Source organism: Halogeometricum rufum (assembly GCF_900112175.1).
GTDB lineage: Archaea > Halobacteriota > Halobacteria > Halobacteriales > Haloferacaceae > Halogeometricum > Halogeometricum rufum.
In genome coordinates, this window is record NZ_FOYT01000001.1 from 1,321,717 (window position 1) to 1,376,923 (window position 55,207).

Consider the following 55,207-nt stretch of genomic DNA (forward strand, 5'->3'; position numbering starts at 1 on the left):
AACGACGTGAACCACGTCCTCGTCGGCGCGGACAGCATCGCCGCCGACGGGTCGGTGATAAACAAGATCGGCACCAGCGGACTGGCGGTCAACGCCCGCGACCGGGGGACGCCCATCGTCTGCGCGGCCCAGACCATCAAGCTCCACCCCGACACGCTCACGGGCCACACGGTGGACATCGAGATGCGCGACGAGAGCGAGGTGATAGACGACGAGACGGCGGCGGACATCGGCGACCCGACGGTGTTGAACCCGGCGTTCGACGTGACGCCGCCGCGGTACGTGGACGCCATCGTCACCGAACGCGGGCAGTACCCGCCCGAGAGCATCGTCACGCTGATGCGCGAACTGTTCGGCGAGGCGACGGTGGAACCGTGGGTCGAGTGACCCTCAGTCGTTCGGCCTGACGAGAATCTTCACGTGGTCGCTCTCGGGGTCGACGAGTCGGTCGAACCCCTCCTCGACGAGCGATTCGAGCCCGATTCGACCGGTGACGAACGGTTCGGGGTCGAGCCGACCGTCCCCGAGCATCTCGATGACCATGCCGTACTCCTCGTCCGACCGGGGGCCGCCGAGGTACGCGAGCGTCCCGGTCAGCGTCCGCTCTCCGAGGACGAGGTTGTTCAGGTGCGTGCTCACCTCCTCCTCCCAGATGCTCACGACCGTCGTCCGGCCGCCCGGTACCGTGCTCTCGACGGCGTCGTTGAACGAGGCTTCGACGCCCGCGACTTCGAAGGCGACGTCGACGCCGCCGTCGGTGTGCGACCGGACGTACTCGACGGCGTCCGTCGCGGACGGGTCTATCAACTCGTCTGCGCCGCAGTCGGCGGCGCGTTCGCGTCTGGCGTCGCGCGGTTCGGAGACGAATATCGTCCCGGCGCCGGCCGCCCTCGCACACTGTATCACCGCCAGTCCGATGGGACCGCTCCCGAAGACGGCCACCGCGTCGCCGGCCTGCAGGCCGGACCGGCGGACCGCGTGGAGGGCGACGCTCAGCGGTTCGACCAGCGCGCCGTACTCGACGGGGACGTCGTCACCGAGGGGAACCGCCTGCTCCGCGTCGACGACGACGCTCTCGGCGAACCCGCCGTTGCCGCCGGAGAGGCCGAGGAACCCGATGGAATCGCAGATGTGGTAGTTCCCGCTCCGGCACTGCCGACACTCCCCGCAGCACAGAATCGGGTTGATTGCGACGGCGTCTCCCTCTCGGAGCGTCGTCACGCCGTCGCCGACTTCGGAGACGAGGCCGCTGAACTCGTGTCCCATGCGAATCGGCGCCGTCTCGCCGGAGACGGGGTGCGGTTCGTCCGCGGGGACGAATATCGGCCCCGCCGTGTACTCGTGCAGGTCGGACCCGCAGATTCCGCAGGCGTCGACGTCGACGCGGACCTCGCCCGCACCGACCGTCCCGCGCTCGACGTCCTCGACGCGGATGTCTCTCCTGTCGTGATAGGTTGCTGCTCGCATCGTGTACATAGTGAACCCATCTCACGATAAATGCGTACTCTCAGTAACTGACACCACTGTCCTCTACTCTCGCCGCCGCCGGTGACGAACACAAGAGATTTAATCGACTGAGAGTTCGTTTCGGTGAGATGTCCTCGCTTCCGCACACCTCCACGCGACTCGTCGTCGGCGTCGGGTCCCTCCTCCTCGCCGTCGTCGCGACGTACGTCGCCGTCTCTGCGCCGGGGTTCCCCGGTCGCGTCAGGTCGTGGCCGCGGACGCTCGTCGGGCGCCTCCGGCGCGACGTACCGCGCGGCGACCGCGCGACGGCGGCGTGGTTCGGCGTCGCACTCTGGTCCGTCCTCGTCACCGGCCTCCACTTCGGCGGCCTCCACTACCGCGTCTACACGACGCTCCCGTGGTGGGACCTCCTGACGCACGCGATGGGCGGCGTCGGCGTCGCCGCCGTCCTCGCGATGACGCACCGTCGGACGCCGGCCGCCGACTCGTCGTGGTGGCTGATACCGGCCGTCCTCGCCATCGGCGCCGGGTTCGAGGTGTACGAGTTCGTTTTCAAGACGTTCTGGTACGACTGGACGCTCCGCTTCTACGTCGTGGACACGGCGATAGACCTCGTCATCAACACCTCCGGCGCCGTCGTCGTCGCCGTCGCCCTCGCGGGCTATCGTCGCCTCGCGGAGTCGACGGACGCGGACCGCGCCGACGAGGCGACGGCGGACGACGCGGCGGCGGGCCTCGACGCGGCGGAGTAGCCTACCGCGGCGTCTCCGTCCCCCACTCCTCGACGGCGGCCGCGAGTTCGGGGCTGTCTTCGGCCGCCGCTTCCAGCGACTTCCCGGCGGCGTAGCCGTCGACGGCCGCGCGGAGGGCCGCCGCGCCCGCCCGCGTGCCGTCCGGGTGGCCGTGGATGCCGCCGCCGGCCTGCACGCAGACGTTCGTCCCCGTCGCGTCCAACAGGTCGGGGACGAGGCCGGGGTGGAGTCCGCCGGAGGCGACGGGGAGCACGTCCGTCGTGCCGTACAGGTCCGAGCGGAGCCAGTCGTTTATGCCGACCGTGTCCTCGTTGGCGAGTTTGCCGAGTCCGGCGGTCCCCGTGTGGAGTTGGTCGACGCCGCAGAGGCGCGCTATCTGCGCGAGGACGCGCATCGAGACGCCGTGGTCGGGGAGGCGGTCGAACGCCGCGTGCATCGCGCGGTGGGCGTGGATGGCGATGCCGTGGTCCTCGCAGCGTTCGCGGACCGTCTGGACCGCGCCCCACCCGGTGGTTATCACGTCCACCATCACGTACTCACAGCCCTCCTCGGCCGCCAGGTCGACGCGTTCGAGCATCGTGTTCGTGTCGGCGGTGACGTTGATCAGGTAGGACTTCGTCTCGCCCGTCTCGTCCTCGGCGTCGTCGCGGAACGACAGGCTCTCGACGAGGCGGTCGTGGTAGGGGTTGAACGATTGGTCGGTGAGGTTCTCGTCGTCCTTCAACAGGTCGACGCCGCCGACCCACGCCTCGTAGCCGACTTCGGCGTGTCGTTCCGTCGAGAGGCCGACCTTCGGCTTGGGGACGGTGGCGAGGATGGGACGGTCGCCCTCGATGCCGAATATCTCCTCGCGGACCGAGGACCCGAACTGCGGCCCGGCGAACGCCTCGACGGTCGCCTCGGGCCACTCGCAGTCGAGGAGACGGATGGTGTCGACCGCTTTCATCCCCATGATGTTGCCCGCGATGCAGGAGAGAATCTGGGGCATGTTGCCGGGTTCGAACAGGCCCGCGGGGTAGGCCACGTCCACCTCGGCGTCGTCGTCGTCGCCGCGGATGGCGAACGCCGTCGCGCCCATGTCGGTGAAGCCCTCGCCCGTCGGGAGGGCGGCCCACGTCCCGTTGGAGGACTCCGAGGCGACCCGCGAGGCGGCCGCTTCGGCGTCCATCCCCTCGGCGGGAGCGATGCGGAACGTACACACGAGGTCCGACTCGTCCGGTTCGTACGACAGGTCGAGAAAGTCCTCGTAGGTGATTCCAGCCATGCCCACGACGTACGTCGCGGGGGGTAATAAAGTCGGGCGGGGAGACGGGTGGCCGTCGCCGCACGGGCGTCCGATTCGCGGTCGGATTCGCGTCCCGGCCGGGGTCGACTCACGGTCGATTCGCGTCCCGGTCGGATTCTGGTCTCGGCCGGGTTCGCGTCCCGGTCAGATTCGGTCGCGCACCTCGCGGAACACCGGCAGGTCCGCGTCCACGACGGCGGCGACGGCGTCCGCCGCGCCGAGCAACCACTCGACGCGTTCGAGGCGGGCCTCCAGGTCCCCCGGCCCGATGCGGTAGCGGTCGACGATGGTCTCGACGGACTCGCCGGCGGTCCAGTCCGCGAAGATGCGCGCGAGTTTGACCGCGCACAGCCACTCCTCGAAGTCGTCGGCGTCGTTCAGACCGGTCGTGAACTCCGCGGCGTGCGTGCTGGCGAAGCGGTACATCGCGGCGCGTTCGCGGTTGCCGAGGTACGTCCCCTGCATGTCCGGCGTGTCGCAGACGACTTCCAGCGCCGTCAGTTCGGTCACGTTCGCGGCGTCCATCGCCGCCGCCGTCTCCACGCCCGCGACCAGTCGCGCCCCCGTCTCGGGCGTGACGTACTGCCGCGAGACGACCCCGCCGAGTTCCGTCGCCGCCAGTCGGTCCGTGCCGTCGGCCCCGTCGCCCGTCCCGCCGCCGGCGTCGAGCATCTCCATCTCGGCGAGTTCCGCGACCACCGAGTCGACGAGACGGGCGCGGTCCACGTCGGGCGACTGGTGGGCGAAGAACGTCGCGTCCAGCAGGTCCACCACGCCCGCGCGGGAGTCGGCGAACCCCGAGGCGACGACGGAGAGCACGTGCGTCCGCAGGGCGTCGCGCGCGGCGAGTTTCGACTGGACGGCCTCCGGCCCGGCGGTGACGTACCGGTCCCACAGTTCGTCGGCGTCCGGGCCGCCGTCGGTTCCGCTCACGAGGACCGCCTCGCCGTACGGGTCGAGGTGGGGTCGGCCCGCCCGCCCGCACATCTGGTGGACTTCGAGGACGGGGAGCCACGCCATGCGCTCGCCGGTGTAGCGCTTCAGGTCGCGGACGACGACGCGACGCGCGGGGACGTTCACGCCGGCGGCCAGCGTCGGCGTCGCGCAGATGACCTTCAGCCGTCGCTCGCGGAACGCCGACTCGACGAGGGCGCGGTGTTCGCTCCGGACGCCCGCGTGGTGGAACGCGACGCCGGACTCGACGGTCCCGGCCAACCGCGAACAGGTCTCCGTCGCGCCGAGTTCGCGCACCTCCTCGGCGAGGGCGTCGCAGTCGGCGGGCGACGCGCCGGTCAGTTCCTCGCGCGCGAGGCGGTCCGCCAGCGACTCGGCCTCCCGACGGGAGCGGACGAACGCGAGACACTGCCCGCCGTTCGCGACGGCGTCGGCGACGAGTGCCGCCGTCGCCTCCGTCTCGTCCTCGCCGTCCGGTCCGGCGGCGTCCGCGTCCACGCCGAGGGTCGAGTCGTCGTCGAACGTCACGTCGCCGTCGGCGTAGACGCCCGTCCGGAGCGAGACGGGACGCCACGTCGTCTCGACCAGTTCGGCGTCCAACCAGTCGGCGATGTCCTCGGGGTTGTCCACCGTCGCAGAGAGGGCGACTATCTGGAGGCCGGGCGCCCGCCGTTGCAACGTCGCCAGCGTGACTTCCAGCGTCGGCCCGCGACCCTCCGACCCGAGGAGGTGGACCTCGTCCACGACGACGCAGGCCAGCGACTCGACCCACGAGGCGCCGTTCCGGATGGCCGAGTCGACCTTCTCGGCGGTGGCGACGACGATGTCCTCCTCGACCAGGTCCTCGTCCGTCGCGTCGAAGTCGCCCGTCGAGATGCCGACGCTCACCCCCGGCAACTCGGCGAACGTCTCGTACTTCTCGCGGGCGAGGGCGCGGAGCGGAACGATGTAGAGGGCGGGTCCGTCGGCCGTGAGCATCGCGAGTTCCGCGATGAACGTCTTGCCGGACGCGGTGGGGATGGCGGCGACGAGGCGTTCGCCCTCCGTGACGCCCGCCTCGACGGCGGCGACCTGCGGCGGGTACAGCGTCTCGATACCGCCGGACTCGTAGTGCTCCAGTATCGGGCCGGGGAGGGGGAGGTCCCGGACGTGCATCGTACGATGCTGGGGCCGTGACGGTATAAAAACCCGCGCCCGTCTGACGGCCGACGTTCCCGTCTCCGAACCTGTTAGTAGTATCCTGACACCGCCTGACGGCGGTGCCATTCGACGGCAGGTTTTTGCTGTCCGCGCGTCAGGTATGAATCAGATTACATGAGACGCGCAGCCGCCCTCGCCCTCCTCGTGGTGTGCTCGACGTTCGCCGGCATCGGACTCGTCGACGCCGCGACGACGGCGTACATCTCGGACGTGACCGTCTCGCCGGAGCAACCCGTCCCCGGCGAACGGTTCGTCGTCCAGACGACCATCCAGAACAGCCAGCAGAGCGACGGCGACTTCCAGATAACGGACGTCTACCTCCGCGGACGGGGGCGACCCCAGGACATCGGCCGCGTCGAGAACCCGGGGAGCATCCCGCCGGGCGCGAGCATCTCCGTCCCCCTGACGGCGCGGTTCGACAGTCCGGGGACGCGCGAACTCCGCGTCCACGTCGTCGGCCGAAAACCCGGCGGCGAACTCGTCCAACTGCAGTACCCCGTCGTCGTCACGGTCCGGCAGGGCGGCCCGCAGATAGGCCTCTCCGCCGGCGACGCCGTCGTCGGAACCCAGGGGCGGGTGCAGGTGACGGCCGTCAACGGCGAGGACAGCCCCGCCCGCAACGTCCGTGTCTCGGTGTCCGGACGCGACGTCAGCGTGAAGAACGACACCCGCGTGGTGGCGACACTGGGTGCCGGCGCCTCGCAGACGTTCAACTTCGCCGTGACGCCCACCTCGCAGGAGGCGGAACTGCAGGCCCGTCTGCAGTACACCTCGGCCGCCGGCAACACCCGCGTCGTCAACGACAACGTCACGCTCGACGCCGAACCCCTCCGCGAGAACGTCCAACTCGCGGTGGACACCGTCGGCACCGGCGCGCAACCCCCCGTCGCCGTGGACGTCTCGAACCTCGGGAACGCACCGCTGGAGAACCCGGTGGTCGAACTCTCGCGGGACGGCACCGTGGTGGTGCGCCGACCGGCGAACGAGATAGCGCCCGACCGGACGCGGACCGTCAGGCTCAACGTCACCGACCTGGAGTCCGGCCCGGTGGACGTCCGCGTCGGCTACCGGACGGGCGACCGGTCCGGCGAGGCGACGACGTCGTTCCGGTACGCCGCCAACCCCGGCCGGGTCGAACTCACCGGCGTCGACTACGAGATGGAGGAGGGGCGACTCCACGTCTCGGGGAGCACGAGCAACGTCGGCCTCGGCGCCGTCGACAGCGTCGTCGTCCGCGTCGTGGAGACGGAGACGGTGACGCCCGCGCGACCCAACCCCGAGTACTTCGTCGGGAGCATCCCGTCCAGCGACTTCGCCTCGTTCGACCTCTACGCCGAGGTGACGCCGGGGACGGAGACGGTCCCAATCGAGGTGACCTACCTGACGAACGGGCGGGAGCGAACGACGCGCACCGAAATCGACGTGAGCGACCTGAACGCCGGGGCGGACGACGAGAACTCCGGCGGGAGCGGACTCCCGTCGCTACCGCTCCTCGTCGGCGGCGTGCTGGCGGTTCTGCTCGTCGTCGGACTCGGCGCGTTCGCCTACACGCGGCGGTGACGACGATGTCCATCATCGAACTCGAACACGTGTGGAAGCGGTACGAGAGCGGGACGGAGACCGTCGAGGCTCTGAAGGACGTGAACTTCGCGGCCGAACCCGGGGAGTTCGTCACCATCATGGGGCCGTCCGGGAGCGGGAAGTCCACCATGCTGAACGTCCTCGGCCTCCTCGACACGCCCTCGGAGGGCGTCGTCCGCATCGACGGCAGCGACGTGACCGACCTCTCCGACGCCGAGATGACGACGCAGCGGAAGCGCTCCATCGGGTTCGTCTTCCAGAGCTACTTCCTCATCCCGACGCTGTCGGCCGTCGAGAACGTCGAGGTGCCGACGCTGTTCGGCACCGACCCCACCGCGCACGAACGCGCGACGGAACTGCTCGAACGGGTCGGTCTCGGCGACAGACTCGACCACCGCCCCGACCAGCTCTCGGGCGGGCAGAAACAGCGCGTCGCCATCGCGCGCGCACTCGTCAACGAACCGCGCATCCTCCTCGCGGACGAACCGACGGGGAACCTCGACCGGAAGACCGGTCGCGACGTTCTCGAACTGTTCTCCGAACTGAAGACCGAGGAGGACGTGGCCATCATCGCCGTGACGCACGACGACCAACTGCGCAGTTACTCCGACCGGGTCGTCAACCTCGTCGACGGGCGGTTGACCGAAGAGGGCGCGACGGCGGAGGGATACGGAAAGTGAGCCTCCTCGAGCGGCTCTACCGCCGGTTTCCCGCCCTCGTCATGGCGCGGCGGAACCTCTCGCGGAACCGTCTCCGCTCCGGGCTGGCCGCCCTCGGAATCATCATCGGCGTCCTCGCCATCGCCTCGCTGGGGATGTTCGGGACGACGCTCCGCGCGGGCGCGACCGAGCAACTCGGCGACATCGGCAACGAAATAAGCGTCTCGCCGAACGCGCAGGAAGGCTACGAACGCCTCAGCGAACGCGACGTGGCGGACATCCGGCGCGTCACCGACGAGGGGACGGTGGTCCCCGTCAGGCAGCGGTCGGCGACGCTGACACGCGGGCAGGACCGGACGATAACGACGGTGTACGGCATCGAGAACCCGGGGGTGCTGTACGAGGCGACGGAGGGCCGGTCGCCGGAACGCCTCCGACAGGGCGCACTCGTCGGGGCGACGCTCGCGGACCGACTGGACGTCGAACCCGGCAACCGCATCACGCTGGACAACCAGTCGTTCCGCGTCGTGGGCGTCCTCGAAGAACAGGGCGGTATCTCGCTTCTCAACCCGAACAACGCCGTCATCGTCCCGATGGAGTCGTTCGACGAGTCTGGCTACTCGCAGGTGGTCGTCAGGTCGCCGACGGGCACCGCGGCGAACCAGACGGCGATAGCCATCCGCGAGGAACTGAACGACCGCGAGGAGAAGGTGACCCTGTTCGAGTTGGGCTCCATCACGCAGGGCATCAACCAGTTCTTCGGTATCCTCAACGCCTTCCTCGTCGGCATCGGCTCCATCTCGCTCGTCGTCGCCGGCGTCAGCATCCTGAACGTGATGCTGATGAGCACCATCGAACGGCGGCAGGAGATAGGCGTCCTCCGCGCCGTCGGCGTGCAGAAACTCGACGTGGTCCGGATGATTCTCGCCGAGGCGGGACTGCTGGGTCTGGTCGGCGGCTTCTTCGGCGCCGTCCTCGCCGTCCTCGCCGGACTCGTCCTGAACCAGGTGGTCATCTCCGACCCCCTGCTGACGTTCGCGCCGACGAACCTGCTCTACATCGGCCTCGCCGTCGTCTTCGGCATCGTCACGAGCGTCCTGAGCGGCCTCTACCCGGCGTGGAAGGCGGCGACCGAACGCCCGGTCGAGGCGTTGCGGAAGTGACATCCCCCCGCACCGTCTCACCCCGGCAATGGTTTCGCCCACGGCGATGGTCTCTCGACGCCGGTTCCTGACCGCGGCCGCGGGAGCCGCGACGCTCTCGCTCGCGGGCTGTCTCGACGGTCCTTCTCCGCCCGTCGCCGACGCGCGCGGTTCGTTCGCCGTCCCCGCCGGCGACGGCCACGTCCACCTACACGCCTCCGCGAACCCCGTCGTCGCCGGGACGACGGCCCTCCGGGCGGCCCGCCGAACGGTCGCCTACCTCGGCGGCACGCCGCGGTGGGTGGCGGGCGTCCCCGACGGAAACGCGTCGCTGTGGGCCGTCGTCCTCGACGACGAGAGCGTCCTCGGATTTCGCGTCACAGACGACGGCGTCGAACGCGTGCCGGCGTCGCCCTCGCGCCTGCAGTACGGGACGCTCCCCGTCGTCTCCGGGGACGCGTCGGGCGTCGAACTCCGCACGGACCCGTGGACGACGGACCACTCGCACCCGGTCCGCGTCGGCGACGCCGTCGCCACCGTCCTCGGGGACGGCCGAGTGAGCGTCCGCCGCGGCGACGACAGGCGACTCGCGGACGTGGACGCCCTCCCCGACGCTCGACCCGTCGCCGCCGACGGGCGCGTCGCGGTTCTCGCCGGACGTACCACCGACTACCCGCACGGCGCACTCGGCGACGACGTCGAGGCGGAGTCGGTCGCACTCGTCTCCGCGGCGGGCGAGGAAGTCGCGCGACTGACGCCGCCCGGTGCGGACGCCGTCCTCGAAGGCACCGGCCCGATAGCCGCGGACGTGGACGGCGACGGCGAGGCGGAGTTCGTGACGACGGCGGCGGACGCCGCGGACGGCGCGCGAATCGTCGCCCTCGACGCCTCGGGCGACCACCGCGTCGGCCCCGCCGTCGGCGACGGCTTCCGCTGGCGGCACCCCCTCGCCGTCGCACCGTTCGGGCCGAACGGCGAACTCGAAATCGCCGCCGTGAAGACGCCGCACGTCGGCGGCGTCGCCGAGTTCTACCGCCCCGACTCCGCGGACGACGGCCTCGAACTGGTCGCCGAGTCGGCCGGCGGGTACGGCACGCACGCCTTCGGCAGTCGGAACCTCGGCGGCGCCGTCGCCGGCCGTCTCGCGGGCGACGACCGGTGGTGTCTGCTCGTCCCGGCGGGGTTCGGCGGCGACCTGACCGTCCTCCGGCGGACCCGCGACGGCGTCGAGTCCGTCGGGGCGGTGTCGCCGCTGGCGGCGCGGACGACGAACCTCGCGGCAGTCGGCGTGAGTGGCGGAGACGACGCTGGCGATGACGACGGAGGAGACGCGGACGGCGCCGGCGGCGACGTCCACCTCGTCGTCGGGACGGACGACGGACTCGCGGTGTGGACGGGGTAGCTCGGCGCGCCCTGTTGCGACGCCGGCGAGAGCGACAGCTAATATCTGAGCGCGCGTCTGAACGGTATGGCATCGAGTATCAGAGCGACGGCGTCGGCGAGCGTCGCGTGCGGCGTCGACGAGGCGTTCGCGTACGTCTCGGACGTCGAAGCGATGGCCGAGTGGGTCGACGGCGTCTCGAACGTGCAGCCGGTGTCCGGTAGCGACGCCAGAGCCGGCACTGACGTCGGCGACGTGTACGAGTACGACTACGCGTACAACGGCCGGACGGCACCGGTCCGGGTGGAGATTACCGCGTGCGAGCGCCCGACGCGCCTCGCGATGCGTTCGCTCTCGGGCCCCTTCCCGTTCGAGAGCGAGATACGACTCGCGGGGGACGGCCGGGAGACGAGACTGACGCACGCCGTCGAGTCCGGCGCGGACGGCCGGTTCACCGCGGCGGCGTTCACGCTCTTCGGTCCGGTACTGCGTCGACTGGCGGCGCGACGGTTGCAGAGAGAACTGGCTGACCTGACGGCGATACTCGAATCGCGGGACGCTGACGGGGAGTCGCCCGCAGACCCAGAATCCGCCGTCTCGGCGTGAGAACCGAGAGATCGGGCCGAAACCCGTCGGTTCGGCGTCAGATGTAGTCGTGTTCGGCGAGTCGCTCGACGGCCTCGCGCAGGCGTTCCTCGCTCGCGGCGTAGGAGATGCGGGCGTAGCCGGGCGACCCGAACGCCGACCCGGGGACGGTGGCGACGTGGGCGTCCTCGATTGCGCCCTCGCACCACGTCGTGTCGTCCTCGTCCACGGGGAGCATCATGTAGAACGCCCCGTCGCCGACGGGGACGTCCACGCCGTGTTCGGCGAACAGGTCGGTCAGCATGTCGCGGCGTTCGCGGAACGCGTCGCGCATCTCGGTGACGGCCTCGTCGGTGTTCGTCATGGCCTCGATACCCGCGCGCTGGACGAAGTTGACCGCGCAGGAGACCGAGTGCGAGTGGAGTTTCGCCGCCTGCGAGACGAGTTCCTCGGGCGCGTGGAAGTAGCCGAGGCGCCAGCCGGTCATCGAGTACGCCTTCGAGAAGCCGTTGACGGTGACCGTCCGGTCGGCCATCCCGTCGAGCGACGCCAGACTCGTCGGCTCGACGCCGTACGTTATCTGCTGGTATATCTCGTCGGAGATGACCGTCACGTCGTGTTCGACGGCGAGGTCACGGACGCCCTCGAGGGCGGCGTCGGAGTAGACGGCGCCCGTCGGGTTCGACGGCGAGTTGACGACCAGCAGTTCGGTGTCGTCGGAGACGGCCTCTGACAGGTCGTCGAGCGCGGGTTCGAGTTGGAAGTCGTACGGCGCGAGGTCCACGCGGTTCAGCGACCCGTCCGAGAGCTTCGTCATCGCTTCGTAGGACACCCACGCGGGGTCGAGGAGGACGACTTCGTCGCCGTCGTCGATGAGCGACTGGAACGTCTCGAACAGCGCCTGCTTGCCGCCCGGCGTGACGATGACCTCGTCGGCTTCGGCGTCGATGCCGTCGCCGCGCAGTTTCTCGGCGATGGCCTCGCGGAGTTCGCGGATGCCGTTCGACGAGGTGTAGCCGGTGTGGCCGGCGTCCATCGCGTCCTTCCCGGCCTCCACGACGTTCTCCGGCGTCGGGAAGTCGGGTTCGCCGACCGAGAGGTCCACCACGTCTACGCCCTGTGCCTCCAGCTCGCTCGCCTTGTTGCTGATGGCGAGTGTCGCGCTGGGTTCGACCCGCTCGACGCGGGCTGCAAAGTCGAAGCTCATGCCAACACCTCTACCATGTCGACCGCCGCGTTTACCGCTTCCGCACCTTTCCCGACGCGCTCTCTCGCCTCGGCACCGCTCTGCCCGGGGCCGGAGACGCCGAACGTGACCGGAACGTCGCGTTCGAGGCTCACGTCGGTGAGCGACTGCGCCGTGGCGTCGCCGATGACCCGGTCGTGCGCGGTGTCGCCGGTGACGATTGCGCCGACGACGGCGACGGCTTCCACGTCCGCGCGGCGAGCGAGCCGGTCCGCGGCCAGCGGCGAGTCGTAGACGCCCGGGACGCGGAGGACCTCCACCACGTCGGCGTCGCGTTCGGCGGCCGCCTCGCGCGCGGCCTCCTCCATCCTGTCGGTGACCGACGAGTTGAACTCGGCGACCACCAGTCCGAGAGTGACCATACCGTCCCGGTGCCTCGCTCCGATAAAAGAACTACCGAAGCGCGCAGGTACGGCCGCGCGGCCGGGCGAACGGGACGCGTCGAGTTGCGAGGACGGAGCGCGTCGGGCCCCGGCGACGGAGCGCGTCGAACCGCAGCGATGGAGCGCGTCCGAGAGGAGGAGAGTGGGACCGGACGAGTAAGTAAAGCGACCGTATGAGAGACCGTAACCGTTCTAACCACGGGGGCGGTTGGGTGTCACATGAGTTCGGACGACGCCGCCTCCGGGCCGTCCTCAGCGTCCGCGGCGACGGACGGGTCAGTCGCGACCCGTTCGGAGACGGACGCGACGACGCCCACCTCCACGCGAACCACCGTCGCCTACCGGCGTGCCCTGCTCGGCGTACTCGCCATCTCCGCCCTCGCCGTCGGGATGCGACTGGTCGCGCTCGGCGGCCGCATCTTCCACTGGGACGAAGGCCGCGTCGGCTACTGGATACTCCGCTACCACGACTCGGGCTACCACGTCTACCGCCCCATCGTCCACGGGCCGTTCCTCCCCGTCGTCAACGACTGGCTGTTCGCGCTCGCGCCGGCGTCGGACTTCCTCGCGCGGTTCCCCGTCGCCCTCGTCGGCGGGCTCCTCCCCCTCGGCGCGTGGCTGTTCCGCGAACGCCTCTCGAACGTCGAAGTCCTCGCGTTCGCCGGCGTCCTCGCCCTGAACCCGCTCCTCGTCTACTACTCGCGGTTCATGCGCAACGACGTGCTCGTGGCGGCGTTCGCGCTGTTCGCGCTCGGCTTCGTCGTCCGCGGGTTCGACACCGGACGCCTCCGCTACGCCTTCCCGGCGGCGTTCTCACTGGGGCTCGCGTTCACGACGAAGGAGAACGCCCTCGTCTACGTCCTCTGCTTCCTCGGCGCGGGCGCGCTCTTGGCCGACCACCGCCTCCTGAAGGCGACGGCCCGCGGCACGCCCGCCCGCGACGTGGTGTTCGGTCGCTGGCCCGCCGCCGTCCGCCGGCGCGTGCGGAACCACGACACCGCCGACCGGTCGGGGTGGCTGCGCGTCGGCGGCACTCTCGTCGGCGCGTTCGTCCTGTTCTGGGCCGTCTTCGTCTTCTTCTACGCGCCGCGGCCGGACCTCTGGCAGGCGCTCGGCGACCCGAGTCGCCTCCCGGGCGTCGTCGAAGCCGGGTCCGTCGGCTCGGTGGAGAAGTTCCTCGACACGTGGGCCGGCGGCGGCCACCAGGACCACGCCTACCTCCCGTACCTCCACGACCTGCTGGAGACGCTGGTGTACGGCGCGCCCGCCGTCCTCGGCTTCACGCTCGTCGGCGTCGTCGTGGACCGCTACGGGTTCTCCACGGGCGGGACGTACCGCGAACTCGTCGCGTTCGCCACCTACTGGGGACTGGCCTCGCTGGCGGGCTACCCCATCGCCACCGACATCGAGGCGCCGTGGGCCGCCGTCCACGTCGTGGTCCCCCTCGCCATCCCCGCCGCCGTCGGCGTCGCGTTCGTCGTGCAGGCCGCCCGGAGCGCACTCGCCTCCGACGACGCCGTCAGCGTCGGCCTCGTCGCCGTCATCGTCATCGCGTCCGTCGGCGGCGTCGCGTTCGCGAACGTCGAGTACTTCAACTCCACGTCGAACGACGACAGGCAGATTCTCCAGTGGGCCCAGCCCGGCAACGACCTGAAGCCGACGATGGGGAAAGTCGGGGCCGTGGCCGAGAGCCACGAGGGGACGGACGTGCTGTTCTTCAGCAGACCGGACCCCGGCAACCCCGACAGGGAACTGTTCTACGTCGAGAACGAGTCCGAACTGTTGCGGCCGCCGCCGCCGGGCGGAACCCACTGGCACGACCGCTTGCCCCTCCCGTGGTACCTCGCGAAGTACGACGCCGAGGTGGCGAGCACGTCCCCGGACGCGCCCGCCGAAGAGGCCCTCGCGGACGCGCCGCCGGTGGTCATCGTCCGCGAGTTCAGCCGCGAGGAGGCGGAGGCGCACCTCGACGGCTACGTCGCCTACGAACACGACTGGCGCCTCCGCAGCGAACACGTCGTGGTCTTCATCGACCGGGACGCCCTCGAACGGGCGGGCGTCGAACCGTAGCCGTCGCCTCGCCGCCACCCGCCGTGGACGCATCGTTCCCTCACCGACCCCTCGAACGATACACGGACGTGCGCATTCTCCGGGTCTGTTCGGTAACGTTTATGCAGTAATCTCCACAACCGCCGACCGTGACAGTCACCGTACCCGGTCCCACGCTCGGCGTCGTGGGCGGCGGCCAACTCGGGCGGATGCTCGCCGAGGCGGCCGCGCCCCTCGGCGTCGAGGTGGTCGTCCTCGACCCCACCCCGGACTGCCCCGCCGCGCCCGTCGCGCGCGACCACGTCGTCGGCGACTTCGACGACCCCGAGGCGTTCCGCGAACTCGCCGCGCGGACGGACGCGCTCACGTTCGAGATAGAACTCGCCGACTCCGACCTGCTGGACGAGGTGGCCGACGAGTACGGTCTCACGGTCAACCCCGCGCCCGAGACGCTCTCGCTCATCGAGGACAAACTCGTCCAGAAGGAAGCGCTCGCCGACGCCGGCGTCCCCGTCCCGCCGTTCCGCCGCGTGGACGACGCGGACGACCTGCGCGACGCCCTCGACGAGTTCGGCGCGGTGATGCTGAAGGCGCGAACCGGCGGCTACGACGGCCGCGGCAACGTCCCCGTCCGCGACGAGAGCGAGGTCGAAGAGGCCCTCGACGCCGTCGGCGGCCCGGCGATGGCCGAGGCGTTCGTCGACTTCGCGCGCGAACTGTCGGTCATCGCGGTGCAGGGCGACGGGGAAGTGCGGACGTTTCCGGTGGGCGAGAACGTCCACGAGGCGGAGATTCTGCGCGAGACGGTCGTCCCCGCCCGGACGACGGACGCGGTCCGCGCGCGCGCCGACGAGGTGGCCCGCGACGTGCTCTCGGTGCTGGACGGCCGCGGGGTGTTCGGCGTCGAACTGTTCGAGACGCCCGACGGCGACGTCTCGGTGAACGAGATAGCGCCGCGCCCGCACAACTCGGGTCACTGGACCATCGAGGGGGCGCGCACCTCGCAGTTCGAACAGCACGTCCGCGCGGTCCTCGGGTGGCCCCTCGGGTCCACCGCGCGCCGGGCGCCGACCGCGATGGCGAACGTCCTCGGAACCGTCGAGGAGACGCGCCCGGCGACGCTGGGCAACGTCGAGTCCGTCCTCGCCGCCGAGGAGGCGTCGCTGCACTGGTACGGCAAGGACGACGTGCGCCCCCTGCGGAAGATGGGCCACCTGACGCTGACGGGCGCGGACGGGGCGGCCGACGACGAGGCCGACGTAGACGGACTGCTGGCGCGGGCGCGGGACCTGCGCGACGGACTGACGTTCGACTGACGACGACGCTCGGAGCTATCATGACAGACGACACAGACGACGTGACCGTCGAATCGCTCATCGACCGACTCCGCGCCGAGGCCGACGCCGACGCAGACCCCGAGACGACGCCGGACGTGGGCGTCATCATGGGGTCGGACTCGGACCTCGACGTGATGCGCGGCGCGCACGAGGCCCTCGACGAACTCGGCTTCGCCGAGCAGACCGACTTCCACGACGCCCCCGACGCGCGCTTCACCTACGAGACGTACGTCGTCTCCGCGCACCGGACGCCCGACCTGATGTACGCCTACGGCGAGACGGCGGCGGAGCGAGGCCTCGACGTGATAATCGCCGGGGCGGGCGGCAAGTCCGCCGACCTGCCGAACATGACCGCCTCCATCGCGTACCCGCTCCCGGTGGTCGGCGTCCCGGTGCAGGAGAAGTCCGTCGACTCGGTCATCGGTATGCCGACGGGCGCGCCCATCGTCGCCGTGGACGCGGGCAAGTCGTTCAACGCCGCCCTCTCGGCGGTGCAGATGCTCGCGCGCGAACACGAGGTGCTGGAGGACCGACTCGTGGCGTACCACGAGTCGCTGACGGGCGGCGTCGCGCGCGACTCGCGTGACCTGCACGACATGGGCGTCGCGGGGTACGTCGCGTCCCGCGAGGAGTAACACTCGCGGCGGTTGAAAGTCGCTCGCAGGAGAATTTTACGGTCTTCGGTGATTTCCGGATAGTTACCCGGTATAACCGCCGGACGCACACAAATCAACGCTTATAGGGGGCCGCTTCTAACCGGGGAACGTCAGGAGACTACGGAATGAGCGAATGGATCGCAATCGGTGCGTTGGCCGTCGTCGCAGTCGGCATCCCGCTCGGGATGATGGCTGTCTCGGCGATTCTACGGCCAAGCGTGCCGGAACAGGGAAAAAGTGCCACGTACGAGAGCGGTGAGATACCGACGGGTTCGGCGCGCGTCCAGTTCAATATCCAGTACTACATGGTCGCGCTGCTGTTCGTCGTGTTCGACATCGAAACCGTGCTCATCTTCCCGTGGACCGTCATCTACCGGTCCGCGCTGAGCCAGGGTGCGAGTCTGACGGAGGTCCTGCTGCCGATGCTCGTTTTCATCGGCGTGCTGGTCGTCGGCCTCGCCTGGGCGTGGCGCAACGGCGCCGTCGAGTGGGTCAAAAGCCCGCTGGCGAAGCGTCGGAAGACAGAGAGACAAGACGCATGAGTAGCGAACAGAACCAACCATTTGTCACGGACGACACACAGGTACAGACCAAGACCCGCGACGCCCGGATGACGGGGTCGGGGACGGACAACCGGTTCAACTCCAAGCTTCGCGAGGCGTTCGGCTCCTCGCCGTTCATCCTCACGAAGTTCGACAACTTCATGAACTGGGTCCGCGGGTCCTCGATGTTCATGCTGCAGTTCGGTATCGCGTGCTGCAGCATCGAGATGATGCACACCTACTCGGTGAAACACGACCTCGACCGGTTCCACGCCGGGGTCCCGCGCGCGTCGCCGCGACAGGCGGACGTCATCATCGTGCCGGGGACCATCGTCTCGAAGTTCGCGCCGCGCATGAAGCGCGTGTACGACCAGATGCCCGAGCCGAAGTTCGTCATCGGCATGGGTTCGTGCACCATCTCGGGCGGCCCGTTCCAGGAGGGGTACAACGTCATCAAGGGCGCCGAGGAGGTCATCCCGGTGGACATCCACGTCCCGGGCTGTCCCCCGCGCCCCGAGGCACTCGTCTACGGCGTCGCCAAACTGCAACAGCGCATCGCGCAGGGCGAGTCGAGTCCGGTGACGGTCAAGCCGTACGAACTGGAGCAGTTCGGGGACCTCGAACAGGACGAACTCATCGACCACCTCGCGGACCAGATCGACGAGGACGACCTGGTCATGCGGTACAACTGGGCTGATTCGCCATGAGCTTAGAGGAACGACGCGACCAGGACGAACGCACCGACGTCCCGGTGACCAAACCGACGACGGCCGAAGAGATAGCCGACCTGCTCGGTGACCTCGTCATCGGGCGCGAACAGCACATGAACGCACCCGGGTTCGTCATCCGACCCGACGACGTTCAGGAGACGCTGTTCCGCCTGCGCGACGAGGCCGGGTTCGACCACCTGTCGAACGTCACCGCCGAGGAACGCGAGGACCGGTACGAGACCATCTACCACCTCACGAGCTACGACGACCGGACGCGCGAGGTCAGCGTCGTCGTCCCGGCGGCGAAGGACGCCCCGGTCAGTCAGTCGGCCGCCCCCGTGTTCGACACCGCGGACTGGCACGAACGCGAGGCGTACGACCTGATCGGCATCCAGTACGAGGGCCACCCGGACCCGCGCCGCATCCTCCTGCCGGACACGTGGCAAGGGCACCCGCTGTCGATGAACTACGATCAGGACCGGCCGCAGATAGTCACGCTCAAAGAGTGGGCGAACCCGCTCGAGGGCGACAAGCGGAGCGAGGAGGGCGACACGATGTACCTCAACATCGGGCCGCACCACCCCGCGACGCACGGCGTCCTCCACGTGCGGACGGTCCTCGACGGCGAACAGGTCGCCGACGTGGACCCGGACATCGGCTACCTCCACCGCTGCGAGGAGCAGATGTGCCAGACGAAGACGTACCGCCACCAGATCATGCCGTACCCCGACCGCTGGGACTACGGCTCCTCCGGTCTCCTCAACGAGTGGGCGTACGCCCGCGCGGCCGAGGACCTCAACGACATCGACGTCCCCGAGTACGCGCAGATCATCCGGACGATGGGCGCGGAACTGTGCCGCATCGCCTCGCACATGCTGGCGCTCGGGACGTTCGCGCTCGACATCTACGGCGACTTCACGGCCATCTTCATGTACGCCATGCGCGACCGGGAGATCATCCAGAACATCCTGGAGGACCTCACGGGCCAGCGCATGATGTTCAACTACTTCCGCCTCGGCGGCGTCGTCTGGGACCTGCCCGAACCGCGCGAGGAGTTCTTCGAGAAGATCCGCGACTTCCTCGACGACCTGCCGGAGGCGCTCGAGGAGTACCACGACATGATCACCTCGAACGAGATTCTGCAGGTCCGGACCATCGACACGGGCGTCCTGCCGCCGGAGGTCGCCAAGTCGTACGGTGCGACCGGCCCCGTGGCGCGCGGGTCGGGCATCGACTACGACCTGCGCCGCGACGACTCCTACGGCTACTACGACGAACTCGACTGGGACGTCGTCACCGAGGACGGCTGTGACAACTTCAGCCGCCTCCTCGTTCGCATGCGCGAGGTCGAGGAGTCCGCGAAGATCATCCAGCAGTGCGTGGACCTGCTGGAGGACTGGCCCGAGGACGAGCGCACCATCCAGTCGAACGTCCCGCGGACCCTGCGTCCCGAGGACGACACCGAAATCTACCGCGCCGTCGAGGGCGCGAAGGGCGAACTGGGAATCTACATCCGCGCCGACGGCACCGACAAGCCCGGCCGGTTCAAGATTCGCAGTCCGTGCTTCTCGAACCTCCAGACGCTCGGCGAGATGTCCAACGGTGAGTACATCCCGGACCTCATCGCCTCCCTCGGGAGCCTCGACATCATCCTCGGCGAGGTGGACCGGTGATGGTGCCGCTGCCGTTACAGTCCGGCGGAGGCGGCCCGACGCTGCTGCCGGAGACGATCGCCAACCTGCTCGGCCTCTCCGGAACGGTGGGTCAGATAGTCGGCGGTCTGCTCGGCGCCTTTCTCATCGCCAACATCCTGCTGCTGCAGACGGCCGTCGCCGGCCCGTGGGCCAAGCGGAAGATAACCGCCGCGTTCACGGACCGCATCTCGGTCAACCGCGTCGGTCCGTTCGGCCTGCTCACCATCGTGGTGGACGCCGTTCGCCTGCTCTCGAAGGAACTCGTCATCCCCGACCAGGTCGACCGACCGGCGTACGACCTCGGACCGCTTCTCATCCCGTTCTCGGCGCTGCTGGGCTTCGCCGTCATCCCCATGGGGAACGGCATCCACCTCGCCGACCCCGAGACGGGGCTCGCGTTCGCGTTCGCCGCGTCCTCCATCGCCTCGCTCGGACTGGTGATGATGGGGTACGGGTCGAACAACAAGTACTCGCTGCTCGGCGGCCTCCGCGCCATCGCGGCGAACCTCGCCTACGAGATTCCGCTCGTCATCACGGGCGCGTCGGTGGTCATCTTCACCGGTTCGCTCCAGATGAGCGAAATCGTCGCCGCGCAGGCTGAGCCGCTTCTCAGCGTCGCGGGCGTGACGATTCCGCAGTGGTTCGCGTTCGTCAACCCGTTCGCGTTCGCGCTGTTCGTTCTGGCGAACCTCGCCGAAGTCGGCCGGAACCCGTTCGACATCCCCGAGGCGCCGACCGAAATCGTCGCCGGATACCAGACGGAGTACTCCTCGGTGTACTTCGTCCTCATCTACCTCGGCGAGTTCGTCCACATCTTCTTCGGCGGCGCCATCGCGGCGACGCTGTTCCTCGGCGGTCCCGCCGGGCCGATTCTGCCGGGATTCGTCTGGTTCCTCGCGAAGATATGGGCGTTCTACTTCTTCACGCAGTGGATGCGCTCTGCGATTCCGCGGCTCCGAGTGGACCAGTTCCTCGACGTCGGCTGGAAGGGGATGCTCGTCCTCTCGTTCGCTAACCTGGTGCTCACGGCCATCATCGTGGGAGTGATAGCATGATCGGACTGCTCAAATCCATGGCGACGACGATGAAGCACGCGCTGGACGGCGAGACGTTCACGGTGGAGTATCCGGACGTCGCGCCCGAAGTGAGTCCCCGGTTCCGCGGGGTCCACAAGTTCAGTCAGGAACGCTGCATCTGGTGCCGCCAGTGCGAGAACGTCTGCCCGAACGACACGATTCAGATCGTGCAGGACGACCAGCGCAACGGCGAGCAGTACAACCTCCACATCGGACAGTGCATCTACTGCCGCCTGTGCGAGGAGGTCTGTCCGGTGGACGCGATTCTGCTGACGCAGAACTTCGAGTTCACCGCCGACACGAAAGACGAGTTCGTCTACAACAAAGAGCAGTTGAAGAACGTCCCGTGGTACAAGGACATCGACCCGCTGAACTCCCGAGAACCCGACCGCGACGCGTGGATCGGCGAGGGAGACGGCGAAGTCGACTACCAGTGAGGTGACGCACGGGAGTGGACGAACCGCTCGGTCGTCCGCGGCGGGGTCGAGACGACTCGGCCGCCGGACGTTCTCGAAATGTTCAAAGGGATACCTCAAGGAGACACACACAATGGTTTATGAAACCATCGCGTTCGCGCTGTTCGCCCTCGTGACCGTGGGCTGCAGCCTGGGCGTCGTCCTCGTGCGGGACATCTGGCATTCCGCACTCCTGCTCGGGGGCGCGCTCTTGAGCGTCGCGGTGCACTACGTGATGCTGCAAGCGGAGTTTCTCGCCGCGATGCAGATCCTCGTCTACGTGGGCGGGGTGTTGATTCTCGTCACGTTCGCCGTGATGCTGACGCACGTACGACCGGAGGGGAGTAGCACATGACAACCAAACCGGAGCTGAATCTCGGTTCGCATCTCGTACCGGGACTCGCGGCCGTCGCGCTGTTCGTGGTGATGGTGGCGGCGTTCCTCAGCGCGTCGCTTCCGGACCCGACGGGGTTCGGCGCCGACGCGAACATCACTGCCAGCATCGGCTACGCGATGTTCAACCTCGACTTCGGCGACGTGGCCTCGGAGAGCTTCCTCGTCGCCTTCATCGTCATCGCGGTGGCGCTGGACGTGGCACTCGACGGTGCGGTTCTGCTGGCGCGGCGGGAATCCAGCGAACCAGGCAGCACCGAAGGCGGGCTGGTCTCGGACGGCGGGCGGCGACTGAAGCAGACGCTCACCGGGTCCGGAGACGACGAGACGGAGGGTGAGAACTGATGGTTCCACCGGAGTACTACCTGGTGCTCTCGGCGGCCATCTTCTGCATCGGCCTGTTCGGCATCCTGACGCGGCGGAACGCGCTGCTGTTCCTGATGTCGGTCGAGCTGATGCTGAACGCTGCCAACATCAACCTCGTCGCGTTCTCCTACGTCTGGGGGAACGTCACCGGCCAGACGTTCGCGCTGTTCACGATGGCGCTCGCGGCCGCAGAGGTCGCGATCGGACTCGGTATCATCATGGTGTTGTACCGTAACTTCGGCGGCGTCGACGTCACCGACGCGACGACGATGAAGTGGTAAGATGGCAGGGATATTTGACTTCACTCCGGCGATCGTACTGCTACCGTTCGTCTCGTTCCTGGTCGCCCTGTTCGCGGGCAAGTACATGCCCAAGGGCGGCGCGTTCGCCGGCATCGTCGCGACGGCGGGGTCGTTCCTCCTGTCCATCGCGACGTTCTTCACGGTGAGCGGGGGACAGACGTACAACCAGACCATCTACACGTGGGCCAACGGGCTCGACGGGGCCGTCACGCTGACGTTCGGCCTGCTCATCGACCCGCTGTCGGCGATGATGCTCATCATCGTGACGCTCATCGCCCTGCTCGTCCACGTGTTCAGTCTCGGCTACATGAACGACGAGGGCGAGACGGGCCTGCCGCGCTACTACGCCGGCCTCGGCCTGTTCACCGCCTCCATGCTCGGGTTCGTCGTCGCCGACAACCTGCTCATGGCGTTCATGTTCTTCGAGCTGGTGGGCCTCTGCTCGTACCTGCTCATCGGCTTCTGGTTCCGCGAACCCGGCCCGCCGTCGGCGGCGAAGAAGGCGTTCCTCGTCACCCGCTTCGGTGACTACTTCTTCCTCGTCGGCGTCGTCGCCGTCTTCGCGACGTTCGGGACGGCGGCGTTCGCCGGGTCCGAGTCGTTCCCGCACCTCGCCGAACAGGCGCTCGCGGGCGAACACTCGGTGAACACGTTCGGCTTCGCGCCGGAGACGTGGTTCACCATCGTCGGCCTCCTCGTCCTCGGCGGCGTCGTCGGGAAGTCCGCGCAGTTCCCGCTGCACACGTGGCTGCCCGACGCGATGGAGGGCCCGACGCCCGTCTCCGCGCTCATCCACGCCGCGACGATGGTCGCCGCCGGCGTCTACCTCGTCGCGCGGATGTACGGCTTCTACGCGCTGTCGCCGACGGCGCTGGCCATCATCGCCCTCATCGGCGGCTTCACGGCCCTGTTCGCGGCGACGATGGGCGTCGTCAAGCGCGAGATAAAGCAGGTGCTGGCGTACTCGACCATCTCGCAGTACGGCTACATGATGCTCGGACTGGGCGCCGGTGGCTACGTCGCGGCGACGTTCCACCTCATGACGCACGCGTTCTTCAAGGCGCTCCTGTTCCTCGGTGCCGGGTCGGTCATCATCGCGATGCACCACAACGAGAACATGTGGGACATGGGCGGCCTGAAGGACGAGATGCCCGTGACCTACTACACGTTCCTCTCGGGGTCGCTGGCGCTGGCCGGCATCTTCCCGTTCGCCGGCTTCTGGTCGAAGGACGAGGTGCTGTACGAGACGCTCATCCACGGACTGGGCGGCAGCCCCGTCCTGCTGGTCGCCTACGCGATGGGTCTGCTCGCCGTCTTCTTCACCGGGTTCTACACGTTCCGGATGGTGCTTCTCACCTTCCACGGCGAACCGCGGACGGAGACGGCCCGAGACCCGCACGGCGTCCGCTGGAACGTGAAGGGACCGCTCGCCGTCCTCGGCGTCCTCGCCGCGACGGCCGGCGTCGTCAACATGGTGCCCGTCGAGAAGCTCCTCGGCATCAAGGGCATCGACTTCCTGCACCAGTGGCTTGACGGGAGCCTCGAAGGACTGAACGCGCACCACTACGGTGAGCTGCTCCCGTACAGTTCCGCCTACATCGGCGGCGGCGAGACGGCGACGGTGGCCATCGGGGCCGCCGTCTCGCTCGGCCTCGCCCTCGCCGGCGCGGGACTCGCCTACTTCCTGTACCGCGGCCCCGAGCCGACGGAACACACCGACAAGCTCGGCGGCATCAAGACGCTGCTCTACAACAACTACTACCAGGACGAGTACCAGGTGTGGCTGGCCAACAGCGTCGTTCGCCCCATCTCGCGCGGGGCGGACAAGTTCGACCAGGGCGTCGTCGACGGCGTCGTCAACGGCGTCTCCAGCGTCAGCCTGTTCTCGGGGAGCCGGGTCCGCCGCCTCCAGTCGGGCGTCGTGAGTAACTACGCGATGCTCCTCACGCTGGGGCTGACGGCCCTGCTTCTCGGCTTCGGTCTGCTCGGAGGGTGGTTCGCATGATAATAGAAGCGCTCATCGCCGCGACGTTCGTCGCCGCGCTGGTCGTGTTCGTCGCTCCCGACGAGTACGCCGGCCGGCTGGCGGCCGCGCTCAGTCTGGTCCCGGTTCTCGGGAGCCTCTGGATGTGGGCACAGTACGACGCGAGCGGGAACGCCCTTCTGGGCGGGTCCATCGCGTTCGAGACGGACTTCGTCTGGCTCGCGCTGGGCGGACTCGACGTGCACTGGTTCGTGGGCGTCGACGGCATCAGCCTCCCGCTCGTCGTCCTCACGACGATTCTCACGACGCTGGCGATCGTCAGCGCGTGGACGCCCATCGACGTGCGGCAGTCGCAGTTCTTCGGCCTGATGCTGTTCATGGAGGCGAACCTCATCGGCGTGTTCACCGCGCTGGACTTCTTCGTCTGGTTCATCTTCTGGGAGGCCGTGCTGGTGCCGATGTACTTCCTCATCGGCGTCTGGGGCGGCGCCCGCCGCAAGTACGCGGCTATCAAGTTCTTCGTCTACACGAACATCGCGTCGCTCGTGATGTTCATCGGCTTCATCGCGCTCGTGTTCGGCCTCGGCGACTCCGTGTCGTCGCTGCGCCTGCCCGAAATCGCGATGGCCTTGCGGGGCGGCGAACTCGGGAGCTTCGCGGGGCTGAACGCCGAGACGCTGAAACTCGTCGCCTTCGTGGCGATGTTCGTCGGCTTCGCCGTGAAGGTGCCCGTCGCGCCGCTTCACACGTGGCTGCCGGACGCTCACGTCGAAGCCCCGACGCCGGCGTCCGTGATGCTGGCCGGCGTCCTCCTGAAGATGGGGACGTACGCGCTGCTGCGGTTCAACTTCACGATGATGCCGGACGTGGCGAAGGCGCTCGTCGTCCCCATCGCGGTCATCGCGGTCATCAGCGTCATCTACGGCGCGGTGCTCGCGTTGGCCCAGCAGGACCTCAAGCGCATCGTCGCCTACTCGTCCGTGTCGTCGATGGGCTACGTCATCCTCGGACTCGTCGCGTACACGACGTACGGCGTCGGCGGCGCGACGTTCCAGATGGTCGCACACGGCCTCATCTCCGGACTGATGTTCATGGCCGTCGGCGTCATCTACAACACGACGCACACGCGGATGGTCGGCGACATGTCGGGCATGGCCGACCGGATGCCCGTCACCGCGGGCATCTTCGTGGCGGGCGCGTTCGGCTACATGGGGCTGCCCCTGATGGCCGGCTTCGCCGGGGAGTTCTTCATCTTCCAGGGCGCGTTCGCCTCCACCGTCCACTCCGCGATGCCGCTGTTCACGGCGGCGGCGATGTTCGGCATCGTCATCGTCGCGGGCTACCTGCTGTTCGCGATGCAGCGCACGCTGTTCGGGCCGTTCCGGTTCGACGGCGACTACGAGGTCACCGAGGCGCCCGTCCACGACGTGGCGCCGCTTGCGGTGCTCCTCCTCCTCGTCATCGTCCTCGGCGTGGCGCCGGACCTGTTCTTCCAGATGATTCAACAGGCAGTTAATCCGATTCTCGAGACGGGAGGTGGCGTCTGATGGTCGACGCAGTCGCGCTCCAGTCCGGTGCGCTCCCCGACTGGACGGCCGTCGCTCCGGCGCTCATCCTCGCGCTGACGGGCCTCCTGCTGCTCGTCGTCGACAGCATCAAGCCCGGCGAGTCGGAGAACAGCGCGCTCTTGGCGTCGGTCGCGACGGCGGGGTCGCTATTCGCGTTCGGCGTGGCCGGCTGGTTCCTCATCCAGGGGACCGGACAGGCCCGGACGGGCGGCGCCATCACGCTGTACGGTGACGCTCTCGTCGTCGACGGGATGAGCCTGTTCTTCACGCTCATCTTCACCATCGTCGCGGCGATGGTCTCCATCGCCTCGCTCGACTACCTGGCCGACCAGGAGTATCAGGGCGAGTTCTACTCGCTGGTGGTGTTCGCCGCCACCGGCATGACGCTGATGTCGATGTCGAACTCGCTGGCGACGGCGTTCGTCAGCCTCGAACTCGCGTCGCTGCCGTCGTACGCCCTCGTGGCGTTCCTGAAGAAGAACAGAGGCAGCGTCGAGGCGGGCCTGAAGTACTTCCTCATCGGCGCGCTCTCCTCGGCGGTGTTCGCGTTCGGTATCAGTCTCGTGTACGCCGCCACCGGCTCGCTGCTGCTCCCGGAAATCGCGGCGGCCGTCGGCGGCGCGAGCGAGATGGCCGGCGTCCTCGGTATCGGCGTGCTGATGCTCCTCGGCGGCTTCGCGTTCAAGACGGCCTCCGTCCCGTTCCACTTCTGGGCGCCGGAGGCGTACGAGGGCGCGCCCGCGCCCGTCTCGGCGTTCCTCTCGTCGGCCTCGAAGGCCGCCGGGTTCGCCATCGCGTTCCGCGTCTTCGTCGAGGCGTTCCCGCTGGGTCAACTCCCCGCGGGCGTCGAGTGGGTCGTCGCGTTCCAGATTCTCGCCGTCGTCACGATGACGCTCGGGAACTTCGCCGCGGCCACGCAGGAGAACGTCAAGCGCATGCTGGCGTACTCCTCCATCGGTCACGCGGGCTACGCGCTCATCGGTCTCGCGGCCCTCACGGCCAACGGACCGAACGGCGACGTCCTCGGCGCGTCGATGGCGCACCTCATGGTGTACGGCTTCATGAACACCGGCGCGTTCCTGTTCGTCGCGCTGGTCGAACACTGGGGCGTCGGCAAGACGTTCGAGGACTACAACGGCCTCGGCGCCCGCGCGCCGATGGCGAGCGTCGCCATGAGCGTGTTCATGTTCAGCCTCGCCGGCCTGCCACCGTTCGGCGGCTTCTTCTCGAAGTACGCCCTGTTCTACTCGGCCATCGAGTCCGGGTTCTGGTGGCTCGCCGCCGTCGGCGCGATAAACAGCGCGCTGTCGCTGTTCTACTACAGTCGCGTCGTCAAGGCGCTGTGGATAGAGGACGCGTCGCCGTCGCTCGAACTCGGGTCGAAACCGGTCGGGCTGTACACGGCCGTCATCTTCGCCGCCGTCGGGACGCTGCTTCTGCTCCCGGCGTTCCAGCCCGTCATCGAGACGGCACAGACCGTCGCCACCGCGCTGTTCTGAGCGCGGCCGGCGAACGATTTCGTTCGGTTCGCGGTCCGTTCTCCCGTTCGCTCTCGTCTTACGCCGTCTCCGAAATCGGCTCGGCGAGGAGTTCGCTGAGCGCGCTCGCGACTTCCTCGGAGTGTCGCTCCGTGATGCTGTCCGTCGTGACGAACACGCCGTGTTGGTTCCGCGTGACTCGCGTCATGTAACCGTTCTCGAACGCCCGCACCGTGTACTCGTAGTTGCCGAGTTCCGACCCTCGGTACGCCCGCGCGGCGCGGAACCCGTCCGTCTCGTGCTCGACGAATCCGGCCAGATCGGCGTCGGATTCGAGGTCAGACCGGAGATAGATCTGTTGGAATCTGGTGGGAGTGAAGTAGGTGATACTCCTGAGACTGTCTCCGACGGCCGTCCGGCAGGCGGCCCGAATCGACTCGGACAGGTCGGACGACACGAGGTCAGGGTCGGCATCCATGACGTGCGTTACCACACGTGCGTCGGGCATAATTCCATCGCCGGACGAGGGCCGAACCACAGGACGGTAGGGTTTTGCCGGGCGGGGCCGACAGACGAGGTATGCAACGGCGGTTGGTCCTCGGGTGCGGGTCGGCCGCGGAACGGGCCGTCGAACGGTTGGCCGAGTGGCCCGGCGAGTTGACCGTCCTCTCCCGGCGGACGGACGTCGTCGACTCGTTCCGAGAGGACGGCGTCGCCGCCGAACGGTGCGTGCCCGACGAGGAGGAGGAGTACCCCGACGCGGTGGACGTGGTGTTCGTCGCCAGCGACGACGCGGCCACGAACCTCGACGCCGCACGTTCGGCGCGGGCGCGGTTCCCCGACGCCTACGTCGTCGCCTACGTCGGCAGCGACGCCAACGCCGACACGCGGGCCGAACTCACGGCCGCCGCGGACCGACTCGTGGACGCGCGGACGATTCTCGTGGACCGACTCGGCGAACTGACCGAGGGGACGGCGGCCGACCGACTCCACCGACTGTTCCGCATCCTCAAGAGCCTGAACGGCCCGCTCGCCGTCGTCATGCACGACAACCCCGACCCGGACGCCATCGCGAGCGCCCTCGCCCTCGTCCGAATCGCAGAGAGCGTCGGCGTCGACGCCGACCCGTGCTACTACGGCGACATCTCCCACCAGGAGAACCGTGCGCTGGTGAACCTGCTCGACATCGACCTGGTGAACCTCGAACGCGGGGGGAACGTCGACGGCTACGACGGCGTCGCCCTCGTGGACCACTCCCGCCCGGGCGTGAACGACGGCCTGCCGGCGGACACCGCGGTGGACATCGTGGTGGACCACCACCCGCCGCGGGCGCCCGTGGAGGCCCGGTTTCTCGACCTCCGGCGGGAAATCGGCGCGACGAGTACGCTGATGACCGACTACCTGCGCCGCCTCGACGTCGAACCGGGCGCGACGGTGGCGACGGCGCTCCTGTTCGGCATCCGCATCGACACGCGCGACTTCACCCGCGAGGTGTCGCCGTCGGACTTCGAGGCGGCGGCCTGGCTGGTACCGCACGCCGACCTCTCGACGCTCCAGCGAGTGGAGTCGCCGAGCATGAGTCCGGAGGTGCTGGAGACGCTGGCGCGCGCCATCCAGAACCGCGACGTGCGCGGCGACGCGTTGGCGACGAACGTCGGCGAGATTCGGGACCGGGACGCCCTCGCGCAGGCGTCCGACCGCCTGCTCGACATGGACGGCATCCGTCTGGTCGTCGTCTACGGCTTCAAGGACGGCACCGTCTACGTCTCCGGACGGGCGCGCGGGACGGACGTGGACCTCGGCGAGACGCTCCGCGACGCCCTCGGCCCCATCGGGAGCGCGGGCGGCCACGCGGACATGGCGGGCGCGCAGATTCCGCTCGGCATCCTCGCGGACGTGGGCGAGGACTCCCGCGAGTCGCTGTCCCGCGTCGTCACGGACGTCATCTCCGGGCGCGTGTTCGAGACGCTCGAAGACGCCACGCGAACGCTCGACGTGGACGAGGGCGGGACCGACCTCGCGTTCGAGTTCCCGATGGACGAGTGGTGAGCGGCGGGGGTCACCCTTTTGCCGCCACCCGCCGTACGGACGACGATGAGCGGGAAGGCTGCCGTCGAAGACTACATGACGAGAGAAGTACAGACGGTGTCTCCCACGGACTCCGTCGCAGACGTGGCGAAACGCATCGTCGAGAGCGACGGACACAACGGCTTTCCGGTGTGTGAGGGTCGGAAGGTCAAGGGATTCGTGACCGCTCGTGACCTCCTCCTGGCGGACGACGAAGCGCTCATCTTCACCGTCATGTCCGAGGACATCATCGTCGCCCACCCCGACATGGGGGTGAACGAAGCCGCGCGCGTCATCCTCCGGTCGGGCATCCAGAAACTCCCCGTCGTGGACGACGCGGGCAACCTCGTCGGCATCATCTCCAACACCGACGTCATCCGCTCGCAGATAGAGCGGGCGACGCCGGAGAAGGTGGGGAAACTGATGCGGACGCTCGAACAGATTCACGGCATCACGGTCCACCAGGAGCGCGACGCCGTCGAGTTGAGCGACCTCATCCCGACGCAGGCCCGCGTCTACGCCGACGAACTCGAGGGCCGACAGTACGAACTCGAACGCGGGCTGGCGGAACCGCTCGTCGTCATCGACAACGAGGGCACCCTCCTCCTCGCCGACGGCCACCACCGGGTGATGGCCGCCGACCGACTCGGCATCGAGGAGATGGACGCCTACGTCATCGTCGTCGACGACCCCATCGAACTCGGGATGCAGCGAACCGCCGAGAAGGAGGGGTTGGAGTCCATCGCGGACATCGACGTGGTGGACTACGCCCGACACCCGCTGGTGGAGACGACGAAGCGACTGCAACAGGACTGAACGGCGGTCATCGGCGGCGCGGCGCGTCCGTCAGCCGTCGACGTCGTACTCGTCCTGCCACGCGGCGACGGCGTCTCGCGCGTCGGCTTCGGTGTCGAACCGCTCCCGCCGGTAGCCGCGCCCCTCGGGCGACTGGTGGAGACGGTCTAATCGGACCGTCCAGGTGTCGTCCGGACTGCGCCGGAGTCGGACGGTCACGACGCCGTCGCTTCGCTCCCACTCCGTGACTCGGTCGTCCGCGCGGACTTCCTGCCAACTCATGCGTTCTCGTCCGCCGCGAGCGCACCTGATTCTTGCTCTCCGTCCCCGGGGCGCGGTGCGTACGGCCGCGTCGTCGGTGCGCCGAACGGGCCGCCGAGTCAGTCGAGCGCTCTCGTCGTCGTCCGCGCCGACGAGTCGGCGCCCGCGAGCGGGCCGGTTCGGGCGCCACAGCCCGGGCACTCGGGGTAACCGAGCGAGTCGTAACTGAGCGCGTCCGCACGTTCGAGTTCGCCGCAGGCCACACACTCGAAGTACGAGGTCCATTCGAACGTCATGTGGTATCATTCGTGGTGATAGTCTTTGTTAGCGACCGCTTACCACGGCGTTCGCGGCGGGTCGCGCTCCCCTCACGGCGGGCCGGCGTCCCCGGGCGTACCGGTGGGTTCATCCTCGATTCGTCCTCAGGTGGGAGTAATGAGCGTGGACAGCTCCCGCCGGGCGCTCGCCGTCGTCTTCGTCATCGTCTTCGTCGACCTGCTGGGGTTCGGCATCCTCATCCCGGTCATCCCGCTGTACGCGCTCTCGTTCGGCGCGACGGAGTTCGTCGGGAGCCTCCTCATCGCCTCCTACTCCGCGATGCAGTTCGTCGCCGCGCCGTTCCTCGGCCGCCTCTCGGACGCGCGCGGCCGCCGGCCCGTCCTCCTGCTGTCACTCACGGGGTCGGTGCTCGCGTGGACGATGTTCGGCCTCGCCGGGTCGCTGGCGGTGCTGTTCGCCGCCCGGATGCTCGCGGGCGCGATGGGCGGCAACATCGCGACGGCGCAGGCGTACATCGCCGACGTGACGCCCCCGGAGGACCGCGCCCGCGGCCTCGGACTGCTCGGCGCGGCGTTCGGTCTCGGCTTCATCTTCGGGCCGGCGCTGGGCGGGTTCTTCGCCAGCGAGTTCGCCGTCGCCGCCGCCGGGTCGGTGTTCCCGGCGTGGCTCCCCGCGACGGAGTTCTCCCTGCCCAGTTTCGCCGCCGCCGCCATCACGGGCGCGAACCTCGTCGCCGCGTACTTCCTGTTGCCCGAGTCCCGGCCGCCGGAGGCGCGCGCGGCGTCCCGCGAGGCCGACGGCGAGTCGCGTCTGGCCGAGTTGGCCGACGCCCTCCGCACGCGCGGACTCGGGACGCTCGTCGTCTCCTTCTTCCTCGTCTCCTTCGCGTTCTCCGCGCTGGAGAGTCAGTTCATCTTCCTCACGAACGACCAGTACGGCTACGGCGCGACGGAGAACGCCGTCCTGCTCACCTACTTCGGCGTCGTCATCGCCGTCGTGCAGGGCGGGCTCATCGGCCCGCTCACGGACCGCTACGGCGAGTACCGCATCGCCATCGTCGGCGCGGCGATACAGGTGTTCACGCTCGCGGCCGTGCCGTTCGCCCCCCTCCTCGGCGAGTATCTCCCGTCGGTCGGTCCGCTGCTCCCCGTCGGCCCGACGCTCCCGGCGGCCGTCGTCGCCCTCGCGTTCGTCGTCACGCCGCTTGCCTTCGGCAACGCCGTGACGAACGTCTCGCTGAACACCCTCGTCTCGCGCTCCGCGGCCGCGGACGAACAGGGCGGCGCGTTCGGCCTGACGCAGAGCGCGGGCAGCCTCGCGCGGACGTTCGGCCCCGCCCTCGCGGGACTGCTCTACACCGCCGTCGACTTCTGGGCGCCGTTCGTCCTCGGCGGCGCGCTCATGATTCCCATCGTCGTCCTCCTCGCGCGACTCGACGTGTCGCTGCTGTCCGGGGCGGGAGAGACGACGCCCGCCGAGACGCCGGAGTGAGTCGCCGGACAGAGCGGGTGGACGGTTCCGCCGGACGGCGGACGGTGCTGCGACGGCCGAGACTCAGGCCGCGACGGCACCGTCCGGGCCGTCGTCGTCGCTCTCGCCGTCGCCGTCGTCGCTCCCCTCGCCCACTCCCTGTGAGGACGCGCCGACGAGGTCCAGTCCGGGGTCCAGTCGCCCGAGGACGTACAGCGCGTAGTACCGGAGGAAGACGACGACGGGGACGAGGACGAACGCGCTGGCGAGGGCGACGGTGGCGAGGTAGCCGACGGCGACGACGCCGAGCAGCGCCCACCCGAGGAGCGAGAGGCCGCCCGCAGACGCGGCGGCGACGGCTATCGCGCCGCCGACGAGGACGAACGGCAGGGCGACGAGGACGGCGACGAACAGCGTCGCGGCGGCGAACACCGCGCCGACGATGACGCCGGCGGAGACGCGAATCACGACGTACAGCGCGAACTCCTCCCACTCCGTGCGGAGCGTCGGGGCGAGTCGCCGCCAGCCGTCGACGACGCCGCAGTCCGCCGCGAGCATCGTCGGCACGACGAAGTCGGCGGTCAGGCGGAACAGGAGGGCAACGAGGAGGGCGACGGCGACGCCGAGGAGGAGAACGGGCAGGAGAGCCACGAGGGCGGCCGGGCCGAGCGAGACGCCGCCGAGGAGGACCACGGCGGCGGGCGCGCCGACGACGAGGAGTGCGAGGAGGAGGACGCCCGCCTCGAAGCCGAACAGGCGGAGGCCCTTCCCGAACCGCTCGCGGAACGGGCGGCGGACGCGCACCGTCCGGTCGGCGAGGGCGGTGACGAGGACGAACTCCATCACCGCGGCGACGAGCGAGAACACGAGGGCGAGGAGGACGACGACGGCGGCGACGGCCGCGACGCCGTACGCGAGCGTCCGCGCGTCGGGGAGCGTCCCCGGGTCTATCGGCGGCATCCCGTCGAGGAAGCCGTCGAACGCGCCGAACGCCGGCGCGCCCGGGGTGACGGAGCCACCGACGTTGGCGTTCACCGAGACGTTGCTCGCGCCGGCGCCGACGAAGACGACGACGAGGGCGAGGCGGAGCCACGTCCCGAGGGCGAACGGGAGGAGGAGGTCCGCCGTCGCCTCGCGCGCGTCGTCCAGCGAGTCGATGGCGTGCCACGACATACGCGTCGCTGCGTCGGGTGAGGGGATAAAACGCCGGGACCGCGCCTCCGCGGGCGGCCGGTCCCCGCACGTTCTTTAGCGGAGACGCGGAACGTCCGGTATGGCGACGACACCGTACGAACGCCGGACGCGCGACGCGCAGGCCGCCCTCGCCGAGGCGGACGCGGACGCGCTGGTCTGCTTCCCCAGCCGAAACCTCTCGTACCTCTCGGGGTTCGCCGAGGAACCGGGCGAACGCCACCTGTTCCTCCTCGTCCCCGCCGCGGGCGACCCGACGTTCCTCGTCCCCGCCCTCTACGAGTCGCAGGTCCGCGCGGCGACGTGGGTGGAGGACGTGCGCACGTGGGCCGACGACGACGACCCGGTGGCGGCCACGGCGGCGGCCGTGGAATCGCTCGGACTGCCCGAGAACCCGCGCGTCCTCGTGGACGACACGATGTGGGCGACGTTCACGCAGGATCTCCGGGCGGTCCTGCCCGACGCGACGTTCGGACTGGCCAGCGAGGTGGTCGCTCCGCTCCGAATCCGCAAGGACGACGCCGAACTCGACGCCCTCCGGCGCGCGGCCGACGCGGCGGACGAGGCGATGGCCGCCGTCCGGGCACTCGGCGCCGACGCCGTCGGACTGACCGAGTCCGAACTGGCCGCCCGCGTCGAGTCGTTCCTCGCCGACGCCGGCGGGCAGGGCGTCTCGTTCGAGACGGTGGTCGGGTCCGGTCCGAACGGCGCGATGCCGCACTACCGCCACGGCGACCGGACGATAGAACCGGGTGACCCCGTCGTCCTCGACTTCGGGACGCGCGTGGACGGCTACCCGAGCGACCAGACGCGGACCGTCGTCTTCGACGGCGACCCCTCCGAGACGGTCCGCGAGGTTCACGAGGTGGTCCGGGCGGCACAGGAGGCGGCCGTCGACGCCGTCGAACCCGGCGTGACCGCCGCGTCGGTGGACCGCGCGGCCCGCGAGGTCATCGCGGACGCGGGCTACGGCGACGCGTTCGTCCACCGGACGGGCCACGGCGTCGGACTCGACGTCCACGAGGAACCGTACATCGTCGCCGGCAACGACCGCGAAATCGAACCGGGGATGGTGTTCAGCGTCGAACCCGGCGTCTACCTCGACGGCGAGTTCGGCGTGCGAATCGAGGACCTCGTCGTCGTCACCGCGGACGGGTGCGAGCGACTGAACGACAGCGACCGCGGGTGGGAGTGCTGACGGCCGCCGTCTCGTTCTCGGGCGTCGCTGCCGCCTCGCTCCCGGGCGTCGTCGCCGTCGCGGACGCGACAGGGGTTTGACCCCCGGGCACGGAGGAGACGTATGGTCACGAGAGAACAGCGGGTGGTGCTGACGGGCGTCGTCCTCTCGATACCCGCGACGTACCTCGTCTACACGCTCACCGGGTCGTTCCCGCTGGCGGGCGCGACGCTCCTCGGTCTCGGGTTCGTCATCCCGTCGGGCATCAACGGCTACCGCGACGAGGAAACGACGAGAGGATAGGCGGTGCGACGGCGCGAGGGGGCCTACTCGTCGGCGGCGTCGTCGCTCGCGTCGTCGCTCGCGTCGTCGCTCTTCTCGGGACCGATCAGCGAGTCCACGTCCGTGTGCTCGAAGAGGAGGTCACGCATCAGCGACACCGTCTTCTCGTCGCGGGTGCGGCCCGTGTGGACGACGTCTTCGGCGCGGTCCACCACCGACAGCGTGTCGCCGTTGACGAGCATCACGGGCACGCCCTTCTCCTTGGCCTTGCCGAGGACGGCGGCGGGCGGGCGATGCCCGCCGGTGAGGATGATGGTCTTGACCCCCGGCGCTTCGAGGGCGGCCGTGATTATCTCCGAGCGGTCGCCGCCGGTGATGACGGCGGCGTTCTTCGTCCGGCGGAAGTAGCGCAGGGCGGTGTCGCCGCCCATCGCGCCGACGAGGAACCGTTCGACGTAGGCGTCCTCGTCGCCGTCGGTGACGACGTCCGCGCCGAGTTCGTCGGCGAGGTCCTCGACGGTGACGCCCGCGAGTTGCTGTTCGCGCGGGACGACGCCGAGGACGGGCACGCCGCGCCCCTCGAGGAACGGGACGACTTCCTGTTCGAGTTCGTCGAAGACGGCGTCTGTGACGCCGTTGAACAGGACGCCCGCGAGTCGGTCGCCGAACTGTTCGGCCGCGGCGAGGACGTCGTCCACGTCGCCGGGTTTCTCGTAGCTAGAGACGAGGAGGACGCCCGCGTCCAGTCGGTCGGCGACGTCCACGTCGGTCAGGTCGACGATGCCGCCCGTGCTCCAGACGCCGCCGCCCTCGACGAACATGAGGTCCTTGCCCTCGGCGAGTTGGCCGAAGTACTCCTCGACGATTTCGCCGAGTTCGTCGCCGTCCTCCTGCCCGCGAATCGCGCCGTCGATGAACGTCGGCGAGTAGATGACGGGCTCCATCTGGTGCATCTCGGCGTCGAGGCCGAGAATCTCTCGGGCGAGCATCGGGTCCTCGTCGAGCGTCTTGCCGACGTTCGACTGCAGGCGCGTGCCCTTCGGCTTCATGTAGCCGACGGACTGGCCGCGTTCCTGCGCGAGTTTGCCGAGTGCGAGCGTGACTGCCGTCTTGCCGGTGCTTTCGTGGGTCGAGGTGACGAGTAACGTGTTCATGGCTTACAGTTGGTCGGGGTCCACCGTCAATCGCACGTCCACCGCTTGGACGCCGTCGGGGGTGGCGACGAGGGGGTTGATGTCCAGTTCGAGGATGGCCGGGAAGTCCGTGACGAGTTGCGAGAGGCGCTGGATGGTCTCCGTGACGCCCTCGACGTCGACGGGGTCGCGGCCGCGCGCGCCGCGGAGTAGCGGCGCGGAGTCTATCTCTTCGGTCATCTCGTGGGCTTCGGACTCGGCGACGGGCGCGACGCGGAACGTCGTGTCTTCGAGCACCTCCACGAAGATGCCGCCGAGGCCGAACATGAGGAGGGGCCCGAACTGCGGGTCCCGGTTCATGCCGACGATGGTCTCGACGCCGGCGTCGAGGTCCACCATCTCCTGCACCTGCACGCCGATGATGTTGGCGTCGGGCTGGTAGTTCCGCGCGCGCGTCACGAGGTCCTCGTAGGCGTCGTACACCTCCTCGTTCGGCACGCCAACCTTGACGCCCCCGATGTCGGACTTGTGCAGGATGTCGGGGCTGACTATCTTCATCACGACGTCGCCCTCGATGCGTTCTGCGACTTCCAGCGCGTCCGCCGGCGCGTCCACGATGTCGCCGTCGGGGGTGGAGATGCCGTAGGCGTCCAGCAGGTCCATCGCCTCCACGCCGAGGCGGTTGTCGCCGCGGCCCTCCACGGCGGAGAGAATCTCGCGGGCGCGTTCTTCGTCCACGTCGAACGTCGTCGGCGCGTCGTACTCGCGTTCGGATATCTCCTTGAACCGCGAGAGCGCGTCGAGTCCGTCCACCGCGCGGGCGGGGTCGAAGTAGTTCGGGATGCCGGCGTCCGAGAGCGCTTCGGCCGCCGGTTCGACGCGTTCGCCGCCCATGAAGCAGGCCGCGACCGGCTTGTCGTACTCCTCCTGCAGTTCGACGGTGTCGGCCGCCAGTTGCTCGTAGTCGAGGACGGCCGTCGGCGCCGAGAGGACGACGGCGCAACCGACGTTGTCGTCGCCGAGGGCGAGGTCCAACGCCTCGCGGAACCGGTCGTTGTCGGCGTCGCCGACGATGTCGACGGGGTTGTAGATGTTGCCCTCGGCCGGGAGTTTCTCGGAGAACGCGTCGAGCGTCTCGTCGGTGAACGTCGCCATCGAGAGCCGCGAGGAGCCGACGGCGTCGGTGGTCATCACGCCCGGACCGCCCGCGTTCGTGATGACCGCCACGTCGTCGGTGTCGGGGAGCGGTTGGCTCTCCAGCACGCGCGCGGCGTCGAACAGCGACTGGACGGAGTCCGCGCGGATGACGCCCGCCTGTTCGAGGCCGGCCTCGTACGCCTCGTCCGACCCGGCGATGGTGCCGGTGTGACTGGAGGCGGCCTGCGCGCCGGCGTCGGTGCGGCCCGACTTGACGAGGACGATAGGGGTGTCCTGCGTCACCTCGCGGGCCGTGTCGATGAACGTGCGGCCCTCGGAGATGCCTTCGAGGTAGCCGATGATGACCTCCGTGTCGTCGTCTTCGCCCCACGTCTCGACGAAGTCAGACTCGTCGAGGACGGCCTTGTTCCCGAGCGAGACCACGTCTTTGAAGCCGATTCCCTGGTCGTTCGCCCAGTCCAGCACCGCGGTGATGAACGCCCCGGACTGGCTCATGAACGACATGTTGCCCGAACGGGCGTTGTCGGGGCCGAACGTGGCGTTCAGTCCCGTCGGCGTCGACATGATGCCGAGGCTGTTGGGCCCGACGAGGTTGATGTCGTACGACTCCGCAACCTCGACGAGTTCCTGTTCGCGCGACGCGCCTTCGCTTCCGGTCTCGCCGAACCCGGCGGTGATGACGACGACGTTGCGGATGCCCGCCTCGCCGGCCTCGCGAACCGCGTCCACCGCGATGTGCGGGGGGACGACGATTATCGCGAGGTCGGCGTCGGACTCGCCGACGCCCGCCACCGCCGGCACGCCGAACACCTCGTCGTAGTTCGGGTTTACGGGGACCACCTCCCCGTCGAAGTCCTCGACGAGGTTCTCCATGATGGCGCGACCGACTGAACCTTCGCGCTCTGTCGCCCCGACGACGGCCACGCGTCGCGGGACGAACAACTCGGATAACTCTCCCATCAACGTGGGAGTACTCCCCCGCACCGCTTAAAACCGGGTACGTACGGTCTCACGTGGGTCGTGCGGCCGTATCTCGCTCACGATTGTTGGTCACAGACGGGGCGGTGGCGGCGACAGGTTCGCCCCGACGACCGACGCCGCTCAGATGGCGTCGTCCGGGTCGTACCGCTCCCGCGTCCGGTCGGCCGCCTCCGCGTACTGCGCTCTCTGGTCCGGGTCGTCCACGTCGCCGAGGCTGCTCGCCTCGACGTCGAGGGCGGCCGTCGTCTCCCGCACGTCGTCGAAACTGGTCAGCGACCGCTCCTTGCGCAGGTAGCGCGACCCGTCCGGCGTCGCGTAGACGAGGATGATGATGTTCTGTTCGTCGTCGGAGTACGTCCGTTCGACCAGCCAGACGCGCGTCGTGGCCGCGCCGTCGGCCGGTGCGTCGGTGTCCGTGTCCATACTGTGACGTTCGCGGACGAGGGGGATAGCTGTTGGCCGGTTCAGAGGACGCCGAACCCGAACTGTGGCAGACCGAAGACGGCCGTCCAGACGTAGTGGAGGGCGACGCCGACGACGAGGGCGGGAATCGTCGTGTAGATGCTGGCGACGACGGCCGCCGTCTTGTCGATGGCGATGAGGGGGAACAGGGCGTCGCCGTCCTGACTGATGGCGTTCGCCACGAGCGCGGAGAACGGAATCGCGCCCCCGGCGTAGGCGGTGGCGAGGACGATCTGCGGCCCGCACCCGGGGACGAGTCCGACGAGGGCGCCCGCGACGGGCGCGAGGACGCCGGCGGCCGCCGCGGCCGCGGCGACGTCGAACCCGGTGAAGGCGATGCCGTACTCGTAGAGCAGGTACGCCGCGACGACCCAGACGGTGACGAACGACGTCTCCATCGCGGCGTGCGTCAGCGTCTCGGAGACGCTCCCGAACGTGTCGCGCGCGCGGCCCACGTCGCCGTGGCCGACGTACTTGCGGCCGACGAAGTAGAGGTACGCCGAGAGCGTCGTCCCGAGGAGGCCGGCGACGGTGAACGCGCCCGCGAACGTCGGGCCGGCGACCATCGGCACCTCCGGTGCCCCGCGCAGGAGGTAGAGGACGCCCGCGCCCAGGCCGACGGCGGCGGCGACCCACCACGCGGCGAGGGCGGCGCGCGTGACCGTCCGCATCAGTTCGGAGTCGCGGACCGGCCCGTCGCGGGCGTCGCATCCGGCGGCCTCGTCGTAGTGGTGGACCTGATTCCCGGCCAACGGCGCTGCGACGCCGCCGTCGGTGAGGGCCGGATGGAGGCGCTTGACCGCGCTGTCGACGCGCGAGACGCCGAGGCCGAACGTGTCGATGGCGTAGCCGAACAGGACGGCCGCGACGAACGCGATTCCGTACGCGTACAGCGCCGCCTCGGGAGCGAGAACGAGGATGACGAACGCGGCGTCGCCGGCGGTGGCGACGAGCGTCGCCACGACGGTGCCGAAGGAGACGGACCCGCGGACGTACAGCGGCATCACGACGATGGCGCCGCCGCATCCCGGCGTGAGCCCCAAGACGGCACCGACGAGTGGGCCGGCGCGCCGGTTCTCCTCCAGTCGCCGCACGAGTCGGCCGTCCGTCCGGTACTGGAGGTAACTGAAGGCGAGGACGGTCACGGCGACGAACGCGCTCACCTGCACGAACCCGTCGCGAACCGACCCGAGGAAGATATCGAAGAGTTCAGTCATCGTTCGCTCCGCGCGGACGACGGTCTCTCGCCGCCACCGCGGTTATGTGGTACATCTAAATAATATATTAGGCGCGTCTAAAAATAAAGGTATGCTAATCGAATTGCGTCACTCGGAGACAGTAATCGTCTCCGCGTCGGCCAACCGGCGGAGTTCCGCGGGCGAGACGGGGAACACCGCCTCCGGCGTCCCCGCGGCGGCCCAGACGGTGTCGTACCGCGAGAGCGACTCGTCGAACAGGACGGGGACGGCCGTCTCGTGACAGAACGGGGGAACGCCGCCGATGGACCACCCGAGGCGGGCGCGAACGTCGTCAGGGTCGGCCATCGAGACGTCCGCCGGGGCGACGCCGAGGTGCGCGGCGAGTCTCGACTCGTCCACGCGGTTGGCACCGCTGGTGACGACGACGACGAGCGATTCGGCGGCGTCGCGAGGCGGCGTCCCGTCGCCCTCCGAACCGGGTTCGGAGACCTCGAAGACGAGACTGCTGGCTATCTGTCCGACGTCGCACCCGACGGCCGCCGCGGCGTCCTCGGCCGTCTTCGTCCCCTCGGGGAACTCCTCAACGGTCACCTCGAAGTCGTACCGGTCCCGCGCGGCCGCGGCGAACTCGCTGGCTCTCCGATGCATGCTGTCGAACCGCACGCGGCCGGGGGGCTAAAAACTCACTCCGTCGCGTCGGACCCCGGTGCGCCGGCGTCGTCGATGCGCGCCTCGTACTTGGCTATCGACTCCTCCAATGCCGCCCCCGCGTCCACGTCGAGTTCGTCGGCGAGGGCGTACAGGCAGAACAGGGCGTCGCCGAGTTCGTCGCGGTTCACCTGCAGGTCGTCGGGACGCGCGCCGTACTCGCTGGACTTCGTGGCGTCCGCGGCGAGTTCGCCGACTTCGGCGGCGAGGTCGAGGAGGCGGTAGGCGGGCGGGGCGTGCAACTCGTGCGCGTCCAGAAACGCGGCCACGCGATGTTGTCTGTCGTCTGTCACAGTTTCGCTGCCCGAGCGAGCGTCTTAACTGTTCAGACTCGACGCCGCCGGCGAGGACTGCCCCGTCGCCCGCGCGCCGCCGGCGACGAATCCGCGGTTTAGGTCCGCCGAAAGCATCAGAAATCTGGAATGTTTATCTCCGTCCGGCACGTACGTTCGAGCATGGCCCTCGGCAACTTCGTCTTCGTCTTCGTCGCCGGCTTCGTCACCGCGTTGGCGACCGGTCTCGGCGCGATACCGTTCTTCTTCGTCGACGACGTGAGCGACCGCTGGAACGTCGCGCTGTGGGGTCTCGCGTCGGGCATCATGCTGTCGGCGTCCGTCTTCGGACTCGTGCTGGAGGCACTCGGCGAGTACGTCTCCGTGTCGCTGAACGGCGTCTCGGCGTCGCCGGTTCCGACGCGGACGTACGCCCTCCTCGCCGTCGGCCTCCTCGCGGGCGTCGCCCTCGTCGTCGTCGCCCACCGGGTCATCGACGGCGCGGAGGTGAACCCGCGGCGGTACGAGGAGGCCGACTTCCGCAAACTGCTCCTCATCCTCGGCGTCCTCACCGTCCACAGTTTCCCCGAGGGCGTCGCCGTCGGCGTCTCGTTCGCGGACCTCGGACTGGAGGGTGGTCTGCAACTGTTCGGCGTCGCCGTCCCCCTGTTGGCCGTCTTCATGACCGTCGCCATCTCCATCCACAACGTCCCCGAGGGCGTCGCCATCTCCATCCCCCTGCGGGCGATGGGCGTGCCGAACTGGAAACTCGTCTGGTGGGCGGTGTTCTCCAGTCTCCCGCAACCCATCGGGGCGGTCATCGCCTTCTACTTCGTCCGACTGGCGCGGGAGTTCCTGCCCGTCGGCTTCGGCTTCGCCGCGGGCGCGATGATATACCTCGTCCTCACCGAGTTCATCCCCGAGGCACTCGAACTGGGCGAGGGCCTCCCGCGCGGCGGCCGGCGCGAACTCGTCGCCGGCATCACGGGCGGCGTCCTCGTGATGATACCGCTCGCGTTCCTCTGACCGGCGAGAGAAGAGGAGAGACGGAGGAGAAGAGAAGAGAACGAAACGGCCGCTCGGATTCGTCGCTCAGTGACTGTGGCCCATCGCTTCGGCCATCGAGATACCGAAGCGCTCCTCGAATATCTCCTCCATCTTCTCGTTGAGTTCCGCCAGGTCGCCCGGCGTCTCGCCGTCGCTGTGGTGGGTGGCGACGTGCGCTTGCTGTGCGAACGACTGCACCACCAGGTCGGCGACGACGGCCGTCGGATCCTCGCCCTGTTCGGTGAAGACGTCGACGAGGCCCTCGGGCAGTTCCACGTCTTCGGTGTCGCCGTCGGGTCCCGCTATCGTATAGGTCTCGGTTTCGACCATGTCCCCTCTGGGTCCTCTCGGCTTAAGGGTCTGTGGGAATCTGACTGTCGGCCGACGGAACCGAAATACGGTGAAAAGCGGCGTCTTCGGTCGTCAGTCGTCGGACTCGGCGGCCGCGGGTTCGGGTTCCGCCGCCTTCGACTCGCGTTCGAGGTCCTCGAGGTAGTCGTCGGCGTCGAGGGCGGCCTTCACGCCGTCGCCGCCGGCCGTCGCCGCCTGCTGATAGTGGTAGTCCACCACGTCGCCGGCCCCGAAGATGCCGGGCACGTCGGTGGCCGTCTGGCCGCCGCCCTCGCCGCCCTTGGCCTTCACGTAGCCCTCGTCGTCTCGTTCGACGCCCGTGCCTTCGAGGAAGTCGGCGTTCGGCGTGTGGCCGATGGCGTAGAACACCGCGCCCACGTCGAAGTCGAACTCCTCCGTCTCGGGGTCGTCGAGTTTGTCCGTCGGGTGGCCCTCGGGGTTCCGAACCATCGTCACGTGGTCGACGCCCTCCTCGGGGGTCCCGTGGAGTTCGGTCACCTCGGTGTTGCGCATGATTTCTATCTCGCCGTCTTCGACTTTCTCCATCACGCGGTCGATCCAGTAGTCCTCCGCGCGGAACTCCTCGCGCCGGTGGGCGATGTACACCTTCGAGGCGAACTTCGTGAGGAAACTCGCCTCCTCCATCGCGGCGTCGCCCCCGCCGACGACCAGAATCTTCTCGTCGCGGAAGAACGCGCCGTCGCACGTCGCACACGTCGACAGACCGTACCCCATCAGTTCGTCCTCGCCGGGGATGCCGAGCGTCCGCGCGGAGGCGCCCGAGGCGGCGATGATGGCGTCGGCGGTGTAGACGTCGCCGTTCTTCATCGTCACCGTGAACGGTCGCTCGGAGGCGTCACCAGACTGCGTCTGGTTGCCCGCCGAGGTTCCCTCGGCGACGTCCACGTCCGCGACGATGCCGTGGTCTATCTCCGCGCCGAACCGTTCGGCCTGCTTCTTCATCCGCTGGATGAGTTCGGGGCCGGAGATGCCCTCCGGGAAGCCCGGGTAGTTCTCGACTTCCGTCGTCAGCGTCAACTGTCCGCCGGGTTCGTCGCCCTCGAACACGAGCGGTTCGTTGTTCGACCGACCGGCGTAGATGGCCGCGGAGAGCCCGGAGATGCCGGACCCGGCGATGATGAGTTTCCGATGTTCCACGAACGCGTCGTCCTCGCTCATGCCTCGACGTTCGCTAGTCCGGACCTTTTAGGTTCCGCTGTCGTGCGCGAGAGCCGTCGCAACCGCCACGCGCTACCGCGGTACGGAGCCGCACGCGGCCGCCGCGACGGGCGACCGGTCGGTCGACTCACCGTGTCCGACGGCGGCCGGGCGTCGCGCCGGCCGGCGGTCCGACGCGTCTCACCACCGGTCGAACGGCGGGCTTCATACGCCCGCGCCGCCGAGGTGTTCGCATGCCCGCGGACTTAGAGGAGAAGACCGACCGCTACGGTCGGATGCTCGCAGACGCACTCGCGGCGGCGACGGTGGCCGTCCCGCCGGGAACGCCCCTCGGCGACGCCGCGACGGAGATAGAGGAGATGGCCGTCTCCTACCTCGAGGACGGCCGGCACTTCCGCGAGACGGACGACCCGGTGAACGCCCTCGCGTCGTTCTCGTACGGGTACGGCTGGCTGGACGCCGGCGTCAGGATGGGGCTGTTCGAGGTGCCCGACGACACGGACCTGTTCACGACGGAGTGAGGCGTCCGTCTCGCCGTCCTCGGCGCGGTCCGCGTCCGCCTACTCGAACCGGAACGACGGGCCGTCGTCGGAGTCCTGCACCTCGACGCCGAGCGCTTCGAGTTCGTCGCGGAGTTCGTCGGCGCGGTCGTAGTTGCCGGCCTCGCGTTCGGTCTCGCGCACGTCCAACAGGAGCGTCACGAGGTCCTCGGCCACCGTCACGTCGCCGCCGTCGGCCGGGCCGCCGAAGCCGAGGCCGAACACGTCGCCGCCGAGGTCCTCGAACGCCTCGGCGGCCTCGCGCAGGCCGCGGTAGTCGTACTCGTCGGCGTCGCCGACGTGCGTGTTCACCGCCCGCGCGAGTTCGATGAGCGCGGCCATCGCCTCGCGGACGTTGAAGTCGTCGTTCATCGCCTCGCGGAACTCCTCGCGGGTGGTCTCCACGGCGTCCCGCAGGTCGTCGTCGGTCACGGTGGCGTAGGCGTCGGGACTGTCGCACGCCTCGACGGCCGCCTCGTAGGCGCGTTCGAGGCGGTCCCAGCGCTCCTCGGCCTCCGCCATCGCCTCGTCGCTGAACGTCTGTTCGGCGCGGTAGCCCGTCGAGAGGTAGAACGTCCGAATCACGTCCACGCCGAACTCCTCTAAGGCGTCGCTGACGGTGAAGAAGTTGCCCAGACTGGAGGACATCTTGTCCTCGTCCATCTGGAGGAGGCCGACGTGGAGCCAGTACCGCGCGAACGTCTGGCCGGTGGCGGCCTCGCTCTGGGCCACCTCGTTCTCGTGGTGGGGGAAGACGAGGTCACGGCCGCCGACGTGGACGTCGATGGTCTCCCCGAGGTGCGTCATCGACATCGCCGAGCACTCGATGTGCCAGCCGGGTCGGCCCTCGCCCCACGGCGAGTCCCACGTCTCCCCGCACGGGTCGTCGACGGGGTCTAACCCCTCGTGGCGGTGTTCGGCGACGGCGTCGGGCGAGACGGCGCCCGCCTTCCAGAGGGCGAAGTCGGCCGGGTGGCGCTTCTCGGCGCGTTCGTCCGCCTCGCCCTGCGCCTCCATCTCCTCGACCTGCTGGTTCGACAGCTTGCCGTACTCCTCGAACGTCGTCACGTCGAAGTAGACCGACCCGTTCGACTCGTAGGCGTGCCCGCGTTCCACCAGCGTCTCCACGAGGTCGATTATCTGCGGGACGTGTTCGGAGACGCGGGGGTAGACTTCGGCCCGCTTGAGGTTCAGCCCCCGCATGTCGCGGATGACGTGGTCGGTGAAGTGGCGGGCGACCGCCGGTTCGCTCTCCCCCAACTCGTCCTCGCCGATGCGCGCGGCTATCTTCTCGTTGACGTCCGTGAAGTTCTCGACGTGGTGGACGGTGTACCCCTCGTGTTCCAGCCACCGGTGCATCACGTCGGCGTGCATCCAGAGGCGGGCGTGGCCGAGGTGGGCGTCGTCCGAGACCGTCAGTCCGCAGACGTAGAGCAACACGTCGTCGTCGTCCTGTGGTTCGAACTCCTCGCGTTCTCCCGTCAGGGTGTTGGTCACGGACAGCGTCATCGGTACGTGATACTCCGCTCGCGTTTTTCAACCCGTCGGAACGGGCGGTGAGGCGACGGGAGACCGGACGCGACGCCGAGCGCACCTGCCCGACGCGTATCGGGACCCGCGGCGAGCGTCGGCGTGTGAGTCGAAAAAAGCGCGGTTCAGCTGAGTTGGACGAGTCTCGCCCGCCCGGACGCGCTGTTGATGTGGACGTTGAACTCGGTGTCGCCGTCGCGGGCGTGGACGACCCACGCGCTCCGCTGTCGGGACGGAGCCTCGACGTCCGCCTCCGCGTGGCCGGCGATTTCGAGTTGCTCGCGGGCTATCTGCCGCGCCCGTTCGGCCGTCGTCACCGACTGACCGTCGTCGTTCAGACCGACGGTGGTCACCGGAACCGGCGACGTGCGGACGACGCGCTCGGCGACGCTGCCGATGAGGATGCGTTCGACGCCGCTCCGGCCGTGCGTGCCCATGACCACCAGGTCGGCGCCGACGTCCTCGACGGCGTCGACGACGGCCGCCGCCGGGTCGCCCTCGCGAACGGTCGTCTCGACGGCGACGCTCCGTTCCTCGGCGCGCGATCTGAGTTCGTCGAGCGCTCGCTCGCCGCGCTCTGTGGGTTCGTCGTCCGACTCGGCGACGAACAGTCCGTGAACCGTCGCGTCGAAGTGCCCCGCCAACTCGATAGCGTGACCCGCGGCGCGCTCCGCCTCCGGACTTCCGTCGCTGGGAACGAGGATTGTCTCGTACATGATTACGTCACCGAGCGAGGGTTGGACGTTCACGTAAAAATATGTGGTACGAGATTCCAGTCCTCTGAGAATCGACACGTCAGACGGGGTCGAACGCGCCGGACGCGCCCGTCCCGCCCTCCTCGTCGGCGCGGGCGACGCTCAGACCGGCACCGCCTCGAACGTCGCCTCGACGTGTCGAAGCGCCGTCGCCCCCTGTCGTTGCGGGACGACGACGACGAGTTCGTCGTCGGCGACGCCGGCGGCGTCCACGAGCACGTTCTCGGCGGCGAGTCGGTCGCAGACGACGGCGAGAGCGCGCGTGTCCACGTCGCCGGTGGCGACGAGAGCGGTGAGTTCGCCCTTCGCGGCCACGAGGGCGACGTCGCCGACGGTCAGCACCCGGTCGTCCTCCTCCGTGGCGACGACGTCCTCGCCCGCGAGACCGACTCCGCTCCGCATCCGGACCGTGACGTCCCTGTGTTCTGTCTCCAACGGCGGCAGGTCCTCGGCGAACCGGCGGAGGGCGGTCGCTATCGAATCGGTGTCGCCCTCCACGTCCAGACGCTCGGCGGCGGCCGTGTAGTTCACGACGCCCGCGCGAAGCGCGTAGAGCAGCGACGGACGCGCCCTGACGGCGTCTCGTGTCTCGGCGGCGAGTGACATGAGCGAGGAGTCGACCGAACGGAACAAAAGTGTAGTGTCGGGCGAGTCGGTCCCCCGGCGACCGCACGCGGGCGACTCGACGCCGCCCGTGGGCCGTTGGAGCGGTGGTGCGATGGGCGAACTCCGACTCATAAATCGCGAAGATTCCTTTCCGTAATGCGAAGTCCATAAGGTGGCGCTCCCGTAACCCTCACCCATGCAAGCGCTGGTCATCGTGGCGCACGGGTCGCACCTGAACCCGGATTCGAGCACGCCGACGCAGCGTCACGCGGACACCATCCGCGCGACGGGAGCGTTCGACGAAGTGAAGACCGGCTTCTGGAAGGAGGAACCCTCGATTCGGGAGGTGCTCCGCACCGTCGAGTCCGAGGAGGTGTACGTCGTCCCCCTCTTCATCAGCGAGGGCTACTTCACCGAGCAGGTCATCCCCCGGGAACTCCGTCTCGACGGCTGGGACGTCTCGCAGTGGGACTCGGACGGACTGAGCGCCGACACCGCGACGCTGACCGCCGCGGACACCGGTCAGACCGTCCACTACTGCGGGCCGGTCGGCACCCACGAGTCGATGACCGACGTGCTGGTGCGCCGCGCCGAGACGGTGACCGGGGACCCCGACGTGGGCGAGGGGTTCGGCTTCGCCGTCGTCGGCCACGGCACCGAGCGTAACGAGAACTCCGCGAAGGCCATCGAGTACCACGCCGACCGCGTCCGCGCGATGGACCGCTTCGACGAGGTGCAGGCGCTCTACATGGACGAAGAGCCGGAGGTGGACGACGTGACCGACTACTTCGAGTCCGAGGACGTCGTCGTCGTCCCCCTGTTCGTCGCCGACGGATTCCACACGCAGGAGGACATCCCCGAGGACATGGGTCTGACCGACGACTACCGGACGGGCTACGACGTGCCCACCGAAGTCGACGGCATCCGCATCTGGTACGCCGGTGCCGTCGGCACCGAGGGACTGATGGCCGACGTGGTGCTCGAACGCGCCGCCGAGGCGGGGGCGAACCTCGACGAGGCCATCGCGACGGTGCGCGAGGAGACCAGAGAGACGGGAGCGGCGGGTGACTGACGTGCGCGCAGAGCAGTTCGAGGCGCTCGTCCGCGCGGCGGACGAGAGACCGGTCGACTTCGAGGGCCTGTTCGTCTCGTGGGACGGTGAGGGCTACACGTTCGAGACGCCCGACGCCGCACACGAGGACCTCTCGCAGGCCGGACTCCACGAGGCCGCCGTGGCCGCCGAGGAGTACGTGACGAACTGGTACCACTGGGAGGCGGACGTCGGCCACGCCGGCCGGCACCGCCGCGCGTTCCTCCGGAAACTGGAGGCGGCCGACGAGTACGCCGTCCCCGAACGCTACGACGAACTCCGCGAGGGGATGGTGACCGAGTGGGGACAGCTCCGAATCACCGCGACGCTCGGCGCGGCGGGCGAACGGCGATACGAGGTCAGACACGAGGACGACGCGGGGACCGACCGCGACCGATTGGACGAACACGCGGACCCGCTGGACGCGCGCGAACTCGCCACCTTCGACGAGCGAGGGCGGTACCGACCGCTGAAGACGGCGCCGACGCTCGTCTCCGGGTGGGTGTTCCCCGAGTTGGACGGCCGCGAACTCGTGGAGACGGTGGACACGTTCTACCCCGCCACCGTCGCCAACTGGCACCTCGAGTCCGAGGGCGAACTCGACGTCTCCCACTGGGAGGAGACGATGGAGCGACAGACCGGCATCTACAGCGTCATCCAGACGTGGAACCGCGGCGACGGCCACGAACACGTCGAGTGGGTCGCCGAGGCCTGCTGTGACGACTCGCAGTGTCTCAAGCGCCGAGAGTGGCAGTACGACGAGGAGACCGAACTCGACGCCGACGGCGGCGACGGCGCGTTCCCCTGCCGGGAGCCGTGTTCGCTGGTCGTCGCGGCCGCCCGCAAGTGGACGCGACTGGAGGGCGAAGAGAGCCGGACGTACGAGTTCGAACTCACCCCCTCCGAGAAGGAACAGGTCGAGGAGATAATCGACGCCGTCGCCGACGGCCGGGTCGACGACATCCGCGAGGCGGACATCTACGAGGGCGCGAACCGCTACCGCACGCGGTTCCTCCGGGCGAAGCGGTTCGACGAGGACGGCAACCTCTCGGGGACGCCGACCGAAGAGGAGACGAACGACTGACGGACGCGTCCGGCGGGACGCCCGCTACTCGCGGAGCAAGAAGACGGCGCCGACCACGGCGGCGCCGAGGACGACGCCGACGCTGAGAACCACGACGGTGTTCTGGACGACGCTGACGACGACGGCGGCGACGGCGACGACGAGGAGGAGCAAGCCGACGACGGGGAGCGTCGCCTGCGACGGGAGGTTCACCTGCGAGGGGAGCGCCGCCGTCAGTTCCTCGACTATCGAGGGGTCGGGGTCGCGCTTCGGCGGTTTGCTCAGCGTCTCGTCCACGTCGATGCCGGGCTTCGTGTCCGGCGTCGGGTGGACGGTCACGTCGACGTACGCCGTCTCCGCGCCGTAGCCGGTGACTATCTTCAGCTTGCCCGACACCGCTTCGCTCCCCGGGTTCGTCTCGACGCGAACGCGCTGCGATTCCTCCCCCTCGACGTAGTGGTTGCCCGTCTCTAGGCGTGCCACGCGGGACAGGTCGTCGTCGAGGTGGAGGTGAACGTGAACGGCTTGCCCGACGTTCGCCAACAGCACGTCGAACGCACCGGCTACCGAGAACGACGGCGGCGCGCTGATGGCGTGCAGTCCATCACCGTTCAGTTCGACTCGCAGCGACTCGGTCACGTCTGGTTACGTCACCACGCCGATTAAAAAGCGTTCAGGTCGACGCGGAACTACTCGTCGTCCCGCATGTCCGGCGGGAGCAGGTTCGGGATGCCGTCCTCGATGGGGTACTCCTCGCCCGTGACGGTGCCGACGAGTGTGCCGGAGAGTATCTCGTCGCCGTCGCGCTCCGTGACTTGGAGTTCCAGGTCGCTCTTGTCGAGCGGGTCGCAGAGGATGTCCATCAGAGATTCCTTCATACCCCGCTGTGAGTCTCGGCGCGACAAAAGACTACGGGTTCGACCCGCGCTGCCGGCGCTCCGCGCCCCGAACCGCGTCCGGCCGCCGCCGTTCGCTCGTCCCCGAAGTCCGGGAGCCGTCGCGGGATTCTTGCCCGTGGGCGCCGGAGTTCACCACATGGTCTGTGCGAAGATGCGAAAGCTGTGGTACGGATTTCTGGTGGCCTACGGTCTCGTGACCGTCGTCGCGCCGCGAATCGTCACGCGACTCAGCGTACGGAAGGGACTCCGGGGCTTCGAGAACACGGAGGAACTCGAACCGACCGACTGGTACGTCCGCGCCGTCAGAGCCTCCGGCGTCGGGATGCTCGCCGCCGGCGGTACCGGACTGCTGCTCGAAGGACGGGCCGAGGCACGGGAGGCGACGGCCGAGGTGGAAGCCGGCGACGAGACGGCCGCAGCAGAGACGACCGACGACAGGGCTGACGACGACGGGACGACCGACGACGAGTCGGTCTGACCGACGCGGCCGAACATCTCCGGGTCGTCCTCCTGCGAACTGGGAATCGCCGCGCTCGTTTTTCCTCCGCTTCCCGTGGGCCGACTCGCATGGCAGAAGAGACCCTCTACCGGAGACTCGGCGGCAGCGACGCAATCGCGGCCGTCGTCGACAGCTTCTACGACCGCGTCCTCGCTGACGACCGACTCCGTCCGTTCTTCGAGGACGTGGACATGGCCGAACAGCGCGCCCACCAGACGCAGTTCCTCGCGGCGGTGACGGGTGGGCCCGTCGAGTACGACGGCGCGGATATGGCGGCCGCGCACGACCACCTCGACATCGACCACGAGGCGTACGACGCCATCGCACGCCACCTCGACGCGGCCCTCGGCGAGCACGACGTGCCGGCGGACGACCGAGCGGCCGTCGTCGAGGCCGTCGAGTCGTTCCGCGGCGACATCGTCACGCAGGGCGCTCGGTCCGCCTGAGACCCGGCGGCGCGGCGGCGTGACGGGAGAGCGGACGAGCGGGAAGAAGAGTAGAGGGCGCGAAATAGGTGAGCGCGCGAGAAGAGACGAGAGCGGCGCGAACCGAACGGTTACCGGTCGAACGGGTTGACGACTTCGACCGTCTCCGCGCGGTCCGGACCGACGCCAACGGCGTAGATGGGCGCGCCGACTTCCTCGGAGACGTAGTCGAGGTAGTCGCGTGCGGCCGCCGGGATGGCGTCGTAGCCCTCCTCGGCGACGGCCGCCCAGTCGACTTCGTCCCACGTCTCGAACTCGCGGAGGTTCGGTTCGCAGTCGCCCCACCGCTCGGTCGTCGCGGGCATCGTGAGCAGTTCCTCGCCCTCGAGCGTGTACGAGTGACCCACCTTCACCTCGTCCAGTCCGGCGAGGACGTCGAGGTGGTTGACGGCGAGGCCGGTGAAGCCGTTCGCGCGCGCGGCGTGGCGGAGCATCGGCATGTCGAGCCAGCCGATGCGGCGCGGGCGGCCGGTGACGGTGCCGAACTCGCCGCCCTTCTCGCGGATGTAGTCCGCGAGTTCCTCGTCGTCGCCGACGAGTTCGGTCGGGAGCGGGCCCGTGCCGACGCGCGAGAGGTACGCCTTCACGATGCCGACGACTTCGCCCCGCCCGACGACGGTCGGACCGACGCCGGTGCCGACGGACGCGCCGCCGGCGGTGGGGTTCGAGGAGGTGACGTACGGGTAGATGCCGTGGTCGATGTCGATGGAGGTACCCTGCGCACCCTCGAACATGACCTCGTCACCGTCGTCAAGTCGGTCGGTGAGGTAGTCGCCCGCGTTGACGGTCATCTCCTCGTCGGCGAACCGCTCACCGATGGCGCGGTACTCCTCGTAGAGCGCTTCCACGTCGAACTCCTCGCCCGTCTCGACGCCGAACACGTCCTCGGCGAGGGCGCGCTTCTGGGGGACGACGTACTCGAGTCGTTCCCGGAGCACCTCGGGGTCGAGCAGGTCACCGACGCGGATGCCGCGTCGGCCGACCTTGTCCTCGTACGTGGGGCCGATGCCGCGGCCCGTGGTTCCGGCGTCGAGGTCTGAGTCGGACTTGGCCTCCTCCTCGATGCCGTCGAGGACGCGGTGGTACGGCATGATGACGTGCGCGCGACGGGCGAGGCGCACGTCGGGTTCGAGTCCGCGTTCGCGCAGTTGGTCTATCTCCGAGAACAGCGTCTTCGGGTTGACGACGCAGCCGTTGCCGAGGACGCCGACTTTGCCGCGGACGGCGCCGCTGGGCACGAGCGAGAGTTTGTACTCCTCGCCGTCTTCGACCACGGTGTGTCCCGCGTTGTCGCCGCCCTGATACCGAGCGACGACGTCCGCGTCGCCTCCCCACAGGTCGACGAGAGCGCCCTTGCCCTCGTCGCCCAACTGGGAGCCGACTATCGTGACGGTCATACTCGGCGCTTCTGTGCCAGCCCTCAAACCGATTACGGTCCACGACCGTGAGATATACGCGTTCGTGTATCGAAACCGGCTGCGAGCGAAACGGCTACCCATCGACGTGCACCAGTCGTGCGAGTCGTACCCAAAACGGTTATGAGGGAGTGTGCGAATGCTTAAGCTACCCAATTTCTAGCCGAACGCGGTCGACGGAGAGTAACATTTAAACGGAGGAAAGACGAGTTAACAAATGGCATGATAGACCGACTTGAGAAGGAAGTGGATATGCTGGAACGGCACCTGCAGGTGCTGAAGATGGTCATCGAGAGCGAGCCTATCGGCATCGTGAAGATGTCCAACGAGACCGGCTACCCACACCACAAAGTCCGCTACTCTCTCCGCGTTCTCGAAGAGGAGAACCTCATCGAGCCCTCCAGTCAAGGTGCGATCACGACCGAGCGTACCGCCGAGTTCGTCGACGAACTCGACGAGAAACTCGACGAGATCGTCGAGAAACTGGAGACGATGAAGATAGAGGAAGCGGCCGAAATCGAGAGCTGAGGTCGCCCGACCGCTGGTCCCACGTCGAAGTGACCGCGCGAACGCGCGGAGCGAAGGCTGCGTCGTCGTCTCTCCTAGACGCCGGGCACGCAAGCCGCCGCTCCCGCGAGACGCGGACCCCGGACTGACCACGCGGCGACCCTCCTGTTACTCCCCGCTCCGAGTCCCGTCGTTCGGACGAGAGTCGCGTCGCTGACGGCGTCGACGCATCTGCGTGCATCGACCGTCGACTCCGAGCGAAAGAAGCGCGACCCGCGCGCTCAGAGTTCCGGCACGTTGACGTGGAACTCGTTGTTCCGCGCCTCGACGAGACAGACGTGGTAGCCCTGCTTCCGCGAGAGCTTCACGAACGACTTCCGCTTCGACCGGGAGAGGAAGCCCCCGCCCGTCTCCTCGGCGACGGCCTCCAGCGCCTCCGGTTCGAAGAACGACTCGGTGACGTAGAACGCCGTCGCCATCGCGTCGTCCGCCTCGGCGACGGTGCGCGCGTTCTTGACGAGTGAGGCGACCATCGCCTCCGTCGCGGCGTTGCGCGAGGTGTTCATGTCGGCGACGAACAACGGGTCGCCCATCTGGTCCCGGAAGATGACGTCGAACTCGCGCTCTTCGACGCCCGACTCGGTCTCGAACCCGACGACGCCGCGGAGTTCGATGCGGTCGATGCGCGGGAGTGCGTCGAACAGGTCCGCGAGCGAACTCCGGTTGCCCGTCTCGCCGATCTCGTACAGCAGGTCGGTGACGACCCACTCGGCGAACCCGTACTCGGTGCTGTCGTGGAGGAACTCCTCGTACGGCACGCCCTCGACGGCCAGTCCCTCCGTGTCGAACGTCGTGTGGTGTTCGAGGCGGAGGTTGTCGATGACCTCGTCGCGGGCCGCCTGTCCGTCGTGGGCGTGTTCGAGCGTCGCCTGTCCCTTGCGGTCGTAGCGGACGAACAGGTTCGTCCCCGAGAGCGCCTGCTCCGGCGACAGCGACTCCTCGGCGACGAAGCCGCCGTTGGCCGCCTCCAACTCCGACTGGAGGCGTTCGACCTCGGACTCGAGTTCCTCGACGCGCGCGTCGAGTTCCTCGGCGCGTTCGCGGTACTCGTCGCGTTCGACTTCGAGTTCGTCGCGTTCATCGGCGAGTTCCTCGCGTCGCTCCTCCGCCTCGTCGAGTTTGTCCTTCAGTTCGGCGACGGCTTCGGCGGACTCGCCCGTCTCCTCTGCCGTCTCGGCGGCGGCCTCGGCGGCGGCCTCGCGTCGACGTTTCGCCTGTCGTTCCTCGCGGCGTCGGCGGCGACGGGCCTCCTGCCGGTCGCTGCTGCGCTGTGACGCGTTCGCCGACGAGCGGCCTCGCTGCGTCTGTCTCTGCGCTTGCGCGGCCGCCGCGCCGCCCGACTCGCCGTTCGTCGTGCTGGACTCGCTGGGGTCCAAGGACGGGATGGACCGCGCCTCGCGCCACTTCTCCTCGGCGGAGAACGGGTCGTCGCCGTCGCCCGCCGACTGCGTGTCGGCGAGGGCGTCCGGCGCGTCGTCGTCTCGCTCCTCGCCTCCCGCCTCGGTCGGTTCCTGCGCCGCCGTCTCCGCCGCCGGTTCCGACTGGGCGGCCGTCGCCGGCGCCTGCGCCTCCGGCCGGGGGTCGTCCGGCGCGGCGGCCGGTTCCGTCTCCGTCGCGTCGTCGGCCGCCTCGTCGGAGTCGGGCGATGCGGACTCGGCGTCCGCCGTCGCCCCGCCCGCGCGGGGTTCGGGTCGCGTCGGCGTCTCCTCGGCGGGCGCGTCGTCGTCGGTCGGTTCGTCGTCGGTCGGTTCGTCGTCGTCGGCCTTCTCCCCGTCGTCGGCCGTCGCTTCGGGGTCGTCCCCGGCGTCGACGTCCGGGTCGGGTTCCGGGTCGGACTCCGGTTCCGCCGCCGCGACGGCCGATTCGGGTTCGTCGTCGGTCTCAAGTTCCGGCAACTCGACGATGGAGACGTCCACCTCCTTCACCTCGTAGATGCCCACCTCGTCGTCCGCGCGTTCGAACGCCTCGTCCCCGGTGAGCAGTCGTTCGCTGCTGCCGACGAAGGCCGCGCTCATCGACTTGCCGCCGTAGTAGACGACGTAGTAGTCCCCCGAGAGGACGTTCTCCGACAGTTCGACGTAGCCCGTGAACCCGCCCGCCGAGAGCGTCGAGTCCGCCTCCGAAAGCGGCGTGTTGTTCGTGTAGTAACTCGCGCGCGTCTCTCCCCCGATTTCCCGCATGGCGAACAGGAGGGGAAGCGCGGGGTCCGGCGCGCGGTACGCCGTCAACTCCGCGTCTTCGAAGGCGTCGATGTCTCCCTCGAAGACACCGACGAACCGGCCGTTGAGGACGAACGCCCACGTCATTCCCGACGAGACGGCCCCGGAGAATCCGTCGTCGGCGAGTCGGTGGAGTCCCTCGTACCCCGACTCGACTGGGACGGTGTCCCACTCGGTGACCGCGTCGATAGTCTGGCTATCCATTTGCCGCTATATCACAGAATCCGAATCAAATACTTTCCGGAGAATCGACCCCGTTTCGACGCCTGAATGGTCAGTCCGG

At 68.8% G+C, this 55,207-nt stretch carries 57 protein-coding genes (1 of these 57 cut by a window edge); 33 read left to right on the forward strand and 24 right to left on the reverse strand.

Going from position 1 to position 55,207, the window contains the following annotated elements; genetic code table 11:
- A protein-coding gene (locus BM310_RS06935) for a ribose 1,5-bisphosphate isomerase (protein ID WP_089805906.1) crosses the window boundary here: on the forward strand, positions 1-387 show its 3' end. Its footprint begins 573 nt before the window's first position; 387 of the gene's 960 nt are visible here — the last part of the coding sequence; its start codon lies off the left edge, out of view; its stop codon occupies positions 385-387.
- A 3-nt stretch (positions 388-390) separates the two neighbouring features.
- On the opposite strand, the gene BM310_RS06940 is transcribed toward BM310_RS06935, so the two are convergent.
- Positions 391-1,467 carry a 2,3-butanediol dehydrogenase gene (locus BM310_RS06940; protein WP_089807064.1) on the reverse strand — a complete coding sequence of 359 codons (1,077 nt, stop codon included), beginning with the start codon at positions 1,465-1,467 and terminating at the stop codon, positions 391-393.
- Between the two features lie 128 nt (positions 1,468-1,595).
- Between BM310_RS06940 and BM310_RS06945 the strand changes: the two genes are divergently transcribed.
- Positions 1,596-2,219 (forward strand): hypothetical protein, encoded by a 624-nt coding sequence (locus tag BM310_RS06945; RefSeq protein ID WP_245778437.1) that lies wholly within the window; start codon positions 1,596-1,598, stop codon positions 2,217-2,219.
- 1 nt (position 2,220) lies between these two features.
- On the opposite strand, the gene rbcL is transcribed toward BM310_RS06945, so the two are convergent.
- On the reverse strand, positions 2,221-3,483 hold the full coding sequence (gene rbcL, locus BM310_RS06950; RefSeq protein ID WP_089805908.1) for a type III ribulose-bisphosphate carboxylase: 1,263 nt from the start codon (positions 3,481-3,483) through the stop codon (positions 2,221-2,223).
- 165 nt (positions 3,484-3,648) lie between these two features.
- Positions 3,649-5,613, reverse strand: coding sequence for a DEAD/DEAH box helicase (locus BM310_RS06955; RefSeq protein ID WP_089805910.1), 1,965 nt, complete (start codon positions 5,611-5,613; stop codon positions 3,649-3,651).
- A gap of 159 nt (positions 5,614-5,772) precedes the next feature.
- Between BM310_RS06955 and BM310_RS06960 the strand changes: the two genes are divergently transcribed.
- The 5 genes from BM310_RS06960 (at position 5,773) to BM310_RS06980 (ending at position 11,027) form a co-directional block, all read left to right on the forward strand.
- The gene (locus BM310_RS06960; RefSeq protein ID WP_089805912.1) at positions 5,773-7,218 is read left to right on the forward strand and encodes a COG1361 family protein; all 1,446 of its coding nucleotides are present in this window, start codon (positions 5,773-5,775) and stop codon (positions 7,216-7,218) included.
- 5 nt (positions 7,219-7,223) lie between these two features.
- Positions 7,224-7,919 (forward strand): ABC transporter ATP-binding protein, encoded by a 696-nt coding sequence (locus BM310_RS06965; RefSeq protein ID WP_089807066.1) that lies wholly within the window; start codon positions 7,224-7,226, stop codon positions 7,917-7,919.
- Positions 7,916-9,061: an ABC transporter permease gene (locus BM310_RS06970; RefSeq protein ID WP_089805914.1), complete on the forward strand. Its 1,146-nt coding sequence runs from the start codon at positions 7,916-7,918 to the stop codon at positions 9,059-9,061. The genes BM310_RS06965 and BM310_RS06970 overlap by 4 nt, the downstream gene beginning before the upstream one ends.
- A 28-nt stretch (positions 9,062-9,089) precedes the next feature.
- On the forward strand, positions 9,090-10,442 hold the full coding sequence (locus BM310_RS06975) for a hypothetical protein (RefSeq protein ID WP_143105123.1): 1,353 nt from the start codon (positions 9,090-9,092) through the stop codon (positions 10,440-10,442).
- 66 nt (positions 10,443-10,508) lie between these two features.
- Entirely contained in the window at positions 10,509-11,027 is a 519-nt protein-coding gene (locus BM310_RS06980; protein WP_089805918.1) for an SRPBCC family protein, read from the forward strand.
- Between the two features lie 37 nt (positions 11,028-11,064).
- On the opposite strand, the gene BM310_RS06985 is transcribed toward BM310_RS06980, so the two are convergent.
- Positions 11,065-12,213 carry a pyridoxal phosphate-dependent aminotransferase gene (locus BM310_RS06985; RefSeq protein WP_089805920.1) on the reverse strand — a complete coding sequence of 383 codons (1,149 nt, stop codon included), beginning with the start codon at positions 12,211-12,213 and terminating at the stop codon, positions 11,065-11,067.
- Positions 12,210-12,614, reverse strand: coding sequence for a 6,7-dimethyl-8-ribityllumazine synthase (ribH, locus tag BM310_RS06990; protein WP_089805922.1), 405 nt, complete (start codon positions 12,612-12,614; stop codon positions 12,210-12,212). Before ribH ends, BM310_RS06985 begins: the two co-directional genes overlap by 4 nt.
- A gap of 240 nt (positions 12,615-12,854) precedes the next feature.
- Here ribH and BM310_RS06995 point away from each other — a divergent pair, with 240 nt between their 5' ends.
- The 14 genes from BM310_RS06995 (at position 12,855) to BM310_RS07060 (ending at position 27,266) form a co-directional block, all read left to right on the forward strand.
- Entirely contained in the window at positions 12,855-14,705 is a 1,851-nt protein-coding gene (locus BM310_RS06995; RefSeq protein WP_089805924.1) for a flippase activity-associated protein Agl23, read from the forward strand.
- 128 nt (positions 14,706-14,833) lie between these two features.
- Complete coding sequence (locus BM310_RS07000; protein WP_089805926.1) at positions 14,834-16,000, forward strand: 5-(carboxyamino)imidazole ribonucleotide synthase; 1,167 nt, start codon at positions 14,834-14,836, stop codon at positions 15,998-16,000.
- A 20-nt stretch (positions 16,001-16,020) separates the two neighbouring features.
- Positions 16,021-16,656, forward strand: coding sequence for a 5-(carboxyamino)imidazole ribonucleotide mutase (purE, locus tag BM310_RS07005; RefSeq protein WP_089805928.1), 636 nt, complete (start codon positions 16,021-16,023; stop codon positions 16,654-16,656).
- 146 nt (positions 16,657-16,802) lie between these two features.
- On the forward strand, positions 16,803-17,219 hold the full coding sequence (locus tag BM310_RS07010) for an NADH-quinone oxidoreductase subunit A (protein WP_089805929.1): 417 nt from the start codon (positions 16,803-16,805) through the stop codon (positions 17,217-17,219).
- On the forward strand, positions 17,216-17,926 hold the full coding sequence (locus BM310_RS07015; protein ID WP_089805931.1) for an NADH-quinone oxidoreductase subunit B: 711 nt from the start codon (positions 17,216-17,218) through the stop codon (positions 17,924-17,926). Before BM310_RS07010 ends, BM310_RS07015 begins: the two co-directional genes overlap by 4 nt.
- Positions 17,923-19,602: an NADH-quinone oxidoreductase subunit D gene (locus BM310_RS07020; RefSeq protein ID WP_089805933.1), complete on the forward strand. Its 1,680-nt coding sequence runs from the start codon at positions 17,923-17,925 to the stop codon at positions 19,600-19,602. The genes BM310_RS07015 and BM310_RS07020 overlap by 4 nt, the downstream gene beginning before the upstream one ends.
- Entirely contained in the window at positions 19,602-20,678 is a 1,077-nt protein-coding gene (locus BM310_RS07025; RefSeq protein WP_089805934.1) for a complex I subunit 1/NuoH family protein, read from the forward strand. The genes BM310_RS07020 and BM310_RS07025 overlap by 1 nt, the downstream gene beginning before the upstream one ends.
- On the forward strand, positions 20,675-21,136 hold the full coding sequence (locus BM310_RS07030) for a NuoI/complex I 23 kDa subunit family protein (protein ID WP_008389750.1): 462 nt from the start codon (positions 20,675-20,677) through the stop codon (positions 21,134-21,136). Before BM310_RS07025 ends, BM310_RS07030 begins: the two co-directional genes overlap by 4 nt.
- 112 nt (positions 21,137-21,248) lie before the next feature.
- Positions 21,249-21,509, forward strand: a complete 261-nt coding sequence (locus tag BM310_RS07035; RefSeq protein WP_089805936.1) for an NADH-quinone oxidoreductase subunit J — start codon at positions 21,249-21,251, stop codon at positions 21,507-21,509.
- A complete protein-coding gene (locus BM310_RS07040; RefSeq protein ID WP_089805938.1) occupies positions 21,506-21,892 on the forward strand; it encodes an NADH-quinone oxidoreductase subunit J family protein in 387 nt (128 codons plus the stop codon). The genes BM310_RS07035 and BM310_RS07040 overlap by 4 nt, the downstream gene beginning before the upstream one ends.
- Entirely contained in the window at positions 21,892-22,194 is a 303-nt protein-coding gene (gene nuoK, locus BM310_RS07045; protein ID WP_089805940.1) for an NADH-quinone oxidoreductase subunit NuoK, read from the forward strand. Before BM310_RS07040 ends, nuoK begins: the two co-directional genes overlap by 1 nt.
- A gap of 1 nt (position 22,195) precedes the next feature.
- Positions 22,196-24,220, forward strand: coding sequence for an NADH-quinone oxidoreductase subunit L (gene nuoL / locus BM310_RS07050; protein WP_089805942.1), 2,025 nt, complete (start codon positions 22,196-22,198; stop codon positions 24,218-24,220).
- Positions 24,217-25,746: a complex I subunit 4 family protein gene (locus BM310_RS07055; protein ID WP_089805944.1), complete on the forward strand. Its 1,530-nt coding sequence runs from the start codon at positions 24,217-24,219 to the stop codon at positions 25,744-25,746. Before nuoL ends, BM310_RS07055 begins: the two co-directional genes overlap by 4 nt.
- Positions 25,746-27,266 carry an NADH-quinone oxidoreductase subunit N gene (locus BM310_RS07060; RefSeq protein WP_089805946.1) on the forward strand — a complete coding sequence of 507 codons (1,521 nt, stop codon included), beginning with the start codon at positions 25,746-25,748 and terminating at the stop codon, positions 27,264-27,266. The genes BM310_RS07055 and BM310_RS07060 overlap by 1 nt, the downstream gene beginning before the upstream one ends.
- A 58-nt stretch (positions 27,267-27,324) precedes the next feature.
- Here the strand turns inward: BM310_RS07060 and BM310_RS07065 are convergent, their stop codons facing one another.
- Positions 27,325-27,723 carry a DUF7522 family protein gene (locus BM310_RS07065; RefSeq protein ID WP_089805948.1) on the reverse strand — a complete coding sequence of 133 codons (399 nt, stop codon included), beginning with the start codon at positions 27,721-27,723 and terminating at the stop codon, positions 27,325-27,327.
- 101 nt (positions 27,724-27,824) lie between these two features.
- On the opposite strand from BM310_RS07065, the gene BM310_RS07070 reads away from it, so the two are divergent.
- Complete coding sequence (locus BM310_RS07070; RefSeq protein ID WP_089805950.1) at positions 27,825-29,294, forward strand: DHHA1 domain-containing protein; 1,470 nt, start codon at positions 27,825-27,827, stop codon at positions 29,292-29,294.
- Between the two features lie 45 nt (positions 29,295-29,339).
- Entirely contained in the window at positions 29,340-30,128 is a 789-nt protein-coding gene (locus tag BM310_RS07075; RefSeq protein ID WP_089805952.1) for a CBS pair associated ParBc domain-containing protein, read from the forward strand.
- 30 nt (positions 30,129-30,158) lie between these two features.
- On the opposite strand, the gene BM310_RS07080 is transcribed toward BM310_RS07075, so the two are convergent.
- Entirely contained in the window at positions 30,159-30,389 is a 231-nt protein-coding gene (locus BM310_RS07080; RefSeq protein ID WP_089805954.1) for a DUF7543 family protein, read from the reverse strand.
- A 98-nt stretch (positions 30,390-30,487) separates the two neighbouring features.
- Complete coding sequence (locus tag BM310_RS21290; RefSeq protein ID WP_177232550.1) at positions 30,488-30,664, reverse strand: hypothetical protein; 177 nt, start codon at positions 30,662-30,664, stop codon at positions 30,488-30,490.
- Positions 30,665-30,803: 139 nt separating this feature from the next.
- Between BM310_RS21290 and BM310_RS07085 the strand changes: the two genes are divergently transcribed.
- On the forward strand, positions 30,804-32,138 hold the full coding sequence (locus tag BM310_RS07085; RefSeq protein ID WP_089805956.1) for an MFS transporter: 1,335 nt from the start codon (positions 30,804-30,806) through the stop codon (positions 32,136-32,138).
- Between the two features lie 63 nt (positions 32,139-32,201).
- Here BM310_RS07085 and BM310_RS07090 read toward each other — a convergent pair whose 3' ends face one another.
- The gene (locus BM310_RS07090) at positions 32,202-33,290 is read right to left on the reverse strand and encodes a DUF7544 domain-containing protein (RefSeq protein ID WP_089805958.1); all 1,089 of its coding nucleotides are present in this window, start codon (positions 33,288-33,290) and stop codon (positions 32,202-32,204) included.
- A 100-nt stretch (positions 33,291-33,390) separates the two neighbouring features.
- On the opposite strand from BM310_RS07090, the gene BM310_RS07095 reads away from it, so the two are divergent.
- Together BM310_RS07095 and BM310_RS07100 are read left to right on the forward strand one after the other, a co-directional pair.
- Positions 33,391-34,506: an aminopeptidase P family protein gene (locus BM310_RS07095; RefSeq protein ID WP_089805960.1), complete on the forward strand. Its 1,116-nt coding sequence runs from the start codon at positions 33,391-33,393 to the stop codon at positions 34,504-34,506.
- A 102-nt stretch (positions 34,507-34,608) separates the two neighbouring features.
- Positions 34,609-34,788, forward strand: coding sequence for a hypothetical protein (locus BM310_RS07100; RefSeq protein WP_089805961.1), 180 nt, complete (start codon positions 34,609-34,611; stop codon positions 34,786-34,788).
- 23 nt (positions 34,789-34,811) lie between these two features.
- Here BM310_RS07100 and BM310_RS07105 read toward each other — a convergent pair whose 3' ends face one another.
- The 6 genes from BM310_RS07105 to BM310_RS07130 form a co-directional block, all read right to left on the reverse strand.
- Complete coding sequence (locus BM310_RS07105) at positions 34,812-35,921, reverse strand: phosphotransacetylase family protein (RefSeq protein ID WP_089805963.1); 1,110 nt, start codon at positions 35,919-35,921, stop codon at positions 34,812-34,814.
- A 3-nt stretch (positions 35,922-35,924) separates the two neighbouring features.
- Positions 35,925-38,018 carry an acetate--CoA ligase family protein gene (locus BM310_RS07110; RefSeq protein WP_089805965.1) on the reverse strand — a complete coding sequence of 698 codons (2,094 nt, stop codon included), beginning with the start codon at positions 38,016-38,018 and terminating at the stop codon, positions 35,925-35,927.
- A 141-nt stretch (positions 38,019-38,159) separates the two neighbouring features.
- Complete coding sequence (locus BM310_RS07115) at positions 38,160-38,462, reverse strand: hypothetical protein (RefSeq protein ID WP_089805967.1); 303 nt, start codon at positions 38,460-38,462, stop codon at positions 38,160-38,162.
- Between the two features lie 41 nt (positions 38,463-38,503).
- Complete coding sequence (locus BM310_RS07120; protein WP_089805969.1) at positions 38,504-39,718, reverse strand: putative manganese transporter; 1,215 nt, start codon at positions 39,716-39,718, stop codon at positions 38,504-38,506.
- A gap of 108 nt (positions 39,719-39,826) precedes the next feature.
- A complete protein-coding gene (locus tag BM310_RS07125) occupies positions 39,827-40,348 on the reverse strand; it encodes a YbaK/EbsC family protein (protein WP_089807068.1) in 522 nt (173 codons plus the stop codon).
- A gap of 35 nt (positions 40,349-40,383) precedes the next feature.
- Positions 40,384-40,701 carry a MazG nucleotide pyrophosphohydrolase domain-containing protein gene (locus tag BM310_RS07130; RefSeq protein ID WP_089805971.1) on the reverse strand — a complete coding sequence of 106 codons (318 nt, stop codon included), beginning with the start codon at positions 40,699-40,701 and terminating at the stop codon, positions 40,384-40,386.
- A 162-nt stretch (positions 40,702-40,863) separates the two neighbouring features.
- Between BM310_RS07130 and BM310_RS07135 the strand changes: the two genes are divergently transcribed.
- Complete coding sequence (locus tag BM310_RS07135; protein ID WP_089805972.1) at positions 40,864-41,706, forward strand: ZIP family metal transporter; 843 nt, start codon at positions 40,864-40,866, stop codon at positions 41,704-41,706.
- Between the two features lie 66 nt (positions 41,707-41,772).
- Here BM310_RS07135 and BM310_RS07140 read toward each other — a convergent pair whose 3' ends face one another.
- Together BM310_RS07140 and BM310_RS07145 are read right to left on the reverse strand one after the other, a co-directional pair.
- Complete coding sequence (locus BM310_RS07140; protein ID WP_089805974.1) at positions 41,773-42,057, reverse strand: DUF7545 family protein; 285 nt, start codon at positions 42,055-42,057, stop codon at positions 41,773-41,775.
- A 93-nt stretch (positions 42,058-42,150) separates the two neighbouring features.
- Positions 42,151-43,257, reverse strand: coding sequence for an NAD(P)/FAD-dependent oxidoreductase (locus BM310_RS07145; protein WP_089805976.1), 1,107 nt, complete (start codon positions 43,255-43,257; stop codon positions 42,151-42,153).
- Between the two features lie 233 nt (positions 43,258-43,490).
- Between BM310_RS07145 and BM310_RS07150 the strand changes: the two genes are divergently transcribed.
- Positions 43,491-43,778 carry a DUF357 domain-containing protein gene (locus BM310_RS07150; RefSeq protein ID WP_089805978.1) on the forward strand — a complete coding sequence of 96 codons (288 nt, stop codon included), beginning with the start codon at positions 43,491-43,493 and terminating at the stop codon, positions 43,776-43,778.
- 39 nt (positions 43,779-43,817) lie between these two features.
- Here BM310_RS07150 and cysS read toward each other — a convergent pair whose 3' ends face one another.
- The 3 genes from cysS to BM310_RS07165 all read right to left on the reverse strand — a co-directional run bounded on the left by cysS (position 43,818) and on the right by BM310_RS07165 (position 46,687).
- Entirely contained in the window at positions 43,818-45,305 is a 1,488-nt protein-coding gene (gene cysS / locus BM310_RS07155; protein ID WP_089805980.1) for a cysteine--tRNA ligase, read from the reverse strand.
- A 146-nt stretch (positions 45,306-45,451) separates the two neighbouring features.
- Entirely contained in the window at positions 45,452-46,042 is a 591-nt protein-coding gene (locus BM310_RS07160; protein WP_089807071.1) for a universal stress protein, read from the reverse strand.
- Positions 46,043-46,183: 141 nt separating this feature from the next.
- Complete coding sequence (locus BM310_RS07165) at positions 46,184-46,687, reverse strand: DUF7523 family protein (protein WP_089805982.1); 504 nt, start codon at positions 46,685-46,687, stop codon at positions 46,184-46,186.
- Positions 46,688-46,883: 196 nt separating this feature from the next.
- Between BM310_RS07165 and BM310_RS07170 the strand changes: the two genes are divergently transcribed.
- Positions 46,884-47,759, forward strand: coding sequence for a CbiX/SirB N-terminal domain-containing protein (locus BM310_RS07170; RefSeq protein WP_089805985.1), 876 nt, complete (start codon positions 46,884-46,886; stop codon positions 47,757-47,759).
- Positions 47,752-48,861, forward strand: a complete 1,110-nt coding sequence (locus BM310_RS07175) for a DR2241 family protein (RefSeq protein WP_089805987.1) — start codon at positions 47,752-47,754, stop codon at positions 48,859-48,861. Before BM310_RS07170 ends, BM310_RS07175 begins: the two co-directional genes overlap by 8 nt.
- Positions 48,862-48,885: 24 nt before the next feature.
- Here the strand turns inward: BM310_RS07175 and BM310_RS07180 are convergent, their stop codons facing one another.
- Both BM310_RS07180 and BM310_RS07185 read right to left on the reverse strand, forming a co-directional pair.
- Complete coding sequence (locus BM310_RS07180; protein ID WP_089805989.1) at positions 48,886-49,479, reverse strand: DUF7524 family protein; 594 nt, start codon at positions 49,477-49,479, stop codon at positions 48,886-48,888.
- 50 nt (positions 49,480-49,529) lie between these two features.
- Entirely contained in the window at positions 49,530-49,718 is a 189-nt protein-coding gene (locus BM310_RS07185) for a methytransferase partner Trm112 (RefSeq protein WP_089805991.1), read from the reverse strand.
- Between the two features lie 157 nt (positions 49,719-49,875).
- On the opposite strand from BM310_RS07185, the gene BM310_RS07190 reads away from it, so the two are divergent.
- Together BM310_RS07190 and BM310_RS07195 are read left to right on the forward strand one after the other, a co-directional pair.
- Positions 49,876-50,217: a hypothetical protein gene (locus BM310_RS07190; protein ID WP_177232551.1), complete on the forward strand. Its 342-nt coding sequence runs from the start codon at positions 49,876-49,878 to the stop codon at positions 50,215-50,217.
- Between the two features lie 89 nt (positions 50,218-50,306).
- On the forward strand, positions 50,307-50,684 hold the full coding sequence (locus BM310_RS07195) for a group I truncated hemoglobin (protein ID WP_089805993.1): 378 nt from the start codon (positions 50,307-50,309) through the stop codon (positions 50,682-50,684).
- Positions 50,685-50,794: 110 nt separating this feature from the next.
- On the opposite strand, the gene BM310_RS07200 is transcribed toward BM310_RS07195, so the two are convergent.
- A complete protein-coding gene (locus BM310_RS07200; RefSeq protein ID WP_089805995.1) occupies positions 50,795-52,120 on the reverse strand; it encodes an adenylosuccinate synthase in 1,326 nt (441 codons plus the stop codon).
- 240 nt (positions 52,121-52,360) lie between these two features.
- Between BM310_RS07200 and BM310_RS07205 the strand changes: the two genes are divergently transcribed.
- Positions 52,361-52,666, forward strand: coding sequence for a hypothetical protein (locus tag BM310_RS07205; protein ID WP_089805997.1), 306 nt, complete (start codon positions 52,361-52,363; stop codon positions 52,664-52,666).
- A 260-nt stretch (positions 52,667-52,926) separates the two neighbouring features.
- Here the strand turns inward: BM310_RS07205 and BM310_RS07210 are convergent, their stop codons facing one another.
- Positions 52,927-55,128 (reverse strand): DUF7527 domain-containing protein, encoded by a 2,202-nt coding sequence (locus tag BM310_RS07210; RefSeq protein WP_089805999.1) that lies wholly within the window; start codon positions 55,126-55,128, stop codon positions 52,927-52,929.
- Positions 55,129-55,207 lie beyond the last annotated feature (79 nt).

Excerpts from the sequence above, each read along its gene's own strand:
- BM310_RS06940 (WP_089807064.1), bottom strand. The coding sequence starts at position 1,467 with ATGCGAGCAGCAACCTATCACGACAGGAGAGACATCCGCGTCGAGGAC.
- BM310_RS06945 (WP_245778437.1), top strand. The coding sequence starts at position 1,596 with ATGTCCTCGCTTCCGCACACCTCCACGCGACTCGTCGTCGGCGTCGGG.
- rbcL (WP_089805908.1), bottom strand. The coding sequence starts at position 3,483 with ATGGCTGGAATCACCTACGAGGACTTTCTCGACCTGTCGTACGAACCG.
- BM310_RS06955 (WP_089805910.1), bottom strand. The coding sequence starts at position 5,613 with ATGCACGTCCGGGACCTCCCCCTCCCCGGCCCGATACTGGAGCACTAC.
- BM310_RS06960 (WP_089805912.1), top strand. The coding sequence starts at position 5,773 with ATGAGACGCGCAGCCGCCCTCGCCCTCCTCGTGGTGTGCTCGACGTTC.
- BM310_RS06965 (WP_089807066.1), top strand. The coding sequence starts at position 7,224 with ATGTCCATCATCGAACTCGAACACGTGTGGAAGCGGTACGAGAGCGGG.
- BM310_RS06975 (WP_143105123.1), top strand. The coding sequence starts at position 9,090 with ATGGTTTCGCCCACGGCGATGGTCTCTCGACGCCGGTTCCTGACCGCG.
- BM310_RS06980 (WP_089805918.1), top strand. The coding sequence starts at position 10,509 with ATGGCATCGAGTATCAGAGCGACGGCGTCGGCGAGCGTCGCGTGCGGC.
- BM310_RS06985 (WP_089805920.1), bottom strand. The coding sequence starts at position 12,213 with ATGAGCTTCGACTTTGCAGCCCGCGTCGAGCGGGTCGAACCCAGCGCG.
- ribH (WP_089805922.1), bottom strand. The coding sequence starts at position 12,614 with ATGGTCACTCTCGGACTGGTGGTCGCCGAGTTCAACTCGTCGGTCACC.
- BM310_RS06995 (WP_089805924.1), top strand. The coding sequence starts at position 12,855 with ATGAGTTCGGACGACGCCGCCTCCGGGCCGTCCTCAGCGTCCGCGGCG.
- purE (WP_089805928.1), top strand. The coding sequence starts at position 16,021 with ATGACAGACGACACAGACGACGTGACCGTCGAATCGCTCATCGACCGA.
- BM310_RS07010 (WP_089805929.1), top strand. The coding sequence starts at position 16,803 with ATGAGCGAATGGATCGCAATCGGTGCGTTGGCCGTCGTCGCAGTCGGC.
- BM310_RS07015 (WP_089805931.1), top strand. The coding sequence starts at position 17,216 with ATGAGTAGCGAACAGAACCAACCATTTGTCACGGACGACACACAGGTA.
- BM310_RS07020 (WP_089805933.1), top strand. The coding sequence starts at position 17,923 with ATGAGCTTAGAGGAACGACGCGACCAGGACGAACGCACCGACGTCCCG.
- BM310_RS07025 (WP_089805934.1), top strand. The coding sequence starts at position 19,602 with ATGGTGCCGCTGCCGTTACAGTCCGGCGGAGGCGGCCCGACGCTGCTG.
- BM310_RS07030 (WP_008389750.1), top strand. The coding sequence starts at position 20,675 with ATGATCGGACTGCTCAAATCCATGGCGACGACGATGAAGCACGCGCTG.
- BM310_RS07035 (WP_089805936.1), top strand. The coding sequence starts at position 21,249 with ATGGTTTATGAAACCATCGCGTTCGCGCTGTTCGCCCTCGTGACCGTG.
- BM310_RS07040 (WP_089805938.1), top strand. The coding sequence starts at position 21,506 with ATGACAACCAAACCGGAGCTGAATCTCGGTTCGCATCTCGTACCGGGA.
- nuoK (WP_089805940.1), top strand. The coding sequence starts at position 21,892 with ATGGTTCCACCGGAGTACTACCTGGTGCTCTCGGCGGCCATCTTCTGC.
- nuoL (WP_089805942.1), top strand. The coding sequence starts at position 22,196 with ATGGCAGGGATATTTGACTTCACTCCGGCGATCGTACTGCTACCGTTC.
- BM310_RS07055 (WP_089805944.1), top strand. The coding sequence starts at position 24,217 with ATGATAATAGAAGCGCTCATCGCCGCGACGTTCGTCGCCGCGCTGGTC.
- BM310_RS07060 (WP_089805946.1), top strand. The coding sequence starts at position 25,746 with ATGGTCGACGCAGTCGCGCTCCAGTCCGGTGCGCTCCCCGACTGGACG.
- BM310_RS07065 (WP_089805948.1), bottom strand. The coding sequence starts at position 27,723 with ATGGATGCCGACCCTGACCTCGTGTCGTCCGACCTGTCCGAGTCGATT.
- BM310_RS07070 (WP_089805950.1), top strand. The coding sequence starts at position 27,825 with ATGCAACGGCGGTTGGTCCTCGGGTGCGGGTCGGCCGCGGAACGGGCC.
- BM310_RS07075 (WP_089805952.1), top strand. The coding sequence starts at position 29,340 with ATGAGCGGGAAGGCTGCCGTCGAAGACTACATGACGAGAGAAGTACAG.
- BM310_RS07080 (WP_089805954.1), bottom strand. The coding sequence starts at position 30,389 with ATGAGTTGGCAGGAAGTCCGCGCGGACGACCGAGTCACGGAGTGGGAG.
- BM310_RS21290 (WP_177232550.1), bottom strand. The coding sequence starts at position 30,664 with ATGACGTTCGAATGGACCTCGTACTTCGAGTGTGTGGCCTGCGGCGAA.
- BM310_RS07085 (WP_089805956.1), top strand. The coding sequence starts at position 30,804 with ATGAGCGTGGACAGCTCCCGCCGGGCGCTCGCCGTCGTCTTCGTCATC.
- BM310_RS07090 (WP_089805958.1), bottom strand. The coding sequence starts at position 33,290 with ATGTCGTGGCACGCCATCGACTCGCTGGACGACGCGCGCGAGGCGACG.
- BM310_RS07095 (WP_089805960.1), top strand. The coding sequence starts at position 33,391 with ATGGCGACGACACCGTACGAACGCCGGACGCGCGACGCGCAGGCCGCC.
- BM310_RS07100 (WP_089805961.1), top strand. The coding sequence starts at position 34,609 with ATGGTCACGAGAGAACAGCGGGTGGTGCTGACGGGCGTCGTCCTCTCG.
- BM310_RS07105 (WP_089805963.1), bottom strand. The coding sequence starts at position 35,921 with ATGAACACGTTACTCGTCACCTCGACCCACGAAAGCACCGGCAAGACG.
- BM310_RS07110 (WP_089805965.1), bottom strand. The coding sequence starts at position 38,018 with ATGGGAGAGTTATCCGAGTTGTTCGTCCCGCGACGCGTGGCCGTCGTC.
- BM310_RS07115 (WP_089805967.1), bottom strand. The coding sequence starts at position 38,462 with ATGGACACGGACACCGACGCACCGGCCGACGGCGCGGCCACGACGCGC.
- BM310_RS07120 (WP_089805969.1), bottom strand. The coding sequence starts at position 39,718 with ATGACTGAACTCTTCGATATCTTCCTCGGGTCGGTTCGCGACGGGTTC.
- BM310_RS07125 (WP_089807068.1), bottom strand. The coding sequence starts at position 40,348 with ATGCATCGGAGAGCCAGCGAGTTCGCCGCGGCCGCGCGGGACCGGTAC.
- BM310_RS07135 (WP_089805972.1), top strand. The coding sequence starts at position 40,864 with ATGGCCCTCGGCAACTTCGTCTTCGTCTTCGTCGCCGGCTTCGTCACC.
- BM310_RS07140 (WP_089805974.1), bottom strand. The coding sequence starts at position 42,057 with ATGGTCGAAACCGAGACCTATACGATAGCGGGACCCGACGGCGACACC.
- BM310_RS07145 (WP_089805976.1), bottom strand. The coding sequence starts at position 43,257 with ATGAGCGAGGACGACGCGTTCGTGGAACATCGGAAACTCATCATCGCC.
- BM310_RS07150 (WP_089805978.1), top strand. The coding sequence starts at position 43,491 with ATGCCCGCGGACTTAGAGGAGAAGACCGACCGCTACGGTCGGATGCTC.
- cysS (WP_089805980.1), bottom strand. The coding sequence starts at position 45,305 with ATGACGCTGTCCGTGACCAACACCCTGACGGGAGAACGCGAGGAGTTC.
- BM310_RS07160 (WP_089807071.1), bottom strand. The coding sequence starts at position 46,042 with ATGTACGAGACAATCCTCGTTCCCAGCGACGGAAGTCCGGAGGCGGAG.
- BM310_RS07165 (WP_089805982.1), bottom strand. The coding sequence starts at position 46,687 with ATGTCACTCGCCGCCGAGACACGAGACGCCGTCAGGGCGCGTCCGTCG.
- BM310_RS07170 (WP_089805985.1), top strand. The coding sequence starts at position 46,884 with ATGCAAGCGCTGGTCATCGTGGCGCACGGGTCGCACCTGAACCCGGAT.
- BM310_RS07185 (WP_089805991.1), bottom strand. The coding sequence starts at position 49,718 with ATGAAGGAATCTCTGATGGACATCCTCTGCGACCCGCTCGACAAGAGC.
- BM310_RS07190 (WP_177232551.1), top strand. The coding sequence starts at position 49,876 with ATGGTCTGTGCGAAGATGCGAAAGCTGTGGTACGGATTTCTGGTGGCC.
- BM310_RS07195 (WP_089805993.1), top strand. The coding sequence starts at position 50,307 with ATGGCAGAAGAGACCCTCTACCGGAGACTCGGCGGCAGCGACGCAATC.
- BM310_RS07200 (WP_089805995.1), bottom strand. The coding sequence starts at position 52,120 with ATGACCGTCACGATAGTCGGCTCCCAGTTGGGCGACGAGGGCAAGGGC.
- BM310_RS07205 (WP_089805997.1), top strand. The coding sequence starts at position 52,361 with ATGATAGACCGACTTGAGAAGGAAGTGGATATGCTGGAACGGCACCTG.
- BM310_RS07210 (WP_089805999.1), bottom strand. The coding sequence starts at position 55,128 with ATGGATAGCCAGACTATCGACGCGGTCACCGAGTGGGACACCGTCCCA.